This window comes from Klebsiella sp. K47 (genome assembly GCF_051858335.1).
Lineage (GTDB): Bacteria > Pseudomonadota > Gammaproteobacteria > Enterobacterales > Enterobacteriaceae > Klebsiella > Klebsiella pneumoniae.
This window is the reverse complement of record NZ_JBPYUI010000021.1, coordinates 56562-100534: the sequence shown is the minus strand read 5'-3', so window position 1 is coordinate 100534 and position 43973 is coordinate 56562. Positions and strand designations below refer to the sequence as shown.

40 protein-coding genes (1 of these 40 only partly in view) are annotated in these 43973 nt (G+C 55.1%); 28 read left to right on the top strand and 12 right to left on the bottom strand.

Translation table 11 applies throughout. The annotated features are described in order from the left end of the window. The first annotated feature begins 385 nt into the window (after positions 1-385). Together RRF55_RS19525 and mdtD are read left to right on the top strand one after the other, a co-directional pair. Positions 386-1087, top strand: a complete 702-nt coding sequence (locus RRF55_RS19525; protein ID WP_002882540.1) for a FadR/GntR family transcriptional regulator — start codon at positions 386-388, stop codon at positions 1085-1087. 12 nt (positions 1088-1099) lie between these two features. Further along, positions 1100-2497, top strand: a complete 1398-nt coding sequence (mdtD, locus tag RRF55_RS19520) for a multidrug transporter subunit MdtD (protein WP_002882539.1) — start codon at positions 1100-1102, stop codon at positions 2495-2497. On the opposite strand, the gene rbsR is transcribed toward mdtD, so the two are convergent. The 7 genes from rbsR to kup form a co-directional block, all read right to left on the bottom strand. Then, entirely contained in the window at positions 2494-3486 is a 993-nt protein-coding gene (gene rbsR / locus RRF55_RS19515) for a ribose operon transcriptional repressor RbsR (RefSeq protein ID WP_016831327.1), read from the bottom strand. The two genes, mdtD and rbsR, sit on opposite strands and share 4 nt — an antisense overlap. A 3-nt stretch (positions 3487-3489) precedes the next feature. Continuing rightward, positions 3490-4422, bottom strand: a complete 933-nt coding sequence (gene rbsK / locus RRF55_RS19510; RefSeq protein ID WP_004173836.1) for a ribokinase — start codon at positions 4420-4422, stop codon at positions 3490-3492. Between the two features lie 100 nt (positions 4423-4522). Next, positions 4523-5413 (bottom strand): ribose ABC transporter substrate-binding protein RbsB, encoded by an 891-nt coding sequence (rbsB, locus tag RRF55_RS19505; RefSeq protein WP_002882536.1) that lies wholly within the window; start codon positions 5411-5413, stop codon positions 4523-4525. A gap of 27 nt (positions 5414-5440) precedes the next feature. Further along, on the bottom strand, positions 5441-6406 hold the full coding sequence (rbsC, locus tag RRF55_RS19500) for a ribose ABC transporter permease (RefSeq protein WP_002882531.1): 966 nt from the start codon (positions 6404-6406) through the stop codon (positions 5441-5443). Between the two features lie 5 nt (positions 6407-6411). Further along, a complete protein-coding gene (gene rbsA / locus RRF55_RS19495; protein ID WP_002882529.1) occupies positions 6412-7917 on the bottom strand; it encodes a ribose ABC transporter ATP-binding protein RbsA in 1506 nt (501 codons plus the stop codon). A gap of 10 nt (positions 7918-7927) precedes the next feature. Next, a complete protein-coding gene (rbsD, locus tag RRF55_RS19490) occupies positions 7928-8347 on the bottom strand; it encodes a D-ribose pyranase (RefSeq protein WP_002882527.1) in 420 nt (139 codons plus the stop codon). Positions 8348-8532: 185 nt separating this feature from the next. Then, entirely contained in the window at positions 8533-10401 is a 1869-nt protein-coding gene (kup, locus tag RRF55_RS19485; RefSeq protein WP_002882520.1) for a low affinity potassium transporter Kup, read from the bottom strand. 217 nt (positions 10402-10618) lie between these two features. On the opposite strand from kup, the gene ravA reads away from it, so the two are divergent. Next, positions 10619-12118, top strand: a complete 1500-nt coding sequence (gene ravA / locus RRF55_RS19480) for an ATPase RavA (protein WP_004151555.1) — start codon at positions 10619-10621, stop codon at positions 12116-12118. Beyond that, positions 12115-13563, top strand: a complete 1449-nt coding sequence (gene viaA / locus RRF55_RS19475) for an ATPase RavA stimulator ViaA (RefSeq protein ID WP_087791403.1) — start codon at positions 12115-12117, stop codon at positions 13561-13563. Before ravA ends, viaA begins: the two co-directional genes overlap by 4 nt. Positions 13564-13566: 3 nt before the next feature. Here viaA and asnA read toward each other — a convergent pair whose 3' ends face one another. Continuing rightward, positions 13567-14559: an aspartate--ammonia ligase gene (gene asnA, locus RRF55_RS19470; protein WP_002882514.1), complete on the bottom strand. Its 993-nt coding sequence runs from the start codon at positions 14557-14559 to the stop codon at positions 13567-13569. 151 nt (positions 14560-14710) lie between these two features. On the opposite strand from asnA, the gene asnC reads away from it, so the two are divergent. From asnC to RRF55_RS19355, 23 genes are all read left to right on the top strand, one after another. After that, positions 14711-15169, top strand: a complete 459-nt coding sequence (asnC, locus tag RRF55_RS19465; protein WP_002882510.1) for a transcriptional regulator AsnC — start codon at positions 14711-14713, stop codon at positions 15167-15169. 99 nt (positions 15170-15268) lie between these two features. After that, complete coding sequence (gene mioC / locus RRF55_RS19460) at positions 15269-15709, top strand: FMN-binding protein MioC (RefSeq protein WP_004144988.1); 441 nt, start codon at positions 15269-15271, stop codon at positions 15707-15709. Positions 15710-16090: 381 nt separating this feature from the next. Continuing rightward, complete coding sequence (gene mnmG / locus RRF55_RS19455; protein ID WP_083565644.1) at positions 16091-17980, top strand: tRNA uridine-5-carboxymethylaminomethyl(34) synthesis enzyme MnmG; 1890 nt, start codon at positions 16091-16093, stop codon at positions 17978-17980. 115 nt (positions 17981-18095) lie between these two features. Continuing rightward, positions 18096-18719, top strand: a complete 624-nt coding sequence (gene rsmG, locus RRF55_RS19450; RefSeq protein ID WP_004151554.1) for a 16S rRNA (guanine(527)-N(7))-methyltransferase RsmG — start codon at positions 18096-18098, stop codon at positions 18717-18719. A gap of 616 nt (positions 18720-19335) precedes the next feature. Next, a complete protein-coding gene (atpI, locus tag RRF55_RS19445) occupies positions 19336-19716 on the top strand; it encodes a F0F1 ATP synthase subunit I (protein ID WP_004144991.1) in 381 nt (126 codons plus the stop codon). 7 nt (positions 19717-19723) lie between these two features. Further along, positions 19724-20539, top strand: coding sequence for a F0F1 ATP synthase subunit A (gene atpB, locus RRF55_RS19440; protein WP_004173838.1), 816 nt, complete (start codon positions 19724-19726; stop codon positions 20537-20539). A 49-nt stretch (positions 20540-20588) separates the two neighbouring features. After that, positions 20589-20828, top strand: coding sequence for a F0F1 ATP synthase subunit C (gene atpE / locus RRF55_RS19435; protein WP_000429386.1), 240 nt, complete (start codon positions 20589-20591; stop codon positions 20826-20828). Between the two features lie 50 nt (positions 20829-20878). Continuing rightward, on the top strand, positions 20879-21349 hold the full coding sequence (atpF, locus tag RRF55_RS19430; RefSeq protein WP_004107293.1) for a F0F1 ATP synthase subunit B: 471 nt from the start codon (positions 20879-20881) through the stop codon (positions 21347-21349). A gap of 14 nt (positions 21350-21363) precedes the next feature. Continuing rightward, complete coding sequence (gene atpH, locus RRF55_RS19425) at positions 21364-21897, top strand: F0F1 ATP synthase subunit delta (RefSeq protein WP_004144994.1); 534 nt, start codon at positions 21364-21366, stop codon at positions 21895-21897. A 12-nt stretch (positions 21898-21909) separates the two neighbouring features. Beyond that, positions 21910-23451, top strand: a complete 1542-nt coding sequence (atpA, locus tag RRF55_RS19420) for a F0F1 ATP synthase subunit alpha (protein ID WP_004144995.1) — start codon at positions 21910-21912, stop codon at positions 23449-23451. 50 nt (positions 23452-23501) lie between these two features. Then, the gene (atpG, locus tag RRF55_RS19415; RefSeq protein WP_004144996.1) at positions 23502-24365 is read left to right on the top strand and encodes a F0F1 ATP synthase subunit gamma; all 864 of its coding nucleotides are present in this window, start codon (positions 23502-23504) and stop codon (positions 24363-24365) included. A gap of 26 nt (positions 24366-24391) precedes the next feature. Beyond that, positions 24392-25774, top strand: coding sequence for a F0F1 ATP synthase subunit beta (gene atpD / locus RRF55_RS19410; protein ID WP_004144997.1), 1383 nt, complete (start codon positions 24392-24394; stop codon positions 25772-25774). 20 nt (positions 25775-25794) lie between these two features. Then, positions 25795-26214, top strand: a complete 420-nt coding sequence (locus RRF55_RS19405; protein WP_001251971.1) for a F0F1 ATP synthase subunit epsilon — start codon at positions 25795-25797, stop codon at positions 26212-26214. A 696-nt stretch (positions 26215-26910) separates the two neighbouring features. Further along, positions 26911-28281 (top strand): bifunctional UDP-N-acetylglucosamine diphosphorylase/glucosamine-1-phosphate N-acetyltransferase GlmU, encoded by a 1371-nt coding sequence (gene glmU, locus RRF55_RS19400; protein WP_004173839.1) that lies wholly within the window; start codon positions 26911-26913, stop codon positions 28279-28281. Between the two features lie 183 nt (positions 28282-28464). After that, positions 28465-30294: a glutamine--fructose-6-phosphate transaminase (isomerizing) gene (gene glmS, locus RRF55_RS19395; RefSeq protein WP_004150309.1), complete on the top strand. Its 1830-nt coding sequence runs from the start codon at positions 28465-28467 to the stop codon at positions 30292-30294. 336 nt (positions 30295-30630) lie between these two features. After that, complete coding sequence (pstS, locus tag RRF55_RS19390; protein ID WP_016531022.1) at positions 30631-31671, top strand: phosphate ABC transporter substrate-binding protein PstS; 1041 nt, start codon at positions 30631-30633, stop codon at positions 31669-31671. 128 nt (positions 31672-31799) lie between these two features. Further along, positions 31800-32759, top strand: coding sequence for a phosphate ABC transporter permease PstC (pstC, locus tag RRF55_RS19385; protein WP_004145004.1), 960 nt, complete (start codon positions 31800-31802; stop codon positions 32757-32759). Further along, a complete protein-coding gene (pstA, locus tag RRF55_RS19380) occupies positions 32759-33649 on the top strand; it encodes a phosphate ABC transporter permease PstA (RefSeq protein WP_004151547.1) in 891 nt (296 codons plus the stop codon). The genes pstC and pstA overlap by 1 nt, the downstream gene beginning before the upstream one ends. A 47-nt stretch (positions 33650-33696) precedes the next feature. Further along, a complete protein-coding gene (gene pstB, locus RRF55_RS19375) occupies positions 33697-34470 on the top strand; it encodes a phosphate ABC transporter ATP-binding protein PstB (protein ID WP_004145006.1) in 774 nt (257 codons plus the stop codon). Between the two features lie 50 nt (positions 34471-34520). After that, positions 34521-35246 (top strand): phosphate signaling complex protein PhoU, encoded by a 726-nt coding sequence (phoU, locus tag RRF55_RS19370; RefSeq protein ID WP_004145007.1) that lies wholly within the window; start codon positions 34521-34523, stop codon positions 35244-35246. Positions 35247-35723: 477 nt separating this feature from the next. Further along, positions 35724-37358, top strand: coding sequence for a carbohydrate porin (locus tag RRF55_RS19365; RefSeq protein WP_064153630.1), 1635 nt, complete (start codon positions 35724-35726; stop codon positions 37356-37358). Positions 37359-37396: 38 nt separating this feature from the next. Beyond that, entirely contained in the window at positions 37397-38563 is a 1167-nt protein-coding gene (locus RRF55_RS19360; protein ID WP_439419156.1) for an alpha/beta hydrolase-fold protein, read from the top strand. Positions 38564-38612: 49 nt separating this feature from the next. Next, complete coding sequence (locus RRF55_RS19355) at positions 38613-39332, top strand: glucosamine-6-phosphate deaminase (RefSeq protein ID WP_004901614.1); 720 nt, start codon at positions 38613-38615, stop codon at positions 39330-39332. A gap of 79 nt (positions 39333-39411) precedes the next feature. On the opposite strand, the gene yieH is transcribed toward RRF55_RS19355, so the two are convergent. Then, positions 39412-40077, bottom strand: coding sequence for a 6-phosphogluconate phosphatase (yieH, locus tag RRF55_RS19350; protein WP_004145102.1), 666 nt, complete (start codon positions 40075-40077; stop codon positions 39412-39414). A 169-nt stretch (positions 40078-40246) separates the two neighbouring features. On the opposite strand from yieH, the gene RRF55_RS19345 reads away from it, so the two are divergent. After that, entirely contained in the window at positions 40247-41584 is a 1338-nt protein-coding gene (locus tag RRF55_RS19345) for an NCS2 family permease (RefSeq protein ID WP_004145100.1), read from the top strand. A 45-nt stretch (positions 41585-41629) separates the two neighbouring features. On the opposite strand, the gene RRF55_RS19340 is transcribed toward RRF55_RS19345, so the two are convergent. The 3 genes from RRF55_RS19340 to yidZ form a co-directional block, all read right to left on the bottom strand. Further along, the gene (locus RRF55_RS19340) at positions 41630-42196 is read right to left on the bottom strand and encodes an NADPH-dependent FMN reductase (protein WP_004151543.1); all 567 of its coding nucleotides are present in this window, start codon (positions 42194-42196) and stop codon (positions 41630-41632) included. 36 nt (positions 42197-42232) lie between these two features. Further along, entirely contained in the window at positions 42233-42808 is a 576-nt protein-coding gene (locus RRF55_RS19335; protein WP_165452887.1) for a 4'-phosphopantetheinyl transferase family protein, read from the bottom strand. Between the two features lie 309 nt (positions 42809-43117). Next, positions 43118-43973 carry the 3' portion of an HTH-type transcriptional regulator YidZ gene (gene yidZ, locus RRF55_RS19330; RefSeq protein ID WP_004211197.1) on the bottom strand. 104 nt of this gene lie beyond the right edge of the window, so only the last 856 of its 960 coding nucleotides appear in the window; its start codon lies off the right edge, out of view; the stop codon is at positions 43118-43120.

Here is a 43973-nt window from a genome sequence, read left to right as displayed (position 1 = left end):
TCCATGTCACTTTGAGTGCCCACACAGATTGTCTGATAAATTGTTAAAGAGCAGTGCCGCTTCGTTTTCGCTGCGGCGCGGGGTGTGCATATTACGCTTTCCCGCTGCAGAGTCAAGCATTTATTTTTGCTTTTCTCTGCGAGGTTCTCACCGGAACCCCGCTGACCCGGCGGCTTGTTTGCCGTTGTTCCGTGTCAGTGGAGGCGCATTATAGGGAGTAATTCTGAGGTGACAAGGGGAAATGCAAAAAAAGTTTTCAACCGTCTCTTTTTTCAACAATGCGGCGAGGAATGTCGCAAAAAACCGCCGTTTTGCCGTTTTAACCGACGAAACGGGGCGCCTGGTGGCATACTGTTAGAGTAGAGGAAAGAAAGGAACGGCATTTATGTCTTTAAGCGCACAGCAACTGGCGGCACAAAAGAACATCTCCTGGGTACTGGCCGAAAAGCTCGCCCAAAAAATACTGACTGGCGAATATCAGCCGGAAAGCATTCTTCCCGGCGAAATGGAGTTGGGGGAGCAGTTCGGCGTAAGCCGTACCGCCGTCCGCGAAGCGGTGAAGACGCTTACTGCAAAAGGCATGCTGCTGCCCCGCCCTCGCATTGGCACCCGGGTGATGCCGCGCAGCAGCTGGAATTTCCTTGATAAGGAACTGCTCTCCTGGTGGCTAACAGAAGATAACTTCGAAGAGGTGGTAAGCCACTTTCTCGTCATGCGCAGCAGCCTGGAGCCACAGGCCTGCTTTCTCGCCGCCGCCAACGGCACCGCCGGGCAAAAAGCGCAGCTCAATACATTAATGGAAGAGATGATTGCTCTGAAACGCCATTTTCAGCGCGAACGCTGGATAGAAGTCGATATGGCCTGGCATGAACATATCTATGAAATGAGCGGTAATCCTTTCCTCAGCTCTTTCGCCTCGCTGTTTCATTCGGTCTACCACACCTACTTCACGTCGATTACGCAAAATGAAGTGGTGAAGCTCGATCTCCACCAGGCGATTGTCGATGCCATTCTTAACAGTGATGCGCCGGGGGCATTGCTCGCCTGCCAGGCATTGTTGAACGCCCCACACCACGTAAATCAATAACAAGGATTTGGCATGAGCGGAAAAAAAGGGCGCAGCATGGCTGGCCTGCCGTGGATCGCGGCGATGGCCTTCTTTATGCAGGCGCTGGATGCCACCATTCTTAACACCGCCCTCCCGGCTATCGCCCACAGTCTTAATCGTTCTCCCTTAGCGATGCAGTCGGCCATTATCAGCTATACGCTGACGGTGGCGATGCTGATCCCGGTCAGCGGCTGGCTGGCAGATCGCTTCGGCACGCGCCGGGTCTTTATCATCGCCGTTAGCCTGTTCACCCTCGGTTCCCTCGCCTGCGCCCTCTCCAGTTCCTTAACGGAACTGGTTATTTTTCGCGTAATTCAGGGGATCGGTGGGGCGATGATGATGCCGGTAGCGAGGCTGGCCCTGCTGCGTGCCTACCCCCGCAGCGAACTGTTGCCGGTCCTGAACTTTGTCACCATGCCGGGATTGGTGGGGCCGATTCTGGGCCCGGTACTCGGCGGGGTATTTGTGACCTGGGCCAGCTGGCATTGGATTTTCCTGATAAACATTCCGATCGGCGTAATTGGCATTCTGTACGCCCGTAAATACATGCCAAATTTCACAACGCCGCGCCGACGCTTCGATATAGGCGGTTTTCTGTTATTTGGCTTAAGTCTGGTGTTATTTTCCAGCGGTATTGAACTGTTTGGGGAAAAAATCGTGGCGACATGGCAGGCGCTGGCCGTGATTGCCGTCAGTCTGTTACTGCTCGTGGCCTATGTGCGTCACGCGCGTCGCCATCCGACGCCGCTTATCTCGCTCTCTTTATTTAAGACCCATACGTTCTCGGTCGGCATTGCCGGCAACCTCGCCACGCGGTTGGGTACCGGCTGCGTACCGTTTCTGATGCCGCTGATGCTGCAGGTTGGTTTCGGCTATCCGGCCATTATCGCCGGCTGTATGATCGCCCCCACCGCTATCGGCTCGATTATTGCGAAATCCACCGTTACCCAGGTGCTGCGCTGGTTTGGCTATCGTAAGACCCTGGTGGGGATCACCGTGTTTATTGGCCTTATGATCGCCCAGTTCTCGCTGCAGTCGCCAGAGATGCCGCTGTGGATGCTTCTTCTGCCGCTGTTCGTGCTGGGGATGGCGATGTCCACGCAGTTTACCGCCATGAATACCATTACCCTGGCCGATCTGACCGATGATAATGCCAGCAGCGGCAACAGCCTGCTGGCCGTCACCCAGCAGCTTTCAATTAGTCTCGGGGTGGCCATCAGCGCTGCGGTGCTACGCTTCTATGAAGGTTTTGATAATGCAAGCACGGTACAGCAGTTTCACTACACCTTTATAACCATGGGCGTGATAACCATTATATCGGCGCTGATGTTTATGCTGTTAAGAGCGAAGGATGGCCGCAACCTGATTAGCGAGCGGCATAAACGCTAAGCGGAACCGCGCACCACCAGCTCCGGCGTTAACTGAACGCGCTGCTGTTTTTGCTGCGGATCGGCCATGCGATGGATCAGTACGTCGATGGCCAGTTCCCCCAGCTCATCCTTTGGCTGGTGAATGGTGGTCAATGGCGGCGTCATATAACGTGCCAGCTCAATATCATCGTAGCCCACCAGCGCCATATCCTGCGGAATCTGCAGCCCGGCCTGGTATAACGCCTGATAAGCGCCAACCGCCATCGCATCGTTACCGACAAACACCGCCTGCGGACGCTGCGGCAACGCCAGCAGCTGCTGCATCGCGCTAAACCCGCCGCCAAACTCAAAATCACTGGTCACCACATATCCTTCGGCAACCGGCAGGCCGCAGCGCGCCATCGCGGCATGATAGCCTTCAAGACGCAGGCGCGCCGGGGTTTTATCCAGCGGGCCGGCAATACAGGCAATGCGTAAATGCCCCTGGTCAATCAGATACTGGGTCGCCATATCGCCGCCGAGCAGCGAGTTATCCTGAATCAGATCGCTATCGCCATCAAAGGGGGCCCAGTCCATCATAACCGTCGGTACCGACGGATAGCGCTGCATGATTTCCGGGGAGGGCTGATGGGTCTCCGTGCACAGCAGGAGTAATCCATCGACGCGTTTTTGCATTAGCGTCTCCAGATTACGATTCATTCGCTGCTCATCACCTTCGGTATTGCAGAGCACGAGGCTATAACCCCGCTCAAAGCAGCTACGCTCCACGCCCCGCACCAGCTCCGAATAAAACGGATTGGTACTGGCGGTGATCAGCATGCCGATGGTACGGGTTTGATTGAGCTTGAGGCTACGCGCCAGCGCAGAGGGGGCGTAGTTGAGGCTTTTGATCGCAGCGTCAACTTTGGCGGTAATCGCTTCGCTGACAAAGCGGTCCTTATTGATGACGTGTGACACCGTCGATGTGGAAACGCCCGCGATGCGGGCCACATCTTTCATCGTAGCCAAGCATTACCCCTGTTGCGCTAAAAATTCATCGATCTCTGTGCGCCAAGGCACGGACGGCTGAGCGCCTTTGCGGGTTACGGCGATCGCCGCTGCGGCATGCGCAAAGCGAATCGCCTCCGGCAGGGCGGTCCCTTCCAGCAGCGCGGTCACCAGCGCGCCGTTAAAGGTATCACCGGCCGCGATAGTATCAATGGCCTGTACGCGAAACCCTGGGATCCGGCGGCTTTCGCCTTCGGCACTGAGCCAGACGCCGCGGCTGCCGAGGGTGATCATCACCGTACCAATGCCTTTGGCATGCAGCACGTTGGCGGCTTTTGCCGCATCTTCGTCACTCTCAACACGAATACCGGTCAGCTTTTCCGCTTCGGTTTCGTTAGGGGTAATAATATCCACCAGCGCCAGCAGTTCATCCGGTAGCTCACGCGCTGGCGCGGGGTTCAGCACCACGGTGGTGTGATGGTGATGGGCGATTTTCGCCGCCGCTATGACGCTCTCCAGCGGCGACTCCAGCTGCATCAACAACGCCTGTGCGCTGGCGATACGCTCTTTTTCCGCCTCAACCTGGGAGACGGAAAGCGCCGCATTGGCGCCGGCATGAATACCGATGACATTCTCACCTTCGGCGTTAACGAAAATTAATGCCACCCCGGTCGCTTCCCCGGCAACCGCGCGCACGGGCGCCACGTCGATTTTATCGCTCGCCAGCTGACGACGGATGCGTTCACCGATATCGTCATCGCCGGTGCAGGCGATAAACGCGATATCCGCTCCGCTGCGCCCGGCGGCCACCGCCTGGTTGGCCCCTTTTCCACCGAACGCCACCTGATAATGGTGGCCGGTGACGGTTTCGCCCGGCGTCGGGAAAGCGTCAAGGTTAAGAATGTGATCGGCATTGATACTGCCAAGGACGACAAGTTTGCCTGCAGTTTTCATCATTTCTGTTCCCGGGAAAGCGCGCCACCGGGATCCGGTGGCGCATGCCCTGCTTTTCTTTTTTTATATTGTCCCTCGGACCGTTGCCAGTCCGAATCGCATATTACTGCTTAACGACCAGCTTCAGCTCAACCGGGTAGTTAGCTTCCACTTTTTCGCCCTTCAGTACCTTATCAGCAGTCTCAACGCCTTTCGCGCCGATCTGCTCCGGCAACTGTGCGACGGTCGCCGCCAGTTTGCCACTGTTTACTGCTTTTTCGCCATCCGGAGTGCCGTCAAATCCAACCACCATCACATCGGACTTGCCTGCAGTCTGCAGCGCGCGCAGGGCGCCCAGCGCCATTTCATCATTTTGCGCGAACACTGCCTGGACGTCAGGATGTGCGGTCAGCAGGTTCTGCATCACGTTCAGGCCTTTGGTGCGGTCGAAATCGGCCGGCTGGCTGGCCAGGACGTTGAATTTGTGCGCCGCCACGGCCTGTTTAAAGCCTTCGCCACGCTCGCGCGCCGCAGAAGTTCCGGCAATGCCCTGCAGCTCAATGACTTTTGCACTTTCACCCACTTTTTTCGCGATGTAATCGCCAGCCATTTTCCCACCCTGCACGTTGTCAGAGGCGATATGGCTCACAACATCGCCTTTTGTCGCCTGACGGTCGAGAGTGATGACCGGGATTTTCGCCTGGTTCGCCATCTTCACGGCGTTGCCGACGGCATCAGAGTCGGTGGGGTTGATCAGCAGCAGCTTGGTGCCGCGCACCGTTAAATCCTGGACGTTCGCCAGCTCTTTCGCCGGGTTGTTCTGGGAATCCAGCACCACCAGGTTGTAGCCCAGCTTGTCAGCTTCTTTTTGCGCGCCGTCTTTCAGCGACACGAAGAACGGGTTGTTGAGGGTAGAGATAACCAGAGCGATGGTGTCTTTGGCCATCGCGTTCGCGCTAACGGTCGCACTTAGCGCAACAGCAGAGACCAGGGTCGCCAGTTTTTTCATATTCATAGTTAAGATGTCCTGTAGAGTTCTTAGTTACTGCTTTTTGTTATCTACCAGTACCGCCAGCAAAATCACCACCGCTTTAACGATCATCTGGTAATAGGAAGAAACGCCTAAAAGATTAAGACCATTATTCAGGAAGCCAAGGATCAGCGCACCAATCAGCGTGCCGACGATGCGTCCTTTGCCACCAGCGAGGCTGGTGCCGCCGAGCACCACCGCCGCAATGGCGTCCAGCTCATAGCCCGTCCCCGCCGTCGGCTGCGCGGAGGAGAGACGCGCCACTTCGATGATCCCGGCCAGCGAAGCCAGCATTCCGCACAAGGCGTAAACGATAATTTTAACTTTATTGACGCTAATCCCGGACAGACGCGTCGCCGCTTCATTACCGCCCAGGGCATAAATATAACGGCCCAGGCGAGTATGGTGCAGCATGTACCAGGCCGCCAGGAAGACAATCGCCATGATCCATACCGGCGTCGGGATCCCCAGCGGACGCCCGATGCCAAACCAGCCGAACAGATCGGCATTATCGCTAAAGCCGGTATTGATCGGGCTGCCGTTGGTGTACACCATGGTTACGCCGCGCAGCAGCAGCATCATCACCAGGGTGGCGATGAAGGCCTGCACGCGGCCTCTCGCTACAATCACCCCGGTGACTGCGCCGATCGCCGCACCTAATGCGAGGGCAGCCGCGACCGCCACCAGCGCATTAACCTCAATGCCAACGATCGACGCTGCCACCGCACCGGTGAGCGCCAGCAGGGAGCCGACGGACAGATCGATCCCCGAGGTCAGTATGACCAGCGTCATCCCTACCGCCATAATGGCGTTAACGGAGGTTTGCTGCAGAATATTGAACAGGTTATTGACGGTAAAAAAGTTGGGGCTCATGGTCGATACCACCGCGATCAGCACCAGCAGGGCAATCAGCGATTTTTGCTCCATCAGCCACGCTTTTGTGAAATAGCGGCGACCAGAAACAGCCTGGGTTGTCATCTTTCTTACTCCTGATTCACACGGTTAAGCTTGCCCACAGCGGCAGCCATCAATACTTCCTGGGTGGCCTGCTCGCGTGTGAATTCACCGCCGAGATGCCCTTCATGCATCACTATGATGCGATCGCTCATGCCCAACACTTCCGGCATCTCGGAGGAGACCAGAATGATGCTCAGGCCGTCGGCTTTGAACTGGTTGATGAGCTGGTAGATCTCTTTCTTCGCCCCGACGTCGACGCCGCGGGTCGGTTCATCGAGGATCAGCACCTTCGGCCGGGTCATCAGCCCGCGGGCGATGGCGACCTTTTGCTGGTTGCCGCCGGAGAGCAGGCCGATCGCCTGCTCCATTGAAGGCGTCTTCACGTTAAACAGGCGGATGAAATCACTCACCGCCTGCTGTTCATCTTTATGCTTAAGACTACCGCCCGCCCGGCTGAAATAGCGCAACGCCGTCAGGGACATGTTTTCTTTTACCGACATCCCGAGAACCAGACCATCGCGCTTACGGTCTTCGGAGATATAGACAATGCCGTTCGCCAGACCATCCTGCGGCGAACGGGTCACCACTTCGCGGCCATCGAGCGTCACGGAACCGCTGCTGCGCGGCAGCGCGCCGTACAGCACTTTCATCAGTTCGGTCCGCCCGGCGCCCATCAGCCCGGCAACGCCGAGGATCTCCCCCTGGCGCAGGGTAAAGGTCACGTTATCCACCCCCGGGCCGCAGAGGTTGTCGACCTTCAGGCGCACCGCGCCGGGCGCCTTATCGAGGTGGGGATATTGGTCTTCCAGCTTACGGCCGACCATCATCTCGATAAGTCGGTCCTCATCCAGCGACGAGACCTCGCGCTCGGCGATAAACTGCCCGTCACGAAAGACCGTCACGTCGTCGCAAATCTCGAAGATCTCTTTCATACGGTGGGAGATATAGACGATACCGCGCCCCTGCGACTTCAGTTCGCGGATGACGCGGAACAGCGATTCGGTTTCGGTATCGGTCAGCGCATCGGTCGGTTCATCCATAATGATGACTTTCGATTCGAAGCTCAGCACTTTGGCGATCTCCACCATTTGCTGATCGCCAATCGATAGATCGCCCACCAGTTTCTGGCTGGTAAAGCGGAGATTCAGCTTTGCCAACAGCTTGTCGGCTTCGGCATACATCTGCTTCCAGTCGATTTTGCCAAAACGGTTAACGAACTCGCGGCCAAGGAAGATGTTCTCGGCGATCGTCAACTGAGGGATCAGGTTCAGTTCCTGATGGATAATGCCGATCCCGGCTTCCTGGGAGGATTTTGGGCCGTTAAAGGTCGTCTCTTTGCCTAACCACAGCAAAGAGCCGGCATCACGGGTGTAGATCCCGGTCAACACCTTCATCATAGTGGACTTGCCGGCGCCATTTTCCCCTACCAGCGCCATCACCCGGCCGGCATAGACATTCAGCGCCGCGCCGGAGAGCGCCTTGACGCCAGGGAACGCTTTATCGATCCCTTTCAGTTGCAATAAGGCTTCCATGACGGCGACCTCAGAACGTGACGCCGGCACAGAGAATGATATTCGCAAACGGGGAACACTCCCCGCTGCGAATTACCGCCTGACTGTCTGCGGTTTGTTTTTTGAACTGCTCATGGCTGGTGTAACGAATTTCAATGGTATTTCCCTGGTGCTGCTGCAGCTGCTCGAGGTGAGTGAGCAACGTCGCGTGGAGCTGCGGATTATGGGTTTTAATCTCTTCCGCGATGACAGCCGCTTCAACCTGCATTTCCGTCGTCACCACTTCCAGCACCTGCATAAATGAAGGTACGCCCTGAGTCAGCGCCATATCAATGCGCGTGCTGCTGCGGGGAACCGGTAATCCGGCATCGCAGACCACCAGCGTATCGGTGTGGCCCAGGCGGGAAATGACCGCGGAAATATCAGCGTTAAGTACGGTGCCTTTTTTCATTTTTTCTCTTTTGCTCCACTAGCGAAACGTTTCGCTAAAATAATTATTATCAATGTGTGAGCAGAAAACCATCACCAGAAGAGAGAAATGTGATCGCCATCGAAACGTTTCGCGAGGCAGCGACAGGACATAACAACCGGAGTGAGAAACAAAAAGCCCTTCGCAATGGAAGGGCTTTTTTGACATCAGATTTCGACCTGGGTACCGAGCTCGATAACCCGGTTTGGCGGGATCTCAAACTGATCCGGCGCCCGCAGGGCGTTACGCTGCAGCAGCAGATAAAGCTTGCCGCGCAGGCGCAGATACCATGGCCGTTTGCCGATAATCAGCGACTCATGCGACATAAAGAACGAGGTCTCCATCATCCGGCAGCTGAGTCCTTCCAGGCCACAGCGGTGGAACACCTCTTCAACGTTAGGCGTTTCCCGCCAGCCGTAGCTGGCCACCACCCGCCAGAAAGACGGTGACAGCTGCTCAATCTGCACCCGGCGAACGTTATGCACGTAAGGCGCATCTTCGGTACGCAGGGTCAGGAGGATCACTCGCTCATGCAGCACCTTGTTGTGCTTCAGGTTATGCAGCAGGGCAAACGGGATCACGTTCAGGGCGCGGGACATATACACCGCAGTACCCGGCACACGCACTGGCGGTGACTTCTCCAGCGAAGAGATCATCGCTTCCAGCGAGTTGCCATGCTCGTGCATCCGGCGCAGCAGGCGGAAACGCTCGCTCTTCCAGGTCGTCATCACCGTAAACATCACCATCCCCAGGGACAACGGTAGCCAGCCGCCGGAGACAATCTTATCGAGGTTCGCCGAGAACAGCGGAATATCAATGCACAGGAAGGCCACCAGCATCAGACCGACAAACAGCTTATTCCAGTGCCAGTTTTTGCGTGCCACGGTCGCCGACAGAATGGAGGTCAGCACCATGGTGCCCGTTACGGCGATACCATACGCCGCCGCCAGGTTAGACGAATGCTCAAAGCTGACGATAACGATGACCACAGAAACGTACAGCAGCCAGTTAATGAACGGAATGTAAATCTGCCCGGACTCCATTTCCGAGGTATGGATAATGCGCATCGGCGACAGATAGCCCAGACGCACTGCCTGACGGGTCAGGGAGAAGACCCCGGAAATCACTGCCTGGGAGGCGATAACCGTCGCCAGCGTGGCGATAATCAGCATCGGGATCAGCGCCCACTCAGGCGCCAGCAGGAAGAACGGGTTTTTAATCGCTTCCGGGTGCTTCAGCAGCAGCGCGCCCTGGCCAAAATAGTTCAGCACCAACGAGGGCAGCACGACGGAGAACCAGGCAACGCGGATCGGCAGTTTGCCGAAGTGGCCCATATCGGCGTACAGCGCTTCCACCCCGGTAATCGACAGCACCACCGCGCCAAGCGCAATAAAGGAAACGGTCTTGTATTGCAGGAAGAAGTGCACAGCCCAGTAGGGGTTCAGCGCCTGCAGAACTTCCGGATTAGCGTAAATGCTTCGCGCGCCCAGCACCGCCAGCAACAGGAACCAGATCAGCATAATCGGCGCAAACAGCTTGCCGACCATGCCAGTCCCGTGCTTCTGGATCACAAACAGCAGGGTGAGCACGATAATGGAGATAGGGACAATCCAGGTATCCAGCTGCGGGGCGATAATTTCTAACCCCTCTATCGCCGACATTACCGAAATCGCCGGGGTAATCACCACTTCGCCATAGAAGAAACTGCCGCCGATAAGGCCGAGGATCACCAGCACGGAGGTCATTCTGGCCGAAGTATTACGTCCGGCCAGCGACATCAGCGTTAAGATCCCGCCTTCCCCGGCGTTATCCGCCCGCATCACGAAGGTGATGTATTTAATCGATACGGTAAAGATTAACAGCCAGAAAATCAGCGACAAAAAGCCAAAAACGGCATCGCGCTCTACGCCAAAGCCAAACTGACCTGACAGGCATTCGCGCAGGGTATACAGTGGACTGGTACCGATATCGCCGTACACCACGCCGATGGCCGCCAGCGTTAACGCCGGCAACGATTGTTTATTATCAGTGCTCATAGACTAGTCTTTTCGTTTATAAAACAAATGTGTGCCTAGTCCCTTGGCCCACAAAAAGCGCACAGTATGCACGATTATTTGTGAAATCGTACCCCTAACAGACACCATATTAACCTGGCTCAAAAAAAATAAATCGATTCTTCAGGCTATTACCGCCCCGGCTCTAACATCTATACTCGTCCCAATAACGATACATGACAAAGCACGCAACTCAATTATGGCTCAAACACATTTACTGGCTGAAAGAATTTCCCGGCTCAGCGCGGCACTCGAAAAAGGACTCTTTGAACGCAGCCACGCGATACGCCTCTGCCTGCTGGCGGCGCTCAGCGGCGAGAGCGTTTTTTTGCTTGGTCCACCGGGGATCGCCAAAAGCCTGATTGCCCGCCGCCTCAAATTCGCCTTCCAGCAGGCGCGCGCTTTTGAATACCTGATGACCCGCTTCTCCACCCCGGAAGAGGTTTTTGGGCCACTGTCCATTCAGGCGCTGAAAGATGAAGGCCGTTACGAACGTTTAACCGCCGGCTACCTGCCGGAAGCGGAAATCGTGTTTCTCGATGAAATATGGAAAGCAGGTCCGGCTATCCTCAACACCCTACTGACGGCGATTAACGAACGTCACTTCCGCAATGGCGCGCATGAAGAGAAAATCCCAATGCGCCTGCTGGTGGCCGCGTCGAACGAACTCCCGGAAGCCGACAGCAGCCTGGAAGCGCTGTATGACCGAATGCTGATCCGTCTATGGCTTGATAAAGTGCAGGATAAAGGTAATTTCCGTTCGATGCTGGTCAGCCAGCAGGATGAAAACAGCAATCCAGTGCCCAGCGCGCTGCAGGTGAGCGACGAGGAATTTACCCAATGGCAGCAGCAGATCGGCAATATTAAACTGCCGGACGCGGTGTTTGAGCTGATATTCCAGCTCCGCCAGCAGCTGGACGCCCTGCCAAATGCCCCCTATGTCTCGGATCGCCGCTGGAAAAAGGCTATTCGCCTGCTGCAGGCCAGCGCCTTCTTCAGCGGCCGCGACAGCATCGCGCCGATCGACCTAATCCTGCTGAAAGATTGTCTGTGGCACAACGTCGAAAGTATGAACCTGATGTCGCAGCAGCTGGAAACGCTCATGACCTGTCACGCCTGGCAACAGCAGGCGATGCTGACGCGGTTGGGGGCGATTGTGCAGCGACGCATTCAGATCCAACAACAGCAAAGCGACAAAACGGCGCTGAAGGTCACCCGCCTTGGCGGGATGTTTAGCCGCAAACCGCACTATGAACTGCCGGCGGAGATCCAGGGGACCACCCTGACGCTGCTGCTGCAGCAGCCGCTCAAACTTCACGATATGGAAGTGATCCACATTACTTTTGAACGCGAGGCGTTAGCCAACTGGCTGGAAAAGGGCGGCGAGATCCGCGGTAAGCTCAACGGGATCGGCTTTGCCCAACTACTCAATATGGATGTCGACACCAGCCAGCATCTGGTCGTCCGCGATGTGAGCCTGCAGGGCTCACGCCTCGCGCTGCCCGGCAGCGCAGCGCAGGAGAATATGCCGGCGGAAATTCGCCAGCAGCTGGAAGCGCTGGATGATGAGTGGCACCAGCAACACAACCGCTTCAGCGAGCAGCAAAAGTGCCTGTTTATCCCGGTCGAATGGCTGGGAAGAATCGAAGCCAGCCTGCAGGACGTCGGCGCGCAGATTAAACAGGCGAAGCAGCCATGACGCTCGATATGCTGAATGTCATGCTGGCAGTCAGCGAAGAGGGAATGATCGAGGAGATGCTGCTGGCGCTGTTGGCCTCTCCTCAGCTGGCGGTGTTCTTTGACAAATTTCCCCGCCTGAAAAACATCATCGCGGCGGATATTCCGCGCTGGCGGGAAGCCGTTCGCGCCCGCTTAAAAGAAGTTAACATCCCGCCGGATCTGGACGCCGAAGTGCAAACCTATCAGCAGGCTCAGCTGCTCTCTACCTCGCAGTTTATCGTCCAGCTCCCGCAAATTCTCGGCAAACTGCACCAGCTCCAGTCCCCTTTTGCCGCCCAGGCGCAGAAGCTGGTGGATGACAATGCCACCTTTACCCCGGCGCTGCATACGCTGTTTTTACAGCGCTGGCGACTGAGCCTGGTGGTGCAAGCCACCAGCCTTAACCAGCAGCTGCTGGACGAGGAGCGCGACCAGTTGCTCAGTGAGGTCCAGGAACGAATGACGCTCAGCGGTCAGCTCGATCCGGTGCTGGCGGAAAATGATACCGCCGCCGGACGCCTGTGGGATATGAGCGCCGGGGAACTCAAACGAGGCGACTACCAGCTGATCGTGCGCTATGGCGATTTTCTTAACCAGCAACCGGAGCTGCTGCAGCTGGCGGAACAGCTGGGGCGTTCAAGGGAAGCGAAATCCGTGCCGAAGAAAGATGCGCCGATGGAAACCTTCCGCAGCCTGGTACGCGAGCCGGCAACGGTGCCTGAACAGGTCGACGGCCTCCAGCAGAGCGACGACATTCTACGCCTGCTGCCGCCGGAGCTGGCGACGCTTGGCATCACGGAGCTGGAGTTTGAATTTTATCGCAAGCTGGTGGAGAAACAGCTGCTCACCTACCGGCTACACGGCGATGCCTGGCGCGAGAAAATTACCGAACGCCCGGTAACGCGGCAGGATTTTGATGAGCAACCGCTCGGGCCGTTCATTGTCTGCGTCGATACGTCAGGATCGATGGGCGGTTTTAACGAACAGTGCGCTAAGGCCTTTTGTCTGGCCCTGATGCGCATCGCGCTGGCCGATAACCGTCGCTGCTTCATTATGCTGTTTTCCAGCGAAGTGGTGCATTACGAGTTGACCAGCGAGAGCGGACTGGAGCAGGCGATCCGTTTCCTGAGCCAGCGTTTTCGCGGCGGCACCGATCTGGCCAGCTGTTTTCGCGCCATTATTGAACGTTTGCAAAACCCGCAGTGGGTGGATGCGGATGCCGTGGTGATCTCCGACTTTATTGCCCAACGGTTGCCGGATGAGGTGATTGCTCAAGTGGGGGAGTTACAGCGTAAGCATCAGCACCGTTTTCACGCGGTGGCGATGTCGGTTCACGGCAAACCCGGCATCATGCGCATCTTCGATCATATCTGGCGCTTTGACACCGGGCTTCGTAGCCGCCTGCTGCGACGCTGGCGGCGCTAATCGTTACAGCAGCGCGGAAACGCTTTCGCGAACCTGCGCCGGCCATACGCCGCACTGCACCTGACCGATATGGTCAAGCTGCAGCAACAGCATCGTCAAACGAGACTGGCCAATGCCGCCGCCAATAGTCTGCGGCATCTCGCCGCGCAGCAGCGCCTGGTGCCACTCCAGTTTCAGGCGATCTTCATCGCCGGTCAGCGCCAGCTGGCGCTTTAGCGCCTCGGCGTCAACGCGGATCCCCATCGAGGAGATCTCGAACGCATCCTCCAGCACCGGGTTCCACACCAGGATATCGCCGTTCAGGCCGGCAAAACCTTCAGAAACCTCAGTACTCCAGTCATCATAATCCGGCGCACGCACGTCGTGGCGCTTGCCATCAGCTAGTTTGCCGCCGATACCAATTAAGAAGACGGCGCCCAGCTCTTTGGCAATAGCCCGCTCACGACCTTTGGCATCAAGCTCCGGATAGCGGCTCAGCAGCTCCTGGCTGTGAACAAAATGGATCTGTTCCGGCAGGAACGGCGTCAGGCCAAACTCCTGGCTGACCGCCAGCTCGGTGGCTTTGATCCCGGCGTAGATCGCCTCGACGGTTGCCTTCAGGGTGCCGACGTGACGCTCTTCATCCCCCATCACGCGCTCCCAGTCCCACTGGTCAACATAGACGGAATGGATAGGCGTCAGACGGTCTTCATCGGGGCGAAGGGCTTTCATGTGCGTGTACAGCCCTTCGCCCGCGCTGAAGTCGTGTTGTCCCAGGGTTTGACGCTTCCACTTCGCCAGCGAATGAACCACTTCGAACTGGGCGTCGGGCAGTGTTTTCACTTTTACCTGAACCGCTTTCTCGCAGCCGGACAAGTTATCCTGCGTCCCATCGCCCACGCGGCTTAAGATTGGCGCCTGGACTTCAATCAGGCCAAGCTTCTCTTCCAGCTGACGGGAAAAGTGGGATTTAACGAAACTGATCTGGCGTTGTTTTGCGATATATGCGGTTTTCATTTTTATGACTCCTGCGTCCTGTTGCCATTGATTAAGCAACAAAACAGGGCAGCAATACAATAATCAATCAATAAAAAGGCGCATCAACTTTTAATTCATTAAAATATGGCGCTAAAATAGTAAGAACCCTCAAACTTCATAAGAAAAAGATATGGAAAATTATCAGATCGACAATCTGGACCGCGGCATTCTTGATGCGCTGATGGCCAACGCCCGTACAGCCTATGCCGAACTGGCCAAACAGTTCAGCGTCAGCCCGGGCACCATTCACGTGCGCGTCGAAAAGATGAAGCAGGCGGGTATCATTACCGGCGCGCGCATTGACGTCAGCCCCAAGCAGCTGGGCTACGACGTCGGTTGCTTCATCGGCATTATTTTAAAAAGCGCCAAAGACTATCCCTCCGCCCTCGCCCGCCTGGAAAGTCTGGAGGAGGTCACCGAGGCTTACTACACCACCGGCCACTACAGCATCTTTATTAAGGTGATGTGTAAATCCATCGATGCTCTGCAGCAGGTACTTATCAACAAGATCCAAACAATCGATGAAATTCAGTCCACTGAAACTCTGATCGTGCTGCAGAACCCGATCATGCGCACCATCAAGCCCTGATCGCTTTTTTTAATCCCACATTTTTCCACAGGTAGATCCCAGCTCGCTCACAGCGTACAATACGCCACTCTGAACAGTTGAGCGGGCGATCGGCGATCTATGGCAGACATTACACTTATCAGCGGCAGCACCCTGGGCAGTGCGGAATATGTAGCAGAGCATCTGGCGGAAAAGCTGGAAGAAGCCGGCTATAGCACTGAAATCCAGCACGGTCCGCTGGTGGACGATCTGCAGGCGCAAGGGATCTGGTTAATTATCTCTTCCACCCATGGCGCCGGCGACATTCCCGACAACCTGGTTCCCTTCTATGACGCGCTGCAGGAGAAGCAGGCCGATCTTTCCGCCGTGCGCTTTGGCGCTATAGGGATCGGCAGCCGCGAATACGACACCTTTTGCGGCGCGATCGATAAATTAGAAGCGGCGCTGAAGGCCTGCGGGGCAAAACAGATCGGTGAGACGCTGAAGATCAACGTCCTTGAACACGAAATTCCGGAGGATCCAGCGGAAATCTGGCTGGGATCCTGGAAAAATTTGCTCTGAGAATTGTAAAGATCGTCCGATCTTCTGTGGATAACCATGCTTAAAAGCTTGGATCAACCGGTAGTTATCCAAAGAATAACCGTAGTATGGTTTTTGAGCTGTGCATAACCCTTCATTCTGATCCCAGCTTATACGGACCAGGATCACCGATCATTCACAGATAGTGATCCTTCTTAAGCTTTTGATCTTACTTCGCGGATCCGACTTATCCACAAAGAGAGTCGATCCTAATAAGAGATCACAATAGAACAGATCTCTATATAAAGATCTTCTTTTTAATACTCAGGATCCCGGAGTCTTTCTCGAAAGACGAAAGTTGAGTAGAATCCACGGCCCGGGCTTCAATCCATTTTCATACCGCTTTATGCGAGGCAGACCACCATGTTTTATCAGGATCCTTTTGACGTCATTATCATTGGCGGGGGTCATGCAGGCACTGAGGCCGCAATGGCCGCAGCGCGTATGGGTCAACAAACCCTGCTTTTGACACACAATATCGACACGCTGGGGCAAATGAGTTGCAACCCGGCGATTGGCGGCATTGGGAAAGGACACCTGGTAAAAGAAGTGGATGCGCTCGGCGGTTTGATGGCCAAAGCGATCGATCAGGCGGGCATTCAGTTTAGGATACTAAACGCCAGCAAAGGACCGGCAGTGCGCGCCACCCGCGCCCAGGCTGACCGCGTGCTTTATCGTCAGGCAGTACGTACCGCGCTGGAGAACCAGCCGAACCTGATGATCTTCCAGCAGGCGGTTGAAGATCTGATTGTCGAAAACGATCGCGTCGTGGGCGCCGTCACCCAGATGGGCCTCAAATTCCGCGCTAAAGCGGTGGTGCTGACCGTCGGGACCTTCCTTGACGGCAAAATCCATATTGGTCTGGACAACTACAGCGGCGGCCGCGCCGGCGATCCGCCGTCTATCCCGCTGTCTCGTCGTCTGCGTGAATTGCCTCTGCGCGTAAGTCGTCTGAAAACCGGTACTCCGCCGCGTATTGACGCGCGCACCATCGATTTCAGCGTGCTGGCGCAGCAGCATGGCGATAACCCGATGCCGGTCTTCTCGTTCATGGGATCCGCGGATCAGCATCCGCGCCAGGTACCGTGCTATATCACCCACACTAACGAGAAAACCCACGATGTGATCCGCAATAACCTCGATCGCAGTCCTATGTACGCCGGAGTGATCGAAGGGATCGGACCTCGCTATTGCCCGTCGATCGAAGACAAAGTCATGCGCTTTGCCGATCGCAACCAGCATCAGATCTTCCTCGAGCCGGAAGGACTGACCTCAAACGAAATTTATCCGAACGGTATATCCACCAGCCTGCCCTTTGATGTGCAAATGCAAATCGTCCGCTCGATGCAGGGGATGGAGAATGCGCGGATCGTCCGTCCAGGCTACGCTATTGAGTACGATTTCTTCGACCCGCGCGATCTGAAGCCAACGCTTGAGAGCAAATTTATTCAGGGTCTGTTCTTCGCCGGCCAAATCAACGGTACCACCGGTTATGAAGAGGCGGCGGCTCAGGGGCTGCTGGCCGGACTTAACGCCGCCCGCTTCTCTGCGGAAAAAGAGGGCTGGGCGCCGCGTCGCGATCAGGCTTACCTCGGCGTGCTGGTAGATGACCTCTGCACCCTGGGTACCAAAGAACCGTACCGCATGTTTACTTCCCGCGCTGAATATCGTCTGATGCTGCGCGAAGACAACGCCGATTTGCGTTTGACCGAACAGGGGCGCGAGCTGGGTCTGGTAGATGACGAACGCTGGGCGCGCTACAACGAGAAGCTGGAAAGCATCGAACGTGAACGCCAGCGTCTGAAATCCACCTGGGTGAATCCGCAGGCAGAGAGCGCCAACGAAGTGAACGCTCACCTGACCGCGCCGTTGTCGCGTGAAGCCAGCGGCGAAGATCTGCTGCGTCGTCCGGAAATGACCTACGAACAGCTGGTTCAACTCTCGCCATTCACCCCGGGACTGGAAGATCGTCAGGCGGCTGAACAGGTAGAGATCCAGGTGAAGTATGAGGGCTATATCGCGCGCCAGCAGGATGAGATTGAGAAACAACAGCGCAATGAGAATACCTTGCTGCCAGCGACCCTCGACTACCGCCAGGTCACTGGGCTGTCTAACGAGGTGATTGCCAAACTGAACGACCATAAACCGTCGTCGATAGGGCAGGCGTCACGTATCTCCGGGATCACCCCGGCGGCGATCTCTATTTTGCTGGTTTGGCTGAAAAAGCAGGGGATGCTGCGCCGCTGCGCCTGATTGCGGCTGCCTGCCGCGCTGATTTCCCAGTTGCATAATCAGCGTTCGCCTTTATCATTCATAGCCCGGTAAGCGTTAGCGCCTCCGGGCTCATTATTTTTTGAAGGTACTTACCGTGCTCAACAAACTTTCTCGTCTGCTGGATGAAGCGGGTATTTCGCTCACCGATCACCAGAAAAATCAGCTGGTGGCTTACGTCGGACTGCTCGATAAGTGGAACAAAGCCTATAACCTGACTTCCGTTCGCGATCCGAATGAGATGCTGGTGCGTCATATTCTCGACAGCATCATCGTGGCGCCTTATCTGCAGGGCTCGCGCTTTATCGATGTTGGTACGGGCCCGGGGTTGCCGGGGATCCCGTTGGCCATCGTATGTCCGGAGTCACATTTCACCCTGCTGGACAGCCTTGGCAAGCGCGTGCGCTTCCTGCGTCAGGTGCAGCACGAGCTGAAGCTGGATAACGTCACCCCGGTGCAGAGCCGCGTGGAAGCCTTCCCGGCCGAGCCGCCGTTTGATGGCGTGATAAGCCGCGCTTTCGCATCGCTTAATGATATGGTGAGCTGGTGCCATCATCTGCCGGCAGCGAATGGTCACTTCTATGCGCTCAAAGGGTTAGCGCAAAAAGAAGAAATGGAAAGTCTGCCGGAGGGGTATGACATTGTCGAGGTGATTGAGCTGCATGTTCCTCGGTTGGAAGGGGAGCGGCACCTGGTGGTGATTAAGCCAAAATCGAGTTAATTTTTATCAAAAAATGTGGAAAAAATGTGGCCCGCGCATGTTACAAAAATAAAGGACGTCCCCCGATATTAACGGGCTGCATTTAACCTTGTTTTTACTATGGCTTTTCTTGCAGTTAACTTAGCGTAAGTGATTCACTGACAAAATAGTCAACTTTGAAAATATCAGGGTGCTAAAAATCGACAATGATGAACAGCATAGTGATGTTAAATTTTTATTATAAATGTCAATAAAAGGTTTTTATTGTATGTGAGGTTGTTTTAGATAATGTCCTCACTTTTTATCTTGAATATCAAAAGCATGAAAAATAGTGTTTTATGTCCTTGATTCATTAAAGGGCGCTTGAAATGTTTATTATGTGATCTGATGCACGCTTTAATTGCCGTGTTTCCTCGTTATTTGCAGTTTTGTATGACCGCTCACAGAACGCTGAAATGCACGGAAAGTTGTCCGTTGGAAAATAATTAAACATTTATTCACTATTTTGCTACTTATTGTTTGAAATCACGGGGCGTCACCGTATAATTTGTCCGCTTTTTGATGCTTGACTCTTCGTCTTAAAGGACGTTTTATACGACACGCGACATACCTCAAAGGGAGCAGGAGTAAAAACGTGATGTCAGTGTCGCTCTTGAGTCGAAACGTTGCTCGCAAGCTTCTGTTTATTCAGTTACTGGCAGTAATGGCAAGTGGACTGCTGTTCAGCCTCAAAGACCCCTTCTGGGGCATTTCCGCTGTATGCGGCGGTTTGGCAGTGGTCTTGCCAAATCTGATGTTTATAATTTTTGCCTGGCGTCATCAGGCGCATACACCAGCAAAAGGCCGTGTGGCCTGGACCTTCGCCTTCGGTGAAGCCTTCAAGGTGTTGCTGACCTTCGCCCTTCTGGCGGTGGCGCTGGCCGTTTTAAAAGTGGTATTTTTGCCACTGATCGTGACGTGGGTTTTGGTGCTGGTGGTACAAGTTCTGGCGCCAGCTGTAATTAACAACAAAGGGTAAAGGCATCATGGCTTCAGAAAATATGACGCCGCAGGATTACATAGGACACCATCTGAACAACCTTCAGTTGGACCTGCGTACATTCTCGCTGGTGGATCCGCACAACCACACAGCCACCTTCTGGACGCTCAACATTGACTCCATGTTCTTCTCGGTGGTTCTCGGTCTGCTGTTCCTTGCCATGTTCCGTAGCGTTGCTAAGAAAGCGACCAGCGGCGTACCAGGGAAATTCCAAACCTTCATCGAAATGATCATCGGCTTCGTCCATGGCAGCGTCAAAGACATGTACCATGGCAAGAGCAAGGTTATCGCGCCGCTGGCGCTGACCGTGTTCGTCTGGGTCTTCCTGATGAACCTGATGGACCTCTTGCCTATCGATTTCTTACCTTGGATCGGTGAGCACATACTCGGCCTGCCTGCACTGCGCGTGGTTCCGTCTGCCGACGTGAACATCACCCTGTCGATGGCGCTTGGCGTGTTCATCCTGATTATTTTCTACAGCATCAAAATGAAAGGCGTTGGTGGGTTCGTTAAAGAACTGACCATGCAGCCGTTCAATCACTGGGCGTTCATTCCTGTCAACTTAATCCTTGAAGGGGTAAGCCTGCTGTCCAAACCGGTCTCTCTCGGTCTGCGACTGTTCGGCAACATGTATGCCGGTGAGCTGATTTTCATTCTGATTGCTGGTCTGTTGCCGTGGTGGTCACAGTGGGTTCTGAATGTGCCTTGGGCCATTTTCCACATCCTGATTATTACGCTGCAAGCCTTCATCTTCATGGTTCTGACGATTGTCTATCTGTCGATGGCATCTGAAGAGCATTGATTTTTTACCAACACTACTACGTTTTAACTGAAACAAACTGGAGACTGTCATGGAAAACCTGAATATGGATCTGCTGTACATGGCTGCCGCTGTGATGATGGGTCTGGCGGCAATCGGTGCTGCGATCGGTATCGGCATCCTCGGAGGTAAATTCCTGGAAGGCGCAGCGCGTCAGCCGGATCTGATCCCTCTGCTGCGTACTCAGTTCTTTATCGTTATGGGTCTGGTGGATGCTATCCCGATGATCGCTGTAGGTCTGGGTCTGTACGTGATGTTCGCCGTCGCGTAGTAAGTTGTTAGAAACCTAAGCCACAGAGTTAATTAAAGAGGTATTGTGCTGTGAACATGAACGCAACAATCCTCGGCCAGGCCATCGCGTTTGTTATCTTCGTATGGTTCTGCATGAAATACGTATGGCCGCCTTTAATGGCTGCCATCGAAAAACGCCAGAAAGAGATTTCTGACGGTTTAGCTTCTGCAGAACGCGCTAAGAAAGATTTGGACCTTGCACAGGCCAACGCGACCGACCAGCTGAAAAAAGCGAAAGCGGAAGCCCAGGTAATCATTGAGCAGGCGAACAAGCGCCGCTCTCAGATTCTGGACGAAGCTAAAGCTGAAGCAGAACAGGAACGCACCAAAATCGTTGCACAAGCGCAGGCTGAAATTGATGCTGAGCGTAAACGTGCACGCGAGGAGCTGCGTAAGCAGGTCGCTATCCTGGCTGTTGCTGGCGCCGAGAAGATCATCGAACGTTCCGTGGATGAAGCTGCTAACAGCGACATCGTGGATAAACTTGTCGCTGAACTGTAAGGAGGGAGGGGCTGATGTCTGAATTTGTAACGGTAGCTCGCCCCTACGCCAAAGCAGCTTTTGACTTTGCCGTCGAACACAACAGTGTTGAACGCTGGCAGGATATGCTGGCGTTTGCCGCCGAAGTGACCAAAAACGACCAAATGGCAGAGCTTCTCTCCGGTGCTTTGGCGCCGGAAACGCTCTCAGAAGCGTTTATCGCTATCTGCGGCGAGCAACTCGACGAAAATGGCCAGAACCTGATTAAGGTGATGGCGGAAAATAATCGTCTGAAGGTGCTCCCGGACGTTCTTGAGCAATTCATTCACCTGCGCGCGGCCAGTGAGGCCATCGCAGAGGTAGAAGTAATATCTGCCAACCAACTGAGTGATGAACAGCTTGCCAGGATCGTCAGCGCGATGGAAAAACGTCTGTCACGCAAAGTTAAGCTGAATTGCAAAATCGATAAGTCTGTTATGGCAGGTATTATCATCCGTGCGGGTGATATGGTCATTGATGGCAGCGTACGCGGCCGTCTTGAGCGCCTTGCAGACGTCTTGCAGTCTTAAGGGGACTGGAGCATGCAACTGAATTCCACCGAAATCAGCGAACTGATCAAGCAGCGCATTGCTCAGTTCAATGTTGTGAGCGAAGCTCATAACGAAGGTACTATTGTTTCTGTAAGTGACGGTGTTATCCGCATCCACGGCCTTGCCGAATGTATGCAGGGCGAGATGATCTCCCTGCCGGGTAACCGTTACGCTATCGCACTGAACCTGGAGCGCGACTCCGTAGGTGCGGTGGTAATGGGTCCGTACGCTGACCTCGCCGAAGGCATGAAGGTGAAATGTACTGGCCGTATCCTGGAAGTTCCGGTAGGCCGTGGCCTGCTGGGCCGCGTGGTTAACACCCTGGGCGCGCCAATTGATGGTAAAGGTCCGCTGGAAAACGACGGTTTCTCCGCCGTTGAAGCGATCGCGCCGGGCGTAATCGAACGTCAGTCCGTCGATCAGCCGGTACAGACCGGTTACAAATCCGTTGACGCCATGATCCCAATCGGTCGTGGTCAGCGTGAACTGATCATCGGCGACCGTCAGACCGGTAAAACTGCGCTGGCTATCGATGCCATCATCAACCAGCGTGATTCCGGCATCAAGTGCGTCTATGTCGCTATCGGTCAGAAAGCGTCCACCATCTCTAACGTGGTGCGTAAACTGGAAGAGCACGGCGCGCTGGCTAACACCATCGTAGTGGTAGCGACTGCATCTGAATCTGCTGCACTGCAATACCTGGCGCCATACGCTGGTTGCGCAATGGGCGAATACTTCCGCGACCGCGGTGAAGATGCGCTGATCGTTTACGATGATCTGTCTAAACAGGCTGTTGCTTATCGCCAGATCTCCCTGCTGCTCCGTCGTCCGCCTGGACGTGAAGCGTTCCCGGGCGACGTATTCTACCTCCACTCTCGTCTGCTGGAGCGTGCTGCGCGTGTTAACGCCGAATACGTTGAAGCCTTCACCAAAGGTGAAGTGAAAGGGAAAACCGGTTCTCTGACCGCGCTGCCGATTATCGAAACGCAGGCGGGTGACGTTTCCGCATTCGTTCCGACCAACGTAATCTCTATTACCGATGGTCAGATCTTCCTGGAAACCAACCTGTTTAACGCCGGTATTCGTCCTGCGGTTAACCCGGGTATCTCCGTATCCCGTGTTGGTGGTGCAGCGCAGACCAAGATCATGAAGAAACTGTCCGGTGGTATCCGTACCGCGCTGGCGCAGTATCGTGAACTGGCGGCGTTCTCCCAGTTTGCATCCGACCTTGACGATGCAACCCGCAAACAGCTGGACCACGGTCAGAAAGTGACCGAGCTGCTGAAACAGAAACAGTATGCGCCGATGTCCGTCGCGCAGCAGTCTCTGGTTCTGTTCGCAGCAGAACGTGGTTACCTGGCTGATGTAGAACTGGCGAAAATCGGTAGCTTCGAAGCCGCTCTGCTGGCTTACGTCGACCGTGATCACGCTCCGCTGATGCAAGAGATTAACCAGTCCGGTGGCTATAACGACGAAATCGAAGGCAAGCTGAAAGGCATCCTCGATTCCTTCAAAGCAACCCAGTCCTGGTAACGTCTGGCGGTCTGTCTTAGGGCAGGCCGCAAGGCATTGAGGAGAAGCTCATGGCCGGCGCAAAAGAGATACGTAGTAAGATCGCAAGCGTCCAGAACACGCAAAAGATCACTAAAGCGATGGAGATGGTCGCCGCTTCCAAAATGCGTAAATCGCAGGAGCGCATGGCGGCCAGCCGTCCTTACGCAGATACTATGCGCAAAGTGATTGGTCACCTTGCGAACGGTAATCTGGAATATAAGCACCCTTACCTGGAAGAACGCGACGTTAAGCGCGTGGGCTACCTGGTGGTGTCGACCGACCGTGGTCTGTGCGGCGGCTTGAACATTAACCTGTTCAAGAAACTGCTGGCGGAAATGAAAGCATGGTCCGATAAAGGCGTTCAGTGCGACCTCGCAATGATCGGCTCTAAGGGCGTTTCTTTCTTTAACTCCGTGGGCGGCAACGTGGTTGCACAGGTGACCGGTATGGGGGATAACCCATCCCTGTCCGAACTGATCGGCCCGGTAAAAGTGATGTTGCAGGCCTATGATGAAGGCCGTCTGGACAAGCTGTACGTTGTCAGCAACAAATTTATTAACACCATGTCTCAGGTTCCGACGATCACTCAGCTGCTGCCGTTACCGGCATCAGAAGATGCTGATCTGAAACGTAAATCCTGGGATTACCTGTATGAGCCCGATCCGAAAGCGCTGCTGGATACCCTCCTGCGCCGCTACGTCGAATCTCAGGTTTATCAGGGCGTGGTTGAAAACCTGGCCAGCGAGCAGGCCGCCCGTATGGTGGCGATGAAAGCCGCGACCGATAATGGCGGCAGCCTGATTAAAGAGCTGCAGTTGGTATACAACAAAGCTCGTCAGGCCAGCATTACTCAGGAACTCACCGAGATCGTCTCGGGGGCCGCCGCGGTTTAACCAGGTTATTTCGTAGAGGATTTAAGATGGCTACTGGAAAGATTGTCCAGGTAATCGGCGCCGTGGTCGACGTCGAGTTCCCTCAGGATGCCGTACCACGCGTGTACGAAGCCCTTGAGGTACAGAATGGTAATGAAGTTCTGGTGCTGGAAGTTCAGCAGCAGCTGGGCGGCGGTATCGTACGTACCATCGCCATGGGTTCTTCTGATGGTCTGCGCCGCGGTCTGGATGTAAAAGACCTCGAGCACCCGATCGAAGTCCCGGTAGGTAAAGCAACGCTGGGTCGTATCATGAACGTACTGGGTCAACCGGTTGACATGAAAGGCGACATCGGCGAAGAAGAGCGTTGGGCTATCCACCGCGCGGCACCGTCCTATGAAGAGCTGTCCAGCTCTCAGGAACTGCTGGAAACCGGTATCAAAGTTATCGACCTGATGTGTCCGTTCGCCAAGGGCGGTAAAGTTGGTCTGTTCGGCGGTGCGGGTGTAGGTAAAACTGTAAACATGATGGAGCTGATCCGTAACATCGCGATCGAGCACTCCGGTTACTCTGTGTTTGCGGGCGTAGGTGAGCGTACTCGTGAGGGTAACGACTTCTACCACGAAATGACCGACTCCAACGTTATCGATAAAGTATCCCTGGTGTACGGCCAGATGAACGAGCCGCCGGGAAACCGTCTGCGCGTTGCGCTGACCGGCCTGACCATGGCTGAGAAATTCCGTGACGAAGGTCGTGACGTACTGCTGTTCGTCGATAACATCTATCGTTACACCCTGGCCGGTACTGAAGTATCCGCGCTGCTGGGTCGTATGCCTTCAGCGGTAGGTTATCAGCCGACCCTGGCGGAAGAGATGGGCGTTCTGCAGGAACGTATCACCTCCACCAAAACCGGTTCTATCACCTCCGTACAGGCGGTATACGTACCGGCGGATGACTTAACTGACCCATCCCCAGCCACTACCTTTGCTCACTTAGATGCAACCGTAGTACTGAGCCGTCAGATCGCATCCCTGGGTATCTACCCGGCCGTTGACCCGCTGGATTCCACCAGCCGTCAGCTGGATCCGCTGGTTGTTGGTCAGGAACACTACGACACCGCGCGTGGCGTTCAGTCCATCCTGCAGCGTTATCAGGAACTGAAAGACATTATCGCCATCCTCGGTATGGACGAACTGTCTGAAGAAGACAAACTGGTGGTAGCTCGCGCGCGTAAGATCCAGCGCTTCCTGTCCCAGCCGTTCTTCGTGGCAGAAGTCTTTACCGGTTCTCCGGGCAAATACGTGGCGCTGAAAGACACCATCCGTGGCTTTAAAGGCATCATGGAAGGCGAATACGATCACCTGCCAGAGCAGGCGTTCTACATGGTCGGTTCCATCGACGAAGCCGTGGAAAAAGCCAAAAAACTTTAACGCCTTAATCGGAGGGTGATATGGCAATGACTTACCACCTGGACGTCGTCAGCGCAGAGCAACAAATGTTCTCTGGTCTGGTCGAAAAAATCCAGGTAACGGGTAGCGAAGGTGAACTGGGTATTTACCCGGGCCACGCGCCGCTGCTCACCGCCATTAAGCCTGGTATGATTCGCATCGTTAAACAGCACGGTCATGAAGAGTTTATCTATCTGTCCGGCGGCATTCTTGAAGTGCAGCCTGGCAGCGTGACCGTCCTGGCGGATACCGCAATTCGCGGTCAGGACCTCGACGAAGCGCGAGCGCTGGAAGCGAAACGCAAAGCGGAAGAGCACATTAAGAGCTCTCACGGCGATGTGGATTACGCTCAGGCGTCTGCGGAACTGGCCAAAGCGATCGCTAAACTGCGCGTTATCGAGTTGACCAAAAAAGCGATGTAACACCGGCTTGAACGTAAAAAGCCAGTCTGGGTTCCAGGCTGGCTTTTTTTATTGCCCGCTGCTGACGAGCGGATGAAGTGAAAACAGCATTCACCCTTAATTGTTATTGATTAGTTAAATGATGAGGCGTAAACTCTTTTTATGTGATGTATGTCACAAAAAAGAGCGTTATAAACTGCACCTGCGTCAGGAAATCATCATGAAACTGTTCCATAAAATCATCGCTAAATTTAGCGTCCTGAGCTTCTAAGCTCCGCGCTATCTCGCCCGCTGACACGACGTATCGCCCATCAAAACGACAACACTGGCGATGTGAAACCGGGAAAAGAAGGTCACCTGATAGGTGGCCTTTCGTTTTTTATGGATAGCATCCATCACTTTACCGTCCTCCCCCGCCAGCGACTGGCGAATATTTATCCTGGTTCTTCCCGCTGTGGGTGCTGATAAACGCCTGCCGCTGCGGCTTTATTCAGGTGGCGAAAAAACAGCAAAAGCAGTGAGATAGTTAATGATTCTCCACCCCGCCCTCCTTTTTCAGCGTTAAACTGATTTGCAGTGGTTAAAAATAGCGTCATAAAATGGGGTAAAACAGTGAGCCTGGACGTTTTCTCCACGTCTCGTTTTATGATGAAAAATATGTAGAAATTTCAACGTGAAAGGCTTTTACTTTTCGTTCTAATTACCGTCAGGATGAGTATGTCAAATAGTGCGATGAGCGTGGTTATCCTTGCTGCAGGCAAAGGGACCCGCATGTATTCCGATCTTCCTAAGGTGCTGCATACCCTGGCCGGGAAGCCAATGGTGCAGCATGTCATTGATGCCGCTAACGATTTAGGCGCATGTGCGGTACACCTGGTATACGGCCACGGCGGCGATCTGCTGCGTCAGACTCTGCATGAAGACAACCTGAACTGGGTGCTGCAGGCCGAGCAGCTCGGAACCGGGCACGCTATGCAGCAGGCGGCGCCATTCTTCAATGATGATGAAGACATCCTGATGCTCTATGGCGACGTGCCGCTGATCTCCGTTGAGACGCTACAGCGCCTGCGCGCCGCGAAACCACAGGGTGGGATTGGTCTGTTAACGGTGAAGCTGGATGACCCAACCGGCTATGGCCGCATTACCCGTGAAAATGGCCAGGTGACGGGCATCGTTGAGCACAAAGATGCCAGCGAGGCCCAGCGCCAGATCCAGGAAATCAACACCGGGATCCTGATCGCCGGCGGAGCGGATCTAAAGCGCTGGCTGGCGAAACTCACCAATAACAACGCTCAGGGTGAATACTACATCACCGATATCATCGCCATGGCGCACCAGGAAGGACACCAGATCGTCGCAGTGCATCCGCAGCGCCTGAGCGAAGTCGAAGGCGTCAACAACCGCCTGCAGCTTGCGCGCCTGGAGCGCGTCTACCAGGCGGAGCAGGCGGAAAAGCTGCTGCTGGCGGGCGTGATGCTGCGCGATCCGGCGCGTTTCGATCTGCGCGGTACGCTGCAGCACGGGCGCGATGTAGAGATCGATACTAACGTTATTCTGGAAGGCAACGTGGTGCTGGGCGATCGAGTGAAAATCGGCGCCGGCTGCGTGATCAAAAACAGCACCATCGGCGATGACTGCGAAATTAGCCCCTACAGCGTGGTGGAAGATGCCCAGCTGCAGGCAGCCTGCACCATCGGTCCATTTGCCCGTCTGCGCCCGGGCGCCGAACTGCTGGAAGGCGCCCACGTTGGTAACTTCGTGGAAATGAAAAAAGCGCGTCTCGGGAAAGGCTCCAAGGCGGGTCATCTGACCTATCTGGGCGATGCGGAGATTGGCGATAACGTCAATATCGGCGCGGGCACCATCACCTGCAACTACGATGGTGCGAACAAGCATAAAACGATTATTGGCGATGATGTCTTTGTCGGCTCGGATACCCAGCTGGTGGCCCCGGTCACGGTAGGCAACGGCGTCACGATCGCCGCCGGCACCACCGTCACGCGCAATATCGCCGATAACGAACTGGTGTTGAGCCGCGTACCGCAGGTCCACAAACAGGGCTGGCAGCGTCCGGTGAAGAAGAAATAATTTGGATTAGCGCCGGGGAAATTTTCCCGGCGAACCAGGATGAGAGGGTCAACATAGATCCCCGTCCGCAGGCAGTACCATAACAATAACCCCACTCTCTACAAGGCTCGGGGCGCCCGGAAAACGGGCAAATACAGGTCAGCGACAACGCATGGCATATCGCCATTATCAGGAAATTTAACTATGTGTGGAATTGTTGGCGCAGTCGCGCAGCGTGATATTGCTGAAATCCTTCTCGAAGGTTTACGTCGTCTGGAATACCGTGGCTATGACTCTGCCGGTCTGGCAGTGGTCGACAGCGAAGGTCATATGACCCGCGTGCGTCGCCTGGGTAAAGTTCAGATGCTGGCTCAGGCGGTAGAAGAGCAACCGTTACACGGTGGTACCGGGATCGCCCATACTCGTTGGGCGACGCACGGCGAACCGTCTGAGAGCAATGCGCATCCGCATGTTTCTGAACACATTGTGGTGGTCCATAACGGGATCATCGAAAACCATGAGCCGCTGCGCGCCCTGCTGCAGTCTCGCGGCTATGTCTTCGTCACTGAGACCGATACCGAAGTTATTGCCCATCTGGTGCACTGGGAGCTGGAACAAGGCGGTACCTTGCGTGAAGCCGTCCTGCGCGCTATCCCGCAGCTGCGCGGCGCTTACGGTACGGTGATCATGGATACCCGTGACCCGGGCACTCTGCTGGCGGCCCGCTCCGGTAGCCCGCTGGTAATTGGCCTGGGGATGGGTGAAAACTTTATCGCTTCCGACCAGCTGGCATTGCTGCCAGTTACCCGCCGCTTCATCTTCCTCGAAGAAGGCGATATCGCGGAAGTGACTCGCCGTTCGGTGGTGATTTTTGATAAGTCCGCTGCGCAAGTGAAGCGCCAGGAGATCGAATCCAATCTGCAGTATGACGCTGGCGATAAAGGTATCTACCGCCACTATATGCAGAAAGAGATTTTCGAGCAGCCGAACGCGATTAAGAACACCCTGACCGGGCGCATCAGCCATGGCGAAGTGGATCTCAGCGAACTGGGGCCGAACGCCAATGAAATGCTGGCTCAGGTTGAACATATTCAGATAGTGGCCTGCGGGACTTCCTATAACTCCGGGATGGTCTCCCGCTACTGGTTCGAAGCGTTAGCCGGCGTCCCGTGCGATGTGGAAATCGCCTCCGAATTCCGCTATCGCAAGTCCGCGGTGCGTCGCAATAGCCTGATGATCACCCTCTCCCAGTCCGGTGAAACTGCCGATACCCTGGCGGCGCTGCGTCTGTCGAAAGAGCTGGGCTATCTCGGCTCGCTGGCCATCTGCAACGTGCCGGGCTCGTCGCTGGTGCGCGAGTCCGATCTGGCGCTGATGACGAAAGCCGGAACGGAAATCGGCGTGGCCTCGACCAAAGCCTTTACCACTCAGCTAACCGTGCTGTTGATGCTGGTGGCGAAACTGGCGCGACTGAAAGGTCAGGATGCGTCTATCGAGCATGATATCGTGCACGGCCTTCAGGCTCTGCCGAACCGTATCGAGCAGATGCTCTCCCAGGACAAGCGTATTGAGCAGCTGGCAGAGCGCTTCTCTGATAAGCACCATGCGCTGTTCCTTGGCCGTGGCGATCAGTATCCGATCGCTATGGAAGGGGCGCTGAAGCTGAAAGAGATCTCCTACATTCACGCGGAAGCCTATGCGGCGGGCGAGCTTAAGCACGGCCCACTGGCGCTGATTGATGCGGAAATGCCGGTGATTGTGGTGGCGCCGAACAACGAACTGCTGGAAAAACTGAAATCCAACATCGAAGAGGTTCGTGCCCGCGGCGGTGAACTATACGTCTTCGCCGACGGTGAAGCCGGCTTCAACGGTAGCGATAACATGCACATCATTGAGATGCCGCATGTGGAAGAGACCATCGCCCCTATCTTCTATACGGTTCCGCTGCAGCTGTTGGCTTATCACGTCGCGCTGATCAAAGGCACTGACGTTGACCAGCCGCGTAACCTGGCGAAATCGGTAACGGTTGAGTAAAGCATCCTATCCTGCAAAGGGCTGCCAACGGCGGCCCTTTTTATTTGCACCTGCTGTTTTCCACCGATTACGTGCGTAATATTTTGGCTGGCGGTAGATGACAAACGATCGTTTTACGGTCCGATTTCGCCGTCATAAAAAGAAAATTATTTTGTCATTCCACGGTCATGATTAGAGATAACCATCTGAGTTATAAGCGTATTATTTGGCGTAAAATCCACTCTCCCGGCCTGTCATAAAACTGTCATAATTCGTACATTTTACTGTCACCTCTTTGACCTATTTTGCTCACCATAGCCTCGAAACAATGATTTACGAATCCCAGCAGGAGACATTATGAACGTTATGCGTACCACCGTCGCAACAGTTGTCGCCGCGACCTTATCGATGAGCGCTTTCTCTGCCTTCGCAGCAGCAAGCCTGACTGGCGCAGGCGCAACTTTCCCTGCGCCGGTGTATGCCAAATGGGCTGATACCTATCAGAAAGAAACTGGCAATAAAGTGAACTACCAGGGTATTGGTTCCTCTGGTGGCGTTAAGCAGATTATTGCCAACACCGTTGATTTCGGTGCTTCTGATGCTCCGCTGGCTGATGACAAACTGACCCAGGAAGGTCTGTTCCAGTTCCCCACCGTGATTGGCGGCGTGGTACTGGCGGTTAACCTGCCTGGCGTGAAATCCGGCGAGCTGGTGCTGGATGGCAAAACCCTCGGTGATATCTACCTGGGTAAAATTAAAAAATGGGATGACGAAGCGATCGCTAAGCTCAACCCGGGCCTGAAGCTGCCGTCGCAGAACATCGCCGTGGTCCGCCGCGCCGATGGTTCAGGTACCTCCTTCGTTTTCACCAGCTACCTGTCCAAAGTGAATGAAGAGTGGAAATCGAAAATCGGCGCCGGCTCTACCGTAAACTGGCCAACCGGTCTGGGCGGTAAAGGCAACGATGGTATCGCCGCCTTTGTTCAGCGTCTGCCGGGCTCGATTGGTTACGTCGAATACGCTTACGCTAAGCAAAATAACCTGGCCTACACCAAACTGGTCTCTGCCGACGGCAAGCCGGTTAGCCCGACTGAAGACAACTTCGCTAACGCCGCAAAAGGCGTTGACTGGAGCAAGTCTTTCGCTCAGGACCTGACCAACCAGAAAGGCGAGAATGCATGGCCGATCACCTCAACCACCTTCATCCTGGTGCACAAGACGACGAACAAGCCGGAACAGACCGCTGAAGTGCTGAAGTTCTTCGACTGGGCGTATAAAAACGGCGGGAAAGAAGCGAATGCGCTGGATTACGCGACGCTGCCGGAAAGCGTGGTAGAGCAGGTTCGCGCGGCATGGAAAACCAACGTCAAAGACAGCAGCGGTAAAGCGCTGTACTAACAGTAGATTTTTGACGAAGATGGCGGGGGCGTTCAGGCGCTGCCCGCCCTACGGTTCAGACTGTAGGCCCGGGAGCCAACGCCACCGGGCATTTATTCGAACAAGTTTTAATACGTAAAGAGTAATCTATGGCTGCAACCAAGCCTGCATTTACCCCTCCGGGGAAAAAGGGTGACATGATTTTCAGTGCGCTGGTAAAACTGGCTGCGCTGATTGTGCTATTGATGCTGGGCGGCATCATCGTTTCCCTGATCATCTCTTCCTGGCCGAGCATTCAAAAGTTTGGCTTTGCCTTTTTGTGGACCAAAGAGTGGGATGCGCCTAACGAGATCTTCGGCGCGCTGGTCCCGATTTACGGAACCCTGGTCACCTCTTTTATCGCGCTGCTGATCGCCGTTCCGGTGAGCTTCGGCATCGCGCTGTTTCTGACAGAATTGTCCCCCGCCTGGCTCAAGCGTCCGCTGGGCATTGCGATTGAGCTGCTGGCGGCAATCCCGAGCATCGTGTACGGCATGTGGGGCCTGTTTATTTTCGCCCCGCTGTTTGCGACTTACTTCCAGGAGCCGGTCGGCAACGTCCTGTCGACCATCCCGTTCGTCGGCGCGCTGTTTGCCGGCCCGGCGTTTGGTATCGGTATTCTCGCCGCTGGCGTCATTCTGGCCATCATGATCATCCCTTACATCGCCGCGGTCATGCGCGATGTTTTCGAACAGACCCCGGTGATGATGAAAGAGTCGGCCTATGGCATCGGCTGCACCACCTGGGAGGTGATCTGGCGCATTGTCTTACCGTTCACCAAGAATGGGGTGATCGGCGGGGTGATGCTCGGTCTGGGCCGCGCGCTGGGTGAAACCATGGCGGTCACCTTTATCATCGGCAACACCTACCAGCTCGACAGCATCTCGTTGTATATGCCGGGGAACAGTATTACCTCCGCGCTGGCTAATGAGTTCGCCGAAGCGGAAACCGGCCTGCACGTGGCGGCGCTGATGGAGCTGGGCCTGATCCTGTTCGTTATCACCTTTATCGTTCTGGCCGCGTCGAAGTTTATGATTATGCGCCTCGCGAAGAATGAGGGGGCACGCTAATGGCGACCATTGAATTGCAAACTACCGCCGAACTGGCGGAGTCCCGTCGCAAGATGCAGGCCAAACGCCGCATGAAGAACCGTATCGCTCTGGCGCTGTCGATGGCGACCATGGCGTTTGGTTTGTTCTGGCTTATCTGGATCCTGATGGCGACGATAACCCGCGGTTTCGACGGCATGAGTCTGGCGCTGTTCACCGAAATGACGCCGCCGCCGAATACGGCGGGCGGTGGACTGGCTAACGCCCTCGCCGGCAGCGGCCTGCTGATCCTGTGGGCAACCGTATTTGGTACGCCGCTGGGTATCCTCGCCGGAATTTATCTGGCGGAGTATGGCCGCAAGTCGGTGCTGGCGGAAATCATCCGCTTTATCAACGACATTCTGCTTTCCGCGCCGTCTATCGTGGTGGGGCTGTTCGTCTACACCATTGTGGTGGCGCAGATGCAGCACTTCTCGGGCTGGGCGGGCGTTATCGCGCTGGCGCTGCTGCAGGTGCCTATCGTTATTCGTACCACCGAAAACATGCTGAAGCTGGTGCCGGATAGCCTGCGTGAAGCGGCCTATGCGCTGGGGACGCCGAAGTGGAAGATGATCTCGGCGATCACCCTGAAAGCCTCCGTCTCAGGGATTATGACCGGGATCCTGCTGGCTATCGCCCGTATCGCCGGGGAAACGGCGCCGCTGCTGTTCACCGCGCTGTCCAACCAGTTCTGGAGCACCGACATGATGCAGCCGATTGCCAACCTGCCGGTGACCATTTTCAAATTTGCCATGAGTCCGTTTGCGGAGTGGCAGCAACTGGCATGGGCCGGGGTATTGATTATCACCCTGTGCGTCTTGCTGCTGAACATCCTGGCGCGCGTTATCTTCGCCAAGAAGAAACACGGTTAATTTTTTGCAGCGCAGCAACTGCTGCGCTGAATGAGGAAGAGATTGAGATGAGTATGGTGAATACAGCTCCGGGTAAGATTTCAGTTCGTAACCTGAACTTCTACTACGGCAAATTCCATGCCCTGAAGAACATCAACCTGGATATCACCAAAAACCAGGTGACGGCGTTTATCGGTCCGTCAGGCTGTGGTAAATCCACCCTGCTGCGCACGTTCAACAAGATGTTTGAACTGTATCCGGAGCAGCGCGCGGAAGGTGAGATCCTGCTGGATGGCGACAACATTCTGACTAACACCCAGGATATCGCCCTGCTGCGCGCTAAGGTTGGCATGGTGTTCCAGAAACCAACGCCGTTCCCGATGTCCATATACGACAATATCGCCTTCGGCGTGCGCCTGTTTGAAAAGCTGTCCCGTGCCGATATGGACGAGCGCGTGCAGTGGGCGCTGACCAAAGCCGCATTATGGAACGAAACCAAAGATAAACTGCACCAGAGCGGGTATTCTCTCTCCGGTGGTCAGCAGCAGCGTCTGTGCATTGCCCGCGGTATCGCGATCCGCCCGGAAGTGCTGCTGCTTGATGAGCCGTGCTCCGCGCTGGACCCGATCTCCACCGGGCGTATCGAAGAGCTGATCACCGAGCTGAAACAGGACTACACCGTCGTTATCGTGACTCACAACATGCAGCAGGCTGCGCGTTGCTCCGACCATACGGCATTTATGTATCTTGGCGAGCTGATTGAGTTCAGCAACACGGATGACCTGTTCACTAAGCCCGCGAAGAAACAAACTGAAGATTATATTACTGGCCGCTACGGTTGATTTGCCCTTGTGCTTTCAGGCTCTCACCAGTTGGGCAATCAGGAGACACCATGGACAACCTAAATCTTAACAAACATATTTCCGGCCAGTTCAACGCTGAACTGGAGTATATCCGCACCCAGGTGATGACCATGGGTGGGCTGGTGGAACAGCAGCTCTCTGATGCCATCACCGCCATGCATAACCAGGACAGCGATCTGGCGAAACGCGTCATCGACGGCGACAAGCAGGTCAACATGATGGAAGTGGCTATCGATGAAGCGTGCGTGCGCATCATCGCCAAGCGCCAGCCGACCGCCAGCGACCTGCGCCTGGTGATGGCGATCATCAAGACTATCGCTGAGCTGGAACGCATTGGCGACGTGGCGGATAAAATCTGCCGCACCGCGCTGGAGAAGTTTTCCCAGCAGCACCAGCCGCTGCTGGTGAGCCTCGAATCGCTGGGCCGCCACACGGTGCAGATGCTGCATGACGTACTGGATGCGTTTGCGCGTATGGATCTCGACGAAGCGGTACGTATCTATCGCGAAGATAAGAAAGTCGACCAGGAGTATGAAGGCATCGTGCGTCAGCTGATGACCTACATGATGGAAGACTCGCGCACTATCCCCAGCGTCCTGACCGCGCTGTTCTGCGCGCGCTCCATCGAGCGTATCGGCGACCGCTGCCAGAATATCTGCGAATATATTTTCTACTTCGTCAAAGGTCAGGATTTCCGTCACGTTGGCGGCGATGAGCTGGATAAACTGCTCGCTGGCAAAGATCCGAAAGAGTAATAATCATTCTGTCTAATTCTGGTAAATGGATTTATCAGAATTAGATATGTTTTACCCCGCGGCTGCGAGATTGCTGAGATTATCGTCACAATTAACAATCTGCCCGTTTGAGTTATTCATTTTATCGCGTAACAATCAGCCGCCACTCACTGAGTTTTAACGCTCAGGATGGTTTAAACGGATTGTGACTGCGACAGCAGGCAAAACCTGATATTGCTCCTGGGGGCGATATCAGGTTTTTTGTTTTATGCGGGCCAATAATGGCTGAATGAGGGTTGCTACCGCGATGCGCGGGCAAAACCTGAAGAGGATTATCTGCCAAGGCAGATGGTCTTCTTCAGGTTTTTTTGTTTTTGTCTAACCGCAAAAATAACAGCCGCCGCGACGTCAAACGGTATGGATACGGCTATTAGCACCGGCACGGAATAGGGTTGTTGTCGTGTTTTATTTACGCCAATGATTATATAAGGGAATATTATGATGAGAAAAAACAGGATCGCTTCGGCGATAGTCTTGCTGGCGCCACTTTGTTATTCAACTAATCTGCTAGCGAGCCAGTTGACGGTGGAACAACGGCTTGAGCTGCTGGAAAAAGCGCTCAAAGACACGCAAAAAGAGCTCAAAAAATATCAGGACCAGGAAAGAAAAAGAGACCAGATTTGGGCCTCATGGTCTCCTCCTGCGGAAGGTCAGAAGCGCAATACCGGGGGGGCGACCGCCGGGCCGAAAACGGCGGTTAAACCGGATGCTGTGCTGGTTAAAAATCAACAACCTGTCACCGATGGCGCGCCAGCCTACAGCGCGATGACGCTGAAAGACTTTAGCAAGTTCGTGAAAGATGAAATTGGCTTTAGCTATAACGGCTACTTCCGTTCCGGCTGGGGGACCGCCTCGCACGGCTCGCCAAAATCATGGGCGATCGGTTCGCTTGGCCGCCTGGGTAATGAATATTCCGGCTGGTTCGATCTGCAGCTGAAGCAGCGGGTGTTTCAGGAAGGCGATAAACGCGTCGACGCCATCGTGATGCTCGACGGGAACGTCGGCCAGCAGTATTCCACTGGCTGGTTTGGTGACAATGCCGGCGGCGAAAACTACATTCAATTCTCGGATATGTATGTTAACACCAAAGGGTTCCTGCCGTTTGCGCCGGAAGCCGATTTCTGGGTCGGCAAACACGGGGCGCCAAAAATTGAAATCCAGATGCTGGACTGGAAAACGCAGAGAACCGATGCGGCGGCCGGCGTAGGGCTGGAAAACTGGCAGGTGGGCGCCGGGAAATTCGATATCGCGTTGATTCGCGAAGATGTCGATGATTATGACCGTTCTTTAAGCAATAAGCAGCAAATTAACACCAACACCCTGGACGTTCGCTACAAAGAGATTCCGCTGTGGGATAAAGCCAGCCTGATGGTTAGCGGACGCTATGTCGCCGCCAACCAAAGTTCCTCTGAGAAATATAAAGAGGGCAATGAAGGTTATTATCCGTGGAAAGATACCTGGATGGCTGGTACCTCGTTAACGCAGAAATTTGCTAACGGCAGCTTTAACGAATTCTCTTTCTTACTGGCCAATAACTCTATTGCCAGCAGCTTCTCACGCTATGCCGGATCCAGCCCCTATACCACCTTTAATGGCCGCTATTATGGCGATCATACCAATGGCACCGCCGTGCGCTTAACCTCGCAGGGGGAAACCTATTTACGCGATGACGTTATTATGGCGAATGCCATCGTCTACTCTTTTGGTAACGACGTCTATAGCTACGAAACCGGGGCCCACTCCGATTTTGAATCTATCCGTACGGTTCTGCGACCGGCTTATATCTGGGATAAATATAACCAGACCGGCGTCGAGCTGGGGTACTTCAAACAGCAAAACAAAGATGTTACCGGCAAGAAATATAACGAGTCCGGCTACAAGACCACACTGTTCCATACCTTCAAAGTCAATACCAGTATGCTGACCTCGCGCCCGGAAATTCGTTTCTATGCCACCTATATTAAAGCGAAGGATATTGACCTGGATAAGGCCGCGAATAATACCACCAGCATTTTTGAAGACGGGAAGAACGATCAGTTTGCCGTGGGGGCGCAGGCGGAAATCTGGTGGTGAGACGATAACTGAACGGACACAACGAAAGAGGAACAACGATGAAACGACATGCAATTTATTTCGCCCTGGCGCTGGCGGGCGCGGCGTTTACCCTCCAGGCGGCGCCATTACCCGCGATGCCGGACCCAAGCCTGCCGGTGAGCCACTTTATCACCCAGGTTAACGCGGATAAGAGTATCACTTACCGCTTGTTTGCCCCTGATGCCCGGCGGGTCTCGATAGTGACTGGCGCCACGCCGGACTCCTTTGTCTCGCACGACATGACCAAAGCAGCGGACGGAGTCTGGACATGGAAAAGCGAGCCGATGAAGCCCAATCTCTATGAATACTATTTCGATGTGGATGGCTTCCGCTCGGTAGATACCGGCAGCCGCTATCAGAAGCCGCAGCGCCAGGTGAACACCAGTTTGATTCTGGTGCCGGGCAGTATTCTTGACGATCGGGAGGTTGCGCATGGCGATCTGCGCACCCTCACCTATCACTCGAAGGCTCTGAACGCCGAACGTCGTCTCTATGTCTGGACGCCGCCGGGCTATAGCGGAACCGGCGATCCGCTGCCGGTGCTCTATTTCTATCATGGCTTTGGCGACAGCGGCCTGTCGGCCATCGATCAGGGGCGGATCCCGCAAATCATGGATAACCTGCTGGCGGAGGGCAAGATTAAGCCGATGCTGGTGGTGGTCCCGGATACCGAAACCGATATCCCGGAAGCGGTCGCGGAAAACTTCCCGCCGCAGGAGCGGCGCAAAACCTTCTATCCACTTAATGCGCAGGCGGCGGATAAAGAGCTCATGCAGGATATTATTCCGCTGATCGATGCCCGATTTAACGTGCGTAAAGATGCCGACGGTCGGGCGCTGGCGGGCCTCTCGCAGGGCGGTTATCAGGCGCTGGTTTCCGGAATGAATCATCTGGAGAGCTTTGGCTGGCTCGCCACCTTTAGCGGCGTTACGACTACCACGGTGCCGAATGCCGGCGTGGAAGCGCAGCTGAAGCAGCCTGACGCGATCAATAAGCAGCTGCGTAACTTTACCGTGGTCGTCGGGGAAAAAGATTCTGTGACCGGTAAAGACATTACTGGTCTGAAAAGCGAGCTGGAAAAACAGCAGATTAAATTTGATTACCACCAGTATCCCGGCCTGAACCATGAAATGGACGTCTGGCGCCCGGCCTACGCCGAGTTTGTGCAAAAACTGTTTAAATAACCTTTAGGGGGCCTTCAGCCCCCGTTTTGTGCTTGTGAAGGACGACAAGATGAAAATGATTGTGACCGAAGATTATGAAGAGATGAGCCTGGTCGCCAGCCATCATGTTCTGGGCTATATCACGGCGCCGCGGCGGGTGAATCTGGCGGTGACGGCGGGGAGCACGCCAAAGCGGATGTATGAGCATTTGACCGCCGCCGTGAAAGGCAAAGCATTCTATGATCGGGTGCACTATTACAACTTCGATGAGATCCCTTTTCGCGGCCAGTCGCGAGAAGGCGTCACGATATCTAATTTGCGCCAGCTGTTTTTTACCCCGGCGCAGATCAAAGAAGAGAACATTCACAAGCTGACGCTGGACAACGCCGCTCAGCACGATCGCCAGCTGGAAGAGGCTGGCGGTCTGGATCTGATGGTGCTGGGGCTGGGGGCCGACGGCCATTTTTGCGGCAACCTGCCGAATACCACCCGCTTTCATGATCAGACGGTCGAAGTGCCGATTCATGGGGAAATGATTGCTCTTATCGCTAACAGCGAGATGGGCGGGGATATCTCGGCAGTACCAGACAGCTATGTCACCATGGGGCCGAGAAGCGTGATGGCGGCGAAAAATTTATTGCTAATTGTCAGCGGTGCGGCAAAAGCGCACGCGTTAAAGCAAGTGGTGGAAGGTCCGGTCAGCGTGCAGGTGCCGGCTTCAGTGCTCAAATTGCACCCTTCACTGGTGATTATTGCCGATAAAGCGGCGGCGGCGGAATTGCAGCAATAAAAAGCCGCTAGTTCTATTCCCCGCTTACGCAGACGCATAGCGGGGGGGCATCGATGCCAACGTGCCGCTCACCAGGCCCTTAACGCGTGATATCCCAGCCGCGCGCCTGCCACAATGCCGGCAGCTCTGCCAGATCGGTAAAGGTCGTCACTTTGGGATGATCGATCGGCTGGTTGTGCGGATCGGCGCAGAAATAAAACACTTCCATGCCGGCGGCAATCCCCGACTGAGCGCCGGCGCTGGAGTCATCCACCAGAATACAGTTTTCGGCTTTTACCTGCATGGCCTCTGCCGCATGAAACATCAGCGCCGGGTCGGGCTTCCAGCGCTGAATATCGTAGCCGCTGTACAAGCGGTCAGTGAAATGGCGCAGCAGGCCGGTGCGTCCGAGCGAGTGCTGCATCTTACTGACCGGGCCATTGGAAACCACGCACATCGGGACGCTTACCGCATCCAGCAGCGCCTGGGCTCCGGGAATCACCTCCAGCTCGCTATCGAACAGGCGAGCGACCTCGGCCCGGTAAATCGGCTCCAGGGTGGCCTTTTGCAGATTAACGCCATACTCAGCGTTGATGGTGTCGATAATTTCGTACAGCTTCACACCTTTGAAGCGCTTAAAAATCTCGGCGAGGTCCAGCGTAATGCCGAATTCCTGAAACATGTGAACGTAGGCGCGGGAGCAAATCACCTCGCTGTCGACCAGCGTGCCGTCACAGTCAAAAAATACTGCTTCTGGTTGAGTCATAGCCTTTCCATATTAACAAGTTTAACGTTTTCGTAATGCTCAATGCCGCGACGCAATCGTTGCCGTATAAGCAAAATAAATGAAAAAAATTACCATACAACCGCGCCTGGTGCCGTAATTTGGTATAGGATAGCCTCGAATTTTCCCTCCTTACGTTCGGAAACCGATAATGAGTCAACAACAAACCAGCCAGTCTTCTGGCCAGGGTCTGCTGGAGCGCGTATTTAAGCTGCGCGAGCACGGCACCACGGTGCGCACCGAAGCCATCGCCGGTTTCACCACGTTCCTGACGATGGTGTATATCGTTTTTGTTAACCCACAAATTCTTGGCGTAGCGGGCATGGATACCAGCGCCGTGTTTGTGACCACCTGTCTGATTGCCGCTTTCGGCAGTATCCTGATGGGTCTGTTCGCGAACCTGCCGGTCGCCCTGGCGCCGGCGATGGGCCTGAACGCCTTTTTCGCCTTTGTGGTGGTGCAGGCGATGGGGCTGCCGTGGCAGGTGGGCATGGGCGCCATCTTCTGGGGCGCCGTGGGCCTGCTGCTGCTGACCATCTTCCGCGTACGTTACTGGATGATCGCCAATATTCCGCTTAGCCTGCGTGTAGGTATCACCAGCGGTATCGGCCTGTTTATCGGCATGATGGGCCTGAAAAACGCCGGGGTGATTGTCGCCAATCCGGAAACGCTGGTCAGCATTGGTCATTTGACTTCCCACAGCGTACTGCTGGGCGTGCTGGGCTTCTTTATCATCGCGATTCTGGCGTCGCGCAACATTCACGCCGCGGTACTGGTCTCTATCGTTGTGACCACCCTGCTGGGCTGGATGCTGGGCGACGTGCATTACACCGGGATCGTCTCGGCGCCGCCGAGCGTGGCTTCGGTGATTGGTCAGGTCGATCTGGCGGGCTCCCTGAACCTGGGCCTGGCCGGCGTGATCTTCTCCTTTATGCTGGTCAACCTGTTTGACTCCTCCGGGACGCTGATTGGCGTGACGGATAAAGCGGGTCTCGCGGATGCCAACGGTAAATTCCCGCGCATGAAGCAAGCGCTGTTTGTCGATAGCGTCTCGTCGGTGGCGGGCTCCTTCATCGGTACCTCGTCGGTGACGGCCTATATCGAATCTTCTTCCGGCGTTTCCGTGGGCGGGCGTACCGGCCTGACCGCCGTTGTCGTTGGTATCCTGTTCCTGCTGGTTATTTTCCTCTCTCCGCTCGCGGGGATGGTTCCTGGCTATGCCGCCGCGGGCGCGCTGATATACGTTGGCGTGCTGATGACCTCCAGCCTCGCGCGCGTGAAGTGGAGCGACCTGACCGAGGCGGTGCCTGCGTTCATCACCGCAGTGATGATGCCGTTTAGCTTCTCGATCACCGAAGGTATCGCCCTGGGCTTTATCTCTTACTGCGTGATGAAGATCGGTACCGGCCGGCTGCGCGAGCTCAGCCCGTGTGTGATTATCGTTTCGCTGCTGTTCGTGCTGAAAATTGTCTTTATCGATGCACATTAATCCGCACGCATGATGAAAAAGCCCGGCATCGCTGCCGGGCTTTTTTTATGCTTTAACCCGCCGAATATAGTCGCCGAAAGCGGTCAGTTGGCCGCGCAGATGGTCGAGGGTGCTTTGATCGACCACTTCACCCGCCTGCGGATCCACTTTGTTCTGGATGACGCCGCCCATAAATTCCGGTTTATTCATTACCATCGCATCAAGGAAGACCAGAATCTGCCGCAGATGATACTGGCAGCGCGCACCGCCGATGGCGCCCATTGAGCTGGTCTGAATCAGTACCGGTTTGCCGGACAGCGGCTGCTCGGGCAGGCGTGACAGCCAGTCGATGGCGTTTTTCAGGCCGCCAGGCACGGAATAGTTATATTCTGGAGTGACTATCACTACCCCATCCGCCTCGCGGATCTGTTGCGCAATCTCCTGCACGCGCTGCGGAAAACCTTCTTCCTCCTGCATATCAGCATCGTACAGCGGGATATCACCGATCGACGGCAGCGCGGAGATATCCATGCCCGCTGGCGCGATGCCGGGCAGGGTGCGCGCGACCATTCCATTAAACGACCCTTTACGCAGGCTGCCGAGTAACGTAACCACTTTCAAGGTATCTGACATGATTGCTCCTTTGGATCATGATGCCGGCAAGACCGGTCAATTGAGGGATAAGGTTTTTTCCATGGGTAAGCTGGTAAAGCGCATCAGGCGGGCTGACGGTTCGCGTGCGCGCTGCTGCGCATCCGCCAGGCTGCGCCAGTCACCTCCCTTAGCATCATATTCCCAGACCTTCAGCGAGCCGATGTTCGGGGTAGCGGCAATGGACCATACCAGCAGCGATTCGGCGTCACATACCGCTTCGATTGGCTGACTGCCGGCGGTGCGCAGGCGGCCAGAGCCGGGCAGCAGCTGCAGCTGCGTTGATGCTTCGCCGGTCAGCTTTAGCACGCTGCGACGCAGCGCTACCAGCTGGCTGCGCGCTTCGTCCGGATCATGCTGTATGTTAATCCACAGATTCTCATTGTTGCTGAAATTGTGCCGGTCGGCGTCGTGGCTGCGGACAGTGCGCTGCAGTTCCATGTCGAGGCCACAATCCCCCTCGGTGGTGAGGACAACACCAACGATATTGCCAGTATAAGCGATCGAAAAGCGGGGGAGTTGGCGATCGCTAAAAACCGGTCGGCCATTGGCTTCGTTGATGATTTCAGGCAGCTCGCTGATGCCGTAAAGCATAAACAGCAGCTCGGCAAGCAGCGAGCGCGACGCGCAAAAGCGAGCCTGGCGATATGTCGGGAGAAGACGTGCGGATTGATGACAGGCCGCTGACAAACGTGTCGATAGCGGCTCCCCGGTACTGAGTATCCCTCTTGCAAAATGCGTTGCCATACGTCGCTCCGTGAGTAATGGTCTGGATAAAACTGCGGGCGCTATTATCGCCTGGTATTAACAGGTTTTAATGCCGAAATCCCCCATTGAAAAGGGAATTTGTTTGAATTTTACAAATTCTTGCGCAAATAAGGTGCTATGGGCACGAAACAAGGCTTAAAGCGTACCGGAATAGAGCGCTTTCAGCGTATCTCTAAGCCAGACAAGCTTCGGGTTGTAGCTGTTGCGCTTATGCCATAGCAGGGTGAAGGGAACGCGCAGCTTTTCCAGATGCTGCGCCTCCAGGGGGAGCGGCCGGGAGACGAGCGGCAGCTGGTGCTGCTGATTATAGTGCTGACAGTAGCGCGGCGCGGTGGCCAGCATGGTGTGCTGCGGCTGAGCGGCCATAAAAAGTGATTGCTCAAACCCCGGCACGGTCAGCGCCACGTTACGCTTATACCCCAGCTCCTGCAGCACGTCGTCCAGGGCCCAGGTATCGCGTTGTTCCCAGCAGATAGTGATATGCGGATAGCGTAAGAATGCCGCCAGATCCCACTCTTCCCTGAGCGCCGGATGATCGGCGCGCAGCCAGACCTGCGGCAGGTCGGTGAACAGCACATCAAAATCGATATACCACGGCAGCAGGCTCAGCAGCTCACGCGACTGCGGATGGCTTTCGCGTCCGCAGAAGCCGATATCCACCTCACCGCGGATGATGGCGTCCAGGGAGTCGTAGTCCCAGTTGCGCAAACGAATCAATGCCTGCGGATAGCGCTGATAGATGCGCTGAGAGAGGGTGTTAAACAGGATCATCAGCAGCGGCGCTTCCGCCGCCAGTTCGAATTTGAGGCCGCTGGGCATGGTATGGTGCGGTTTATCGAGGATTTGGTTGCCCATCTGCATCCAGTCCGCCAGATCCTGCTCCATGCTGCTGACCAGCGGCGTGGGCGCCAGGCCCAGCGGGGTTTTCACAAACAGCGGATCGTCAAACCAGGCGCGCAGTTTGGCCAGCGACTTGCTCACCGCTGACGGC

Bases quoted from the DNA above. Each gene is read 5' to 3' on its own strand.
- asnC (WP_002882510.1), top strand. From the start codon at position 14,711: ATGGAAAATTATCAGATCGACAATCTGGACCGCGGCATTCTTGATGCG.
- rbsC (WP_002882531.1), bottom strand. From the start codon at position 6,406: ATGACAACCCAGGCTGTTTCTGGTCGCCGCTATTTCACAAAAGCGTGG.
- rbsB (WP_002882536.1), bottom strand. From the start codon at position 5,413: ATGAATATGAAAAAACTGGCGACCCTGGTCTCTGCTGTTGCGCTAAGT.
- atpE (WP_000429386.1), top strand. From the start codon at position 20,589: ATGGAAAACCTGAATATGGATCTGCTGTACATGGCTGCCGCTGTGATG.
- asnA (WP_002882514.1), bottom strand. From the start codon at position 14,559: ATGAAAACCGCATATATCGCAAAACAACGCCAGATCAGTTTCGTTAAA.
- mdtD (WP_002882539.1), top strand. From the start codon at position 1,100: ATGAGCGGAAAAAAAGGGCGCAGCATGGCTGGCCTGCCGTGGATCGCG.
- glmU (WP_004173839.1), top strand. From the start codon at position 26,911: ATGTCAAATAGTGCGATGAGCGTGGTTATCCTTGCTGCAGGCAAAGGG.
- rbsA (WP_002882529.1), bottom strand. From the start codon at position 7,917: ATGGAAGCCTTATTGCAACTGAAAGGGATCGATAAAGCGTTCCCTGGC.
- rbsD (WP_002882527.1), bottom strand. From the start codon at position 8,347: ATGAAAAAAGGCACCGTACTTAACGCTGATATTTCCGCGGTCATTTCC.
- RRF55_RS19355 (WP_004901614.1), top strand. From the start codon at position 38,613: ATGAAAATGATTGTGACCGAAGATTATGAAGAGATGAGCCTGGTCGCC.
- atpG (WP_004144996.1), top strand. From the start codon at position 23,502: ATGGCCGGCGCAAAAGAGATACGTAGTAAGATCGCAAGCGTCCAGAAC.
- kup (WP_002882520.1), bottom strand. From the start codon at position 10,401: ATGAGCACTGATAATAAACAATCGTTGCCGGCGTTAACGCTGGCGGCC.
- RRF55_RS19525 (WP_002882540.1), top strand. From the start codon at position 386: ATGTCTTTAAGCGCACAGCAACTGGCGGCACAAAAGAACATCTCCTGG.
- atpB (WP_004173838.1), top strand. From the start codon at position 19,724: ATGGCTTCAGAAAATATGACGCCGCAGGATTACATAGGACACCATCTG.
- pstB (WP_004145006.1), top strand. From the start codon at position 33,697: ATGAGTATGGTGAATACAGCTCCGGGTAAGATTTCAGTTCGTAACCTG.
- mioC (WP_004144988.1), top strand. From the start codon at position 15,269: ATGGCAGACATTACACTTATCAGCGGCAGCACCCTGGGCAGTGCGGAA.
- RRF55_RS19345 (WP_004145100.1), top strand. From the start codon at position 40,247: ATGAGTCAACAACAAACCAGCCAGTCTTCTGGCCAGGGTCTGCTGGAG.
- pstS (WP_016531022.1), top strand. From the start codon at position 30,631: ATGAACGTTATGCGTACCACCGTCGCAACAGTTGTCGCCGCGACCTTA.
- RRF55_RS19365 (WP_064153630.1), top strand. From the start codon at position 35,724: ATGATGAGAAAAAACAGGATCGCTTCGGCGATAGTCTTGCTGGCGCCA.
- RRF55_RS19360 (WP_439419156.1), top strand. From the start codon at position 37,397: ATGAAACGACATGCAATTTATTTCGCCCTGGCGCTGGCGGGCGCGGCG.
- atpI (WP_004144991.1), top strand. From the start codon at position 19,336: ATGTCAGTGTCGCTCTTGAGTCGAAACGTTGCTCGCAAGCTTCTGTTT.
- atpA (WP_004144995.1), top strand. From the start codon at position 21,910: ATGCAACTGAATTCCACCGAAATCAGCGAACTGATCAAGCAGCGCATT.
- RRF55_RS19340 (WP_004151543.1), bottom strand. From the start codon at position 42,196: ATGTCAGATACCTTGAAAGTGGTTACGTTACTCGGCAGCCTGCGTAAA.
- RRF55_RS19335 (WP_165452887.1), bottom strand. From the start codon at position 42,808: ATGCTTTACGGCATCAGCGAGCTGCCTGAAATCATCAACGAAGCCAAT.
- ravA (WP_004151555.1), top strand. From the start codon at position 10,619: ATGGCTCAAACACATTTACTGGCTGAAAGAATTTCCCGGCTCAGCGCG.
- yieH (WP_004145102.1), bottom strand. From the start codon at position 40,077: ATGACTCAACCAGAAGCAGTATTTTTTGACTGTGACGGCACGCTGGTC.
- viaA (WP_087791403.1), top strand. From the start codon at position 12,115: ATGACGCTCGATATGCTGAATGTCATGCTGGCAGTCAGCGAAGAGGGA.
- mnmG (WP_083565644.1), top strand. From the start codon at position 16,091: ATGTTTTATCAGGATCCTTTTGACGTCATTATCATTGGCGGGGGTCAT.
- atpH (WP_004144994.1), top strand. From the start codon at position 21,364: ATGTCTGAATTTGTAACGGTAGCTCGCCCCTACGCCAAAGCAGCTTTT.
- glmS (WP_004150309.1), top strand. From the start codon at position 28,465: ATGTGTGGAATTGTTGGCGCAGTCGCGCAGCGTGATATTGCTGAAATC.
- RRF55_RS19405 (WP_001251971.1), top strand. From the start codon at position 25,795: ATGGCAATGACTTACCACCTGGACGTCGTCAGCGCAGAGCAACAAATG.
- pstA (WP_004151547.1), top strand. From the start codon at position 32,759: ATGGCGACCATTGAATTGCAAACTACCGCCGAACTGGCGGAGTCCCGT.
- atpD (WP_004144997.1), top strand. From the start codon at position 24,392: ATGGCTACTGGAAAGATTGTCCAGGTAATCGGCGCCGTGGTCGACGTC.
- phoU (WP_004145007.1), top strand. From the start codon at position 34,521: ATGGACAACCTAAATCTTAACAAACATATTTCCGGCCAGTTCAACGCT.
- pstC (WP_004145004.1), top strand. From the start codon at position 31,800: ATGGCTGCAACCAAGCCTGCATTTACCCCTCCGGGGAAAAAGGGTGAC.
- rbsK (WP_004173836.1), bottom strand. From the start codon at position 4,422: ATGATGAAAACTGCAGGCAAACTTGTCGTCCTTGGCAGTATCAATGCC.